We start from the raw sequence: 55,400 nt of genomic DNA on the forward strand, positions 1-55,400 counted from the left end.
CTGACTTGCCGCCCTTGCGGCCCACCTCGGAGCGTCCCTTTTTGGCCGCCGCGTTGGAGACGCGGGCAGCCTTTTGTTTCGAGGCCCCCTCGTCGCGGAGCTCTTCGTAGAGTTTGGGATCTTTCAGGCTGGGGTTCTTCTTCTCTGGCATGGCTACCTCCGTGAGGGAACGATCGGTCGCATGCGAACGGTCGCGGGATCAGGTCACTTCGCCCCGGTCCACAGCGGCACGCCAGGCGCCCGTCTCGATGCCCCGGCTTTCGATGAACTCCTTGAACCGCGCGAGGTCGGAGGACACCTGCTGCTCATCAACGTGGGCGGCGGCTCCGGCCCTCTCCAGCAGGCTCTCCGGCTCCCATTCGAGTTCCACGTTCACCCGGCAGAGGTCCTCGCCCAGGCTCTCGAAGGTAACCCTGCCGGCGTTGCGGGGCTTGTCCTTGCTGACCCAGGAGATGCACCGGTCCGGCGTCTGTTCCAGGATCTGCGCGTCGTATTCGCGCTTAACGCCCGCCACGCTGGTTCGGAAATGGAGGGAGGTTTCGTCGATTTGTTCGACGGACTCGACCCCCTTCATGAAGCGGGGGAACGATTCGAACTGTGTCCACTGGTTGTAGGCGGTGCTGACTGGTACCTCGACGTCCACGCTTTCCTGCAAGGTTTCCACTCTGTCATCCTCCTTCAGTCTGGCAGTTCCGCCGGTCATTCGAATGGCTGGCCACAGTTCCAAGCTAGTAGGACGCAGAAGCAAAAACAAGAAACTACTAAGGTTGCTTACTTAGGTGGAATTGCCCGCTCATCAGGCGCGATGTCCCCCTCGGCACGCACCAGCAGCAAAATCCATCCGGAAACGGCTACGGCCGACCTCGGCAACAGTCCACTAAGGGGACCTGCTGCGGAGACCGGCCGTAAAAGCGCGCGGTGCCTATTCGGCGTCGTGATCCGTTTCCAGGATCTGGACCAGGCGCTCGAGGGCGGCGTCGGCGCCATCACCCTCTGCCCGGAGCACCACAACGTCGCCGTGCGATGCCCCAAGGCTCATGAGGGAAAGGATGCTGGCGGCGTCCATGGCTTCGTCAGCAGGCTCCCCTTCGCGGGCGATGGTGATGTCGAGGTCAAACTCGCCCGCGGCCTCGGCGAAGATGGCGGCGGGGCGGGCATGCAGGCCTACGCGGCTGGCGACGGTTGCGTTACGTTCGGACATTTCTGCTCCTTGCAATTGCAGTGCGGGTTGGAATGCTGAAGGACAGCGGGGGTCAGACAGTTACAGGGACGGACTCCACCGTATCAACGGCCTTGCGGGCAGCCCATCGCTTGAGGGCCACCACGATGATGGCCGTGACCACGGTTCCGGCCAGGATGGACACGATGAACATCACCACGTTGCCGATGGCGAAGAACACGAAGATGCCGCCGTGGGGTGCCTGTGACGTAACGCCGAAGGCCATGGTGAGGGCACCAGTGACTGCGCCGCCGACCATGCTGGCGGGGATGACGCGGAGCGGGTCAGCTGCCGCGAACGGAATGGCGCCCTCGGAGATGAAGGAGGCACCCAGCAGCCAGGCCGCCTTGCCGTTTTCGCGCTCGGCCAGGCTGAAGACCTTCTTGTCCAGGACGGTGGCAAGGGCCATTGCCAGCGGCGGCACCATGCCGGCGGCCATCACGGTGGCCATGATCTGCCAGGGTGCCTGGTTGGTGGCGCTGCCGGCGCCGAGGCCTGCGACTGCGAAGGCGTAGGCCACCTTGTTCACGGGGCCGCCGAGGTCGAAGCACATCATGAGGCCGAGGATGATGCCAAGGACGACGGCCGAGGCGCCGGACATGCCGGAGAGCCAGGTGTTCAGGCCGACGGTGATGGCGGCAATGGGTCCGCCCAGGAACAGGAACATCGCGCCGGAGGCGATGATGGAGGCCAGCAGCGGAATGATGACGACGGGCATCAGGCCACGGAGCCAGCGCGGCACTGACCATGTTCCGATCAGGTGGGCGATGTAGCCGGCGAGCAGGCCGCCGACGATGCCGCCGAGGAAGCCGGCGCCCATGAAGCCGGAGACGGCACCGGCAACGAAGCCGGGTGCAATACCCGGACGGTCGGCGATTGCGTAGGCAATGTAGCCAGCGAGGGCGGGAACCAGGAAGCCCATGGACAGGGCACCGATCTTGAAGAAAACGGTGCCGAGGTACAGTGCGAGATTGCCGTCAGGCAGGTTCACCAGGGAGTTGTTGGCCAGGATGTCGTTGGCCTTGGTGCCCAAAGCGATGTCGAAACCGGCAAGCAGGAAGCCCAGCGCGATGAGCAGGCCGCCGCCGGCCACGAACGGGATCATATAGCTCACGCCGGTGAGCAGTGCCTTCTTCAGCTTCTGCCCGATGTGCTCGCCCTTTTCGGAGGCCTCACGCTCAGCCTGCTCCTCGGCACCGAAGTGCGGAACACGGTGGGCGCGCGGGTTGTCCGCCGCGTCCAGGGCTTCCTGGACCATCTTGGCAGGCTCGTCTATGCCGCGCTTGACCGGTGCGTTGATGACCGGCTTGCCAGCGAAGCGCTCCTTGCCGCGAACGTCCACGTCGACGGCGAAGATCACGGCGTCGGCAGCGGCGATGACTGCAGGGTCCAGCGGCTTGGCGCCGGAGGAGCCCTGGGTTTCAACCTGCAGGTCCACGCCCACTTCCTTGGCAGCGGCCACGAGGGAGTCCGCGGCCATGTAGGTGTGCGCGATGCCGGTGGGACAGGCCGTGACGGCGACCAGGCGCCGGGGTCCGGCGGACGCGGCACCGCCGGAAGCAGCGCCGGCTGCGGCCGACGCGGCGGCTGCCGTTTCCGGTGCAGCAGCGGCAGCCGGCTTGTCCGCCAACGCGTTGTCCACGAGCTCCACGATTTCTTCCCGCGAGCTGGCCGCCCGGAGCGCACCGGTGAAGTCCTTCTTGATGAGCGAGCGGGCGAGCTTGGACAGCAGCTTCAGGTGCTCCTGGTCGGCGCCGGCCGGTGCAGCGATGAAGAAGATGAGGTCGGCGGGGCCGTCCTTGGCGCCGAAGTCGACGGGCTGGGACAGGCGTGCCATTGCGAGGGTGGGTTCGGTTACGGCGGCCGAGCGGCAGTGCGGGATGGCGATGCCACCGGGCACGCCGGTTGCGGTCTTCTGCTCGCGAGCGAAGGCATCGGTGAAGAGGCCTTCAACTTCGCTCGCGCGTCCGTTGGCGGCAACACGGCCGGCCAGGTGCCGGATCACGTCCTCGGGCGAATTGCCCAGGTTCTGGTCAAGCTCGACCAGGTCCGCGGTGATGAGCTGAGTCACTGTCAATCCTTCCGGAGGGCCGTGATGGTTACGGCGTCGGGGGTTGTTTGGTGGACTGCCGGAACGGTGGAGCCCGGCAGGGAAGCGGCGGCGGCGCCATGCGCCACAGCCTGGCGGAGGCAGTCAGCCGGGGCGGCGCCCTGGCTGGCGGCCAGCAGGTAGCCGGCCAGCGACGAGTCGCCCGCGCCGACCGTACTGACTGCGGTGACCGGCGGGTGCGTGGCTAGCCACGCGCCGTCGGCCGTCACGAGGACAGCGCCCTTCGAACCGAGCGTTGCCAACACGGCCCCCACACCGGAACGCACGACGGCGGCAGCTGCCGCGGCGGCAGCGTATGGATCCGCTTCGAGTTCCTCAGCCGTGCTTGCCGAGGAAAAACCTGCTGCTGCGGCCAGTTCCGCCAGCTCCTCGGCATTGGGTTTGAGCAGGTCCGGTTTTTCGGACACCGCTTCTGTTGTGTCGCCGGCGACGGCCGCTGCCAGGGGAGCACCGGAAGAGTCGACAGCAATCTTCGGAACACCCGCCCCGGCGTCGGCATTGCGCAGCCGCCGGGTGACTGTGGCGTAGAAATCAGCGGGAACACCGGGCGGAAGCGAACCCGCCAGGACCACCCAGCTGGCTCCGCGCGAACGTTCCAGGAGCAGGCTGATCAGCGCCTCCTGGGCGTCTTCGGCGAGGACCGGGCCGGGTTCGTTGATCTTGGTGGTCACACCGCCGGGCTCTGTCAGGGCCACGTTGGTGCGCAGCGCTTCGTGGATGGCGAGCGACGCGAAGGGCACGCCTTCTTCTCGCAGGCCAGCCAGCACGGGATCGGATTCGGCGCCGGGCAGCACCGCAAGTGTCTCGAGGCCGGAGGTCACGAGGGCGCGGGAAACATTGACTCCCTTGCCGCCGGACTCCTGGCGGACGGAAACGGCGCGCTGGACTTCGCCCCGCTCGAGCGGGCCGGGCAGCGCCACCGTCCGGTCCAGGCTGGGGTTGGCTGTGAGGGTGACAATCATGCGACTACCACCTCCACCCCGGCCTCGGCGAGGGCCGCAGCTAGTTCGGAACCGGGTTTGCGGTCAGTGATCACGGTATCCAGATCTTTCAACGAGGCGAACTGGACGAGCGTTTCCGCTTCCAGCTTGGACGAATCGGCCAGGACCACAATGCGGCGTGCCGAATGGACGAAGGCAGCCTTGACTGCGGCTTCTTCAGAGTCTGGAGTGCTGAGGCCAAAGCTGGCGTGGATGCCGTTGGTCCCCACGAAGGCGATGTCCGGTCGCAGCTTGCAGGCCGCTTCCACGGTCCCCTGGCCCACAGCGGCCTGCGTGAGCCCGCGGACCCGGCCCCCCAGAATCTGCAGGGCTATGCCGGGTGTGCTGGCCAGCTTGGCGGCGATGGGAACGGCGTGGGTGATGACCAGCAGCTCCTGGCCCGGCTCGGCCGGCTTGGCAGGACTCGCCGCGCCGCGGCGGGCCAGAAGGTCGGCGAGTACTTCAGTGGTGGAACCGGCATCGAGGAGGATACTGCTGGAGGGACCCTTCGGCAGGAAGCCGAGGGCGGCCTCGGCGATGCGCAGCTTCTGCGCCTGCCGCTGGATGGTCCGCTCGAGGATGCTCTCCTCCGTGGTGCTGAAGCGGTCTGCGGAGACGGCCCCGCCATGAACGCGGCGCACCGTGCCAGCCGATTCCAGTGCAGCCAGGTCCCGGCGGACGGTTTCGGTGGTGATGCGGAAGCGCTCGGCGAGGTCGGTCACGCTGGCGCGGCCGCTGGCTGCAACGAGCCCGGCGATCTGCTGCTGACGCTCCTCGGCAAACACATACCCTCCATTGCGTACTGACTGCATTGCATTTCCTGCAGCGCGTCTTTCCTGCATCTGTCGATTGCTTCGATCCGTTCCACCGTGACCGTTGTCACAGATCTGCAAGTACTTGACTTTATCTTCGTTCGTGTTGGTTTGTCAACGAAAAGCCACAGAAAACCAAAAGCGCCGGACCCGACCCGAAGGTCCGGTCCGGCGCTGACTGGTGCGTTCACTGCTGCCTGTTCGTTTCCGCGCCGCGCTAAAGGCCGTTGTCGCGGCTTTCGTTCCGGGTGATCCTCTCGCCCGTGTTGGGATCCACGACGGAGCGTGTCTCGCTGACGCGGCGGCTCCTGCCCGGGGAAGCAATGACCAGCGAGGCGATGAGGCCAATGACGCCGACGGCCATCAGGATGTAGCCGATCAGTGTCAGATCCACATTGGGGATAAGGCCCGGCGTGATGGCCCAGGCGAGGATGGCGCCGAGGGCAATAAGGAAGATGGAGGAACCGATTCTCATGACTTGCTCCTTGCGTTCGCGGACTTCTCGCAACCCTGGTTCGTGCGGTTGGCGGTGCCCCATTTGCTAAGCATGCTGTCAAGCGTCAGGCTACATCCCGGTAACTCCGGTTTCAATCAAATGCGCAGGTCAGCGGCGGGCGGGCTTTCCGAGGACTCGCTAGGCTGATCGGATGGAGACGGTTGTATGGTCCAAGCCGGAGGAGGAGCGTGCCGGCACGCCGCTGCTGGTAATGATGCACGGCTACGGCACCGACGAATCCAGGATGGTTAATCTCTTCGACTATCTGCCCAAGGAATTCACCTGCGCCGCGCTGCGGGCACCCATGCCAATCGCGAACGGCTACGGCTGGTTCCTGCTGGACTATTTCCTGACCAACGATTTTGCCGACGTCATCGCGGCCGCCAATTCCGTGTTCTCCTGGATCGACTCAGCCAGGCCGCTCCACACCAGCGTGAGCCTGCTGGGCTATTCGCAGGGGATGGCCATGGCGAGCACGCTCCTGCGCCTGCGGCCGCAGGACTTCCCGGCAGTGGTGGGGCTTTCCGGATTTGTGCTGAATAACGACCTGCTGGCGCTCAGTGAGTCCTTTGACGAGCGGCCGCCGTTCTTCTGGGGCAGGGACAAGGCCGACCTCGTGATCAACGGGGACGCTACCGCCTATACCGAGGAGTGGCTCAACACGAATACCCAACTCACGGCGCGGACATATCCCGGAATGGGCCATGCCATGTCCAAGGCCGAGATGGTGGACGTCAGTGCGTTCCTGCGCCACTACGTCCTGGACTGATTCGGCGGTTCCGGCGGGGGCGGAACCGCCCGGGAATGCCCGCACGCCAAGGGTGAATTAAAAACAGTTGCGGGGCAAAACTGCAAGCGCTTACAGTCATCTTCGGCCGGGACCCGGCCAGCAGGCGTCCACACGACGGTGGGCGGCTTGCAGCGCACGACGTCAGAGTGTTCGAAAGGGCAGAACCGCGCCATGCATCCTTGCGCCACCCGTCCCGCGGGGACGTTCCGCTGGCTTGCCCTAAACCGCCTGCGCCCTCATCATGGACATAGGCAAAAAATAGTGTGCCCGCGCACGGACGCCTTCTGCCTGTCCCGCAACGCCGCGGTGCAAGTGGCGGAACTGTGCGGATTCACGCGCCGGACATAACCCGGCCTGTACCTAACCGAACCGGCCGCGCAAAGCAGTGGGACGCCGCCGTTAGCGGCCAGGGCAACGCAGCCCGGTCCGCGCGAAACGCCGGCCTGTCCTTCACGTCGCAGAATCACCCAAGCGGAACCTTCCGGGCTGCGGCGCCCGGAGCGGCAGGTCCTGCAGGCACACCGCACTCTTTTGGTCACCGGCGACCACGTTCCTGGTAATCCCCAACATATTGCTGTCCGACCCCCCGAAAGGACACGGAACTAAGCATGACCGAAACCCTGAATACCAGCGCTGGCAGCCGGCCGAACAGCTGGACCGGCGCCGCCGCCATCCTCTTCGACTTGGACGGCGTGCTCACGCCCACCGCCGTGGTCCACGAGCGCGCCTGGCAGGAGCTGTTCGACGGTTACCTCGAAACCGTCCCCGAAAAGGACGGGTACCGTGAGAGCGACTACTTCGACCACATCGACGGCAAGCCAAGGTTCGACGGCGTCCGGGACTTCCTGACGTCCCGCGGCATCACCCTTCCCGAGGGCCCCGCCGACGACCATCCGGACAACATCACAATCCAGGGCCTCGGCAACCGGAAAAACAGGATCTTCAACGACATTGTCAGCGCCGGGGTGGAGCCCTATGCGGGATCGGTGCGTTTCCTGGAAGCCGCGCTGGACCGCGGACTGAAGGTCGCCGTCGTCTCCTCCTCAAGGAACGCCCCTTCGGTGCTGCGTTCGGCAGGGCTGGCGGACCGATTCGTGGTGGTCGTGGACGGCGTCGTGGCCGCCGAGGAAGGGCTGCCCGGCAAGCCGGATCCCGCAACCTATGAGTATGCCGCCCGGCTCCTGGAGCTTCCCAGCGAGCAGTGCGTCGTCGTCGAGGACGCCGTGTCCGGCGTGCAGGCGGGCAGCGCCGGCAGCTTCCATTCGGTCATCGGCGTGGACCGCGGTGCCGGGCGGCAGACGCTGCTCGACGCCGGCGCCACCCTTGTGGTCAGCGACCTCGAGGAACTTCTCTAGTCCCGCAGCCCCAGGGCCGCAACCGGGGTCCCGCCAGCCCCGACAGAACTTCCAGCACCATTTTCGACCGTCTAAGGAACGCCTCTCATGGCACTCATCAACGCTGACCGCGTCCGCTTCCCCATTGATCCCTGGAAGCTCGTGGAAACGAGCCACGAACCCGGCGACGCCGGGACGCTCGAAACGCTTTTTGCGCTCGGCAACGGCCACCTCGGTGTCCGGGGTGCCCACTGGGCCGCGGCGGATGCCGCGCTGCCCGGCAGCTTCATCAACGGGTTCCACGAGATCTGGGACATCAAACACGCCGAGAATGCCTTTGGCTTCGCACGCACGGGCCAGCGCATCCTCTACATTCCGGATGCCAACAACTTCACCGTGGTCATCGACGGCGAAATGCTCAGCCTTTCCGAATCCACTGTCCTGGACTACCGCCGGTCCGTGGACTTCGCCACCGGCATCTATGAGTGCGCCATCGTGTGGCAGTGCCGTTCCGGCGCCACGGTGACCACGGTGGAGCGCCGGGCCGTGGGCTTCGAAGCGCGCGGCAGCCTGGGCATCTCCCTGGAGGTTTCGGCCGACCGGGAAGTCTCCGCTGACGTCACCTCGTCCGTCATCAACCGGCAGGACCAGCCGGTGGAGGACCACTCCGCCCATGACCCGCGCCGCGCTGGCCGGCACGCAGGCCGGGTCCTGCTGCCCCTCAGGATGGAGGGCGGCGGCGGTTCGCTGCGCCTGTCATGGGAGGCCGCGGAGTCGAAGCAGCGGGTGGGGATCGCCGTCGACCACTGGACGTCCGCCGGCCACCAGCCGTTCGATACCCTCGTGGACCAGGACGACAGCAGCGTCCGCTATGTGTTGGCGATTGCCGCCGAGGAGCCGTTCCGGCTCGAAAAGAGCGTCAGCTACGCCGTGGCCCGGGGTACCCGGACGGGTCTGCCCGGCGCCGCCGACGCGGAAGCGGGGGAGGACCCGGCGGACGCGGCTGAAGCGGGGCTGAAGCCCGTCGGCGACGTCTTCGCCGAAAGCGAGGCGCACCACCGCAGCTACTGGGCCAGCGCCGACATCCAGGTGGGCGGGCAGCCGGAACTCCAGCAGGCCATCCGTTGGAACCTCTTCCAGCTTGCGCAGGCCACTGCAAGGGCCGGCGTCGCAGGTATCCCGGCCAAGGGTGTCACCGGCTCGGGCTACGACGGGCACTACTTCTGGGACCAGGAGGTCTACCTCCTGCCGTACCTGACGTATTCAAACCCCGACGCCGCGCGGCAGGTTTTGGAGTTCCGTCACGAGATGCTCCCCGACGCCAAGATCCGTGCCAAGGAGCTGAGCGTGGACGGCGCGCTTTTTCCCTGGCGCACCATTAACGGCCTGGAAGCAAGCGCGTACTACGCTGCCGGCACTGCGCAGTTCCACATCGCCGCTGCCATTGCTTTCGCCACCAACAGGTACGTCTGGGCCAGCGGGGATTCCGAGTTCTGCGCCGGGATGGGTGCCGACCTGCTGATCGAAACCGCCCGCATGTGGGTTTCGTTGGGCTTCTTCGGCAAGGACGGCCTGTTCCACATCCACGGCGTGACGGGGCCGGACGAGTACACCGCGGTGGTGAACGACAACCTCTATACGAACGTCATGGCACGGTTTAACCTGCGGGCCGCCGCCGCGCTGAACCACCCGGCAGTGGACGACGCCGAGCGGGAGCTGTGGGAGGCGGCCGCAGAGCGGATCCAGCTTCCGTTCGATGAGCGTTTCCAGGTGTACTCGCAGGACAACGACTTCATGACCCTTGAGCCGTGGGACTGGACGACGCCGCGCTCCAAGTACCCGCTGCTGCTGAACTTCCATCCGCTGGTGATCTACCGCCACCAGGTGCTGAAGCAGGCGGACACGGTGCTGGCCATGTTCCTGCAGTGGCAGGAGTTCACGGCCGAGGAAAAGCGCCGGGCCTTCGATTTCTACGATCCCATCACCACGGGGGACTCCACGCTCTCGGCGTGCGTCCAAGGGATCATGGCCGCCGAGGTGGGTTACCGCAAGGCTGCCCTGGAGCACTTCACGAATGCCGTGTTCATTGACCTGGACAACTCCCACGGCAACACGATCGACGGCGTCCACATCGCCTCCACCGGCGGAGTGTGGAGCTCATTGGTGTGCGGCTTCGCAGGGCTCCGCGACCAGGGGCCCGTGCCGTTCTTTGATCCGCGGCTGCCCGAGGAATGGGACACCCTTCGCTTCCAGCTGAGGCTGCAGGGCCGCCCGCTCCTGGTGGAACTCGATCACGACGCCATTACCCTGACGGTCCTCGGGGGCGAAGCGCTGGACGTCGACGTACGCGGGGCCCGGTTCGCAGTGGCTTCCCAGCCAGTGCGCGTTCCCCTGGATCCTGTACACGTGCCCGAGCCCTCGATGTTCCCGAGCGGGCCGCCGACGGCGAGCCTCCCGGTGGTACGCGCACGCGAGTGACGGGGCTTGTGGTGGGCTGCCGGCTAGGTGGTGGCCTCGGCTTCGGTGGGCAGGGGGCCCAGGCGGTCGAGCGGATGAGCGATTTCATCCGCTGACATCCGGGCCACCAGCAGGGCTGCCACCGCCATGACCGGGCACACCCCGCCCGCCACGAGGAAGATGAGCCAGATCGGGAGCACGGAGGCGGCGGGACCTGCCAGCGCCAGGGACACAAAGAAGTCCAGGCTGGAAACCCGCCCAAGCAGGTGAGGGGGCACGCGCCGCTGCAGCAGTGTTCCCCAGATGACCATGCCCACACTGCCTGTGGCGCCGAAAATGAAAAGTGCCAGCGCCAGCAGCCAGAAATTATCCATGAGCCCCACCGCCGCCAGCGGCAAGGTGCCCGCTCCCCAGCACACCATCATGACGGTCAGGTAGCGGCGCGGGAGCCGGACTGACGCCGTGACCAGGGAGGCCACGGCGCTGCCCACTCCCATAACTGCCAGCAGGAAGCCGAACATGCGGCTGTCGCCGCCCAACTGGTCCCGGATCACGAAGGGCAGGAGCACTTCGATGGGCCCGATCAGGAACAGCACCGAAATGCAGGCCCACAGCAGAGTCCAGAGGAGCCACGGCGTCCGGACCGTGTAGCTGACGCCCTCGCGGAGGTCGGAGAAGAGAGAGGTCTTAGCTGGTGCCTTGGCGGCGCCGTCCTTCGGAACCTCCCTGTCCGCATGCTCCGAACCGTTCCCGGGGGCCTGCAGGGCGTGCTGGCCGAGGAAGTTCAGGATGATGAACGCCAGCAGGTGGCACACGGCCACGCCGGTCACGGCGTGGGACGGCGACAGTGCGGCCACGACGACGCCTGCCACAGCAGGACCGGCCGCCTGCTGAAGCGTGGGACGCAGGGTCCCTTCCATACCGTTGGCCGCCAGCAGGTCCTCCGGCGCAGGATCCGCGGCAGAATCGCGGAGTAGGCCGGGAAGAAGAACGCGGCCCCCACACCAAGGATGAAGGCACCAGCCACCAGGTGCCAGAGCTGAAGCCAGCCTGCCATCGCCAGCCCGCTGACGGTTGCGATCACGGCAAGGTTGGTTCCCTCGACGGCGATGATCAGCAGCCGTTGCGGAACGCGGTCCGCTGCGATGCCGCCGGCAAGAACGAACGCCACGAGCCCCACGCTGCCTGCGGCGGCCACGAGGGACAGTTCAAGCGGGCCGCCGCCGATGTGGATGACCTGGTAGACCATGGCCACGGCCCACATGCCCGAGCCGAAGATGGATATGGCCAGGGCACGGATCAGCACACGGTATTCACGGTGGGAAAAGGGTCGAAGCGCGCGGGGGAGGGGCACACGGCAATCTTAGGCCTAGCCTCTGCCGGGAGGAACGTGCCCGGCGGGATAGGCTCTAGCCATGGGGAACACACCGGCCAGGCCGGGGCGGCGCAATGTGGCGCTGATCGGCGCAAACTTTGGCCTTGCCCTGCACCCGGTGGACCGGAAAGGCGTCCATATTGCAGGCGAACCCGCCAGTTGCTTTGCTTCGTTCTGGGTGGCTGACTGGTCCCGGTGGGGAACCGGAACGGTCCTTATGGTGGCCACGCTCCAGGGCTGGCGCAGCTACGGCTCCAACGAATCCTTCGCCTCGTCCCTCGCCACCGAACTGACGCGCTTCTTTCCGGAGGCCGCGCGCTTTCCGCTCGCCGGGGTCAGCCACACCCAGGACGAGTTCGACGTCGAACTGGACCTTGAACGCGGGTTCCGGGCGACCGGGCGGCGGGCCGCCCTCGAAATCTCCGGGGTTCTGGACCGGCGGCAGTTCTCCGCGCCCGACTTCCAGCTTGGTCCCGCCAGCGCCTCGATGAGCAACGTCTACCACCCCTGCAGCGGGGGCAAACTCTCCGAGTTCGGCGTCGAATGGCCCGGTGCCGCGACGGTCTACCCCGGACCGCGCGGGCCTTCCTCCTCCGCGTACATGGCGGTGGCCGAGTCCTGGTCGATGTGACGGCCTGGATCAGCGACAGGGTGATCAGCATGCTTGGTATGTTGGTGTGTGGCCTAGTGTTAAGGCTAGACGGCGGTATCCGCTGCCTGTTGTTCCGACGTAGAGGTGATGATGGCCACGCGACGCAATCCCGCGATGAGAATCGCGCAGGAAACAGCCCACAACGCCGTGTTCGACGATCACGGCAAACCCAAGCCCGGAGTCCACAACCTGCTGCTGCGGGCCGTGGAGATCCAGCGTCCGCTGGTAGTGGCGAACATCCGCCGGCTCCAGCGCCGCAATCCGCGGGCATCCGCCGCCCAGCTCGCTGACATCCTTGAACGCGACTATCTTCGGGCCGTGACCGGCGGGGGAGCGCTGGTGGGGGCCACTGCCGTCGTTCCCGGAGTCGGCACCGTGGCGTCGCTGGGGCTCTCCGCCGCCGCCACGGTTGGCTTCCTCGAGGCGACAGCCCTCTACGCCACCTCGCTGGCCGAACTTCACGGGATCCGGATGACCGACCCGGAGAAGGCCAGCACCCTGGTGATGGCCGTGATGCTCGGCGAGGAGGGGACCGCGCTGCTTGGTTCGCTCAGCGGCCAGGCCATGGGCAGGGGTAAGGGTGCCAGCCAGGCCTGGGGAAACGTGCTGGCGGGCAGGATGTCGTTGTCCGGGGCCGGTTTCATCCGCGAGCGCATCCAGAAGGCCTTCCTGCGGAATCTGCTCAGGAGGCAGGGAACCGCCCTGTTCGGACGTGCGCTGCCGTTCGGGATAGGAGCGGTAGTGGGCGGCGCGGGAAACCTCATGATGGGCCGCACCGTCGTGGCGAACGCAAAAGAGGCCTTCGGGCCGATGCCGGACACTGTGCCGGGGGAGCTCAACCCTGTCGAAACGGCAGGCCCCTCGTTGGAACGTGGCAGACTGGAACCTGGCACAACGGAAGGTGGTACGGGTGGATCTGAACGCTGACCTCGGGGAGTCCTTCGGCTCCTGGACCATGGGTGATGACGCGGCCATGTTCGAGCTCATCACCAGCGCCAACGTGGCTTGCGGCTTTCATGCCGGGGACCCCGTGACGATGCTGGACAGCTGCCGCGCCGCCTATGAACTGGATGTCACGGTCGGCGCCCACGTCGGCTACCGGGACCTCGCCGGCTTCGGACGCCGCTCCCTGGACATGTCCTTCGACGAGCTGTTCGGCGACGTCCTGTACCAGCTCGGTGCACTGGACGGGGTTGCCCACGCGGTGGGCGCCACGGTGGACTACGTCAAGCCGCACGGCGCCCTTTACAACCGGGCGTTCCACGACGCCGAGCAGGCTGCCGCGCTGGTGGCAGCCATCCAGGCCTACGATCCCGGCCCTGCCCATACTGGGGCTTCCGGGGTCCGAGCTGCTGAAGCAGGCCCAGGACGCGGGGCATCCTGTTTTCCGTGAGGCGTTTGTGGACCGCGCCTACCTGCCGGACGGAACACTGGTGCCGCGCTCGCAGGAAGGTGCCGTGCTGCACGACGTCGGGCCGATCGTTGAGCGGGCAGTTCGCCTGGCGCTCAAGGGCGAGGTAGTGGCGGTGGACGGGACCGTGGTCCGGGTCGACCCCGATTCGCTGTGCATCCATGGTGACACCCCAGGGGCCGTGGAAATGGCTGCCGCCGTCCGGGCAGGTCTTGAGGAAAACGGAGTCGAACTGACGCCGTTCGCCTGAGGGCGCAGCCCGTCAGCCGAACGTCAGATGGGCCACCGTGAAGATGGCGAGCCCGGCGAGCGAGCCCACCACTGTGCCGTTGATCCGGATGAACTGCAGGTCCTTGCCCACCTGGAGTTCGATCTTCTGCGACGTTTCCTCGGCGTCCCAGCGGGACACCGTATCCGTGATCACCCCGGCGATGTCTGACCGGTAGGTGCGGACCAAATAGCCGGCGGCATCGCCGATCCAGGCGTTGACCTTGCCTGCCAGCTCTTCGTCGTTGACCAGCCGGCTGCCGAAATCGCGGACGGCCGCCTTGAACTTCACCGTCAGTTCGCTATCCGGATCGTCGACGGCGGCGAGCAGCGCGCCCTTGATGGTCGCCCAGGTCCGGGACGCGAGTTCCCGGACCTCCGGGTCGCCGAGCACCTGCGCCTTGATGCCCTCCGCGCGGGCGATCATGACGGGATCGTGCTGCAAATCCTGGGCAAGGTCCGTCAGGTACTTGTCGATGGACAGCCGGACCTGGTGCTGCTGGTCGTCCTGGACCGCACGCGTGAATTTCAGCAGCTCGATGTAGACCTTGTCCCCCACGAGGCCGTCCACGAAGCTGGGCACCCACTGCGGGGAGCGCTCCGTGACGAGCCGGCTGACCATCTGGTGGTTGGACGCCACCCAGTCCGCTGCCCGGTCCACGAGGAGGTCCACCAGCTTGTGGTGGTGCCCGTCGGCGAAGATCCGCTCGGCCATGCGTCCCACGGGCGGTCCCCACGGCGGAGCCAGGAGGTGCTTGCGGACCATTCCCTCGATGACGGCCTGGACGTCGTCGTCGTTCAGCACTTTGAACGTGCCACGGATGACGGCGGCGCCCTCCTTGGCCACTCGCTCGGCGCCGCCCGGCCCTGACAGCCAGCCGCCCACTTTGCCGGCGATGTTGATGCTGGCCAGCTTGTCCTGGACCACCTGTTCGGAGAGGAAGTTGGTCTCCACGAACTCGCCCAGGGATGCGCCGATCTGGTCCTTGCGTCGCGGAATGATGGCGGTATGCGGGATTTTCAGCCCCATGGGGTAGCGGAACAGGGCCGTCACTGCGAACCAGTCGGCCAGGGCGCCCACCATGCCGCCTTCCGCCGCGGCCCGGACGTACTCCAGCCACGGGTACTGCTTTTGCAGCGCGAACGCGACGACGAACACCACAGCCATGGCAATGAGGAGGCACAACGCCACCAGTTTCATCTTCCGGAGTGCAGCCGCCTTTTCGGCGTCGCCCGCTGTGAGCTGCCGTATGACGGCGGGGCGCGCCGGAGCGGGCCGGTCCTCTCCCGGACGATCACGGGTGGCCTCGCTTGGGGGAGACGCCAGCTGGGTGGTTGGCTCAGAGTTCACCTGCATGTGCCAAGCCTAGCCCGGCTTTGGCGGCCGAGGTCGGCTAACGTGTGACCATGACAGCCGACGAGTCAGCCCCAACCCGTCCCCTGGTCTACGCCCACCGGGGTGCGAGCGCGGATTTCGCTGAGCACACCCGTGCCGCCTATCTTCGCGCGCTCGCGGACGGCGCGGATGGCGTGGAGTGCGATGTGCACCTCACCCGCGATCAGCACGTCGTCCTGCTGCATGATTCCAACCTGGACCGGACCTCGGACGGCACCGGTCCCGTGGCCGAACGGACCGTCGACCAGTTGCGGCTGCTGGACTTTTCATCCTGGAAGGGTGCCCGGATCCCGGAGGCCTACGGGCCCAGGTCCGAACAGTTCCTGACGATGCCGGACCTGCTGGACCTGCTCCGGGCTGCCGGGCGGGACGTCGGGCTGGCCATCGAGCTGAAGCATCCCAGCCCCTACCAGCTGAAGCTGGAGGACAGGGTGCTGCAGGTGCTGCGGACGGAAGGATGGGACGCCAAGACATCCAGGCTGGGCAACATCCGGGTGACCTTCATGAGCTTCAGCCCCGACTCGGTCAGGCACCTGCGCAAGGCCGTCCCCGCGGAGTTCGTCTGCCAGCTTGTGGACGACGTGAACGTCATCGGAATCCGCGAGGAACTGGGTTTGGGGCCTTTCACGGGCAGCGCGGTCGCCAACGTGATGAAGGCTGCACAGCTGGAGGGGGAACGGATTCTCGACGGCGGCGAAGCAGGCATGGCCGGGCCGGGCATCGACTACGTGCGCCGGCATCCAGACACCGTGCGGCGCTGGCGGAATTCCGGCCGCCGCTTCCGGGTCTGGACTGTGGACTCTGAAAATGACGTGGCGCTGTGCCGGGGGCTGGGCATCCAGGAGATCACCACCAACCGGCCGGCGCAGGTGCTGGCCCAGCTCCAGCAACCAGCCTTGGCAGCAAGCTCCGGCGCCACTCAATCACAGCCGCCGCTGTGATTGAGTGGTGGCATGCCCATCACCTGGCCCCCGAAACTCCTGCGTTCCCCTGCGGTCCGTGTTGGCCTGTCCATCAGCATCGCCACCGGCCTGTACGGGGTGTCCTTCGGTGCGCTCTCCGTGACCTCGGGCTTGGACTTCTGGCAGACCATGGCACTGAGCTTCCTGCTTTTTAGCGGCGGCTCCCAGTTTGCGTTCATCGGGGTGGTCGCCGGCGGCGGCTCGGGTCTCGCGGCCATGGGGGCCGCCACCCTGCTGGGGATGCGAAACGGAATCTATGGCATGCAGCTCAATGTGCTGCTCCGGCCGCGGGGGTGGCGCCGGTACGCCGCCGCCCAGCTGACCATCGACGAGTCCACGGCCACAAGCACGGGGCAGGCGGATTCTGACGAGCAGCGAAGGGGCTTCTGGGCCGCGGGCATCGGGATCTTCATACTGTGGAACGTCTTCACTGCGGCGGGTGCCCTGGCCGGAAGCGCGCTGGGAGATCCGAAGCAGTGGGGGCTCGACGGTGCAGCCGTCGCGGCGTTCCTCGGCCTGCTGTGGCCGCGGCTGAAGGGCGGGGAACCGGTGGCGATCGCCGTCGTCTGTGCCCTGGCAACGGTTCTTGCCGTACCGTTTGTCCCGGCAGGCGTCCCCATCCTGATTGCCGCAGTGGTGGCCGCCGTTATCGGCTGGCTCAGCCACGGCCGCCGGGACGAAGGGCTCGAACCGGATATCGACCCCTACACAGAGCGGCATCCCAGCCACCACACGGGCAGCGGGACCAACGCCGGAGGTGCCAAATGAGTCTGTGGGTGTGGTTGCTGCTGGCCTGCCTCTTCGCCTACGCATGGAAGCTGGTGGGCTACCTTCTGCCGGCCAGCCTGCTGCAGAACCCCAGAATGTCCCGGATCGCAGGAACCATGACCATCGGGTTGCTGGCGTCCCTGACGATCGTCAACACCTTGGCTACTGGGCAGGCACTGGTGCTCGATGCCCGGCTGGGCGCCTTGGCCGCCGCCGCTGCGGCCCTGTTCCTCCGGGCGCCCTTCCTGGTTGTTGTGCTGGCGGGGGCCGGAGCCGCTGCCTTGCTCCGGCTGGCCGGCTGGAACTGAAACAGCGAGTTAAACTCCCTGCAGGCAGCCGGAACAGTTCTGAGTGATGTCCATCACAGCCGTTGTATGCTCTAAATGTAGAGGAGTTGTAAATATGAAGGCCGTCAGCAGACTGTCCCGCACCCGTGCCACGGACGCGCCGTTCGAAATAAAAGCCCCGGTGGACATCGTCCTCGAGCACCTGCGGCAGGTGGGACCTGCGGTGGCCTGCCTGCGGAACGAATCGTCGCGGCTGGCCGGCTGGGGCGAGGAACTTGCCCGCCGCCTGGTTTCGGGGAACCGCCTGGTCACGGCAGGAAGTGCCGGTTCGGCGGCCGAGGTGCAGCAATTCACCGCGGAACTGCTGGGGCGCCACGCCGGTGACCGCCAGCCGTTTTCCGTCATTGCCCTGCGGCCAGGTGCGGCAGCAAGCGCCGCATCCGTCAGTGCCGTCGAGATTGCACAGGGGCATGCGGAAGAGGTTGCCAGTCAGGTGCGGGCCCACATCCGTTCCGACGACGTTCTCCTTGCGGTCTCAGCCAGTGGGCACCGGCATGCACTGCTGGAGGCGGTGGCGGCGGCGAGGGCCGCCGGAGCCACCGTCTGGGCTGTCACGGGCGCGGCCCCCAACCCCCTGGCCCAGGCCGCCGATGAAGCAATTTGCATCAACGCTCCCAAGCCCCAAGTCCGGGAAGCGCAACTGATCGCGCTGCAAGCGATGAGTGAATGCCTGGCTGCGGCCCTGCACGCGTTGTCCGCCCGGCCTGAGCCGGGCCGGTGACTCCGAAGCCCAAGTGAGCCGAAGCGCCGCACCCGAAGCGCCGGTATAGGCCCCTTACCGGGTTGGGCCTAGGTAACGGTTTGGGACTAGGCAACTCCGCGGGCGTCCGGGGAAGCAGGCGCGGACCGCCTGGCGAGCTCCTCGGTGGCGAGGTCGTACCAGTCTTGTGCGCCGTACACGGGGGCCGGGGTATCCAAGTTGCGGTAGAGCGCGTCAACGAGGATGCCGAGTTCGTCCGTGGTGGCAGCCATCAGAGTTATTTCAGGATCCGTTGAGTGGTTCATGAAGTGTGCGAGCTGTGAGCGGTTCATGATGACACGGCCGGCCTGAGTTGACCACATGCAAGGAATGACATGGTGTTCTCCGTATATGAAAATGCCCGAGGCTGACTTCCTAACCCACCGGTGTGCATAGCTTACTGTGCTGACCCGGTGTACGGAATATGACGCGTCTTCTTCCGGCGCCGATCCTCCTTCCGGCACAGCCCGGCTGCTCGAACTCGCCTGCTGCCCGAACTTTGCCGCCTACTCGAACTGTGCCGCCGGGAGCGGCACCTGCGGAGGCAGCGACCTGGTGGGACGTTCCGCGCGGATGGCGTCCTCGACAAGGGCGGCCGGCCGGCGCCAGGCGTCAGATCCGGGTTCCATGGTGTCGACCACCCCGATCAGCATTGCCAGCAGCCGCACCATGTCTGTCAGTGAGATGTCCACCCGCAGCGTGCCCTGGTCCTGGCCGCGGTCCAGGAGCACGCCAACGGACTCAATCAGGCTTCCGGTGATGCCGGTGAGCAAATCCCGCCGCCCGGCCACGGCCCCCAGCAGGTTGGCGTTGTCACTGGCCGCGGTCATCACGGCGTCGATGACCCGGAACAGGCCCTCGGCCGCATCGGTGCCAGCCAGGGCGACATCGATAACCGGGTCCACGTTGAGCCTCAGCTGGCGGTTGAGGGCCGCCAAAACCAACTGCTCCTTGTCCGAGAAATTCCGGAACAGCGTCGCCGGACCCACTCCCGCGGTGGCGGCAATGGTCTGCAGCGGAACGTCCGGCCCGTACTGCCGGAAACACTCGCGGGCGGCGTTAATGATCTTGTCCACATTGCGTGCAGCGTCAGCACGAAGGGGCTTGCGCTCTACGGCGAGGTTCATAAAATCAAGGTTAGCAACGCAGTGTCAGCCTGACTCCGTTACCCGTTGGTAGCGCCGAATATGACACAGGACACGGTCCGGGCGGCGGATTCCGCCATGTCAGACTGGACGCATGTTGCTTGCATTTTCAGTCGCTCCTTCCGGAATTCCCGCAGATCCCGCCTACGCCGCGGCGGGTGCCGGGGATGCCTCCGTGCACGACGCCGTAGCTGCCGCCGTCAAGATTGTCAGGGAATCCGGGCTGCCCAACAAGACGGACTCCATGTTCACCACTATCGAGGGTGAATGGGATGAGGTGTTCGACGTGGTCAGGCGCGCCACCGAGGCCGTGGGGAAATTCGGCAGCAGGGTGTCCCTGGTGATCAAGGCCGACATCCGGCCGGGCTATTCCGGTGAGCTCACCGCGAAGGTCGAGCGCCTGGAGGGTGCCCTGATCCAGGGCGACTGACGGCCAGGACGATTGGCCGCGGCAGCCTAGCCCGGCCGGGCGCTTACTGGAAGACTGTGCCCATGTTTGAGCACAAGCCGCGGCCCGAGTGGGCGGCCGTAGAAGAGTACCTGTCAGACGTCGTCGTCCACCCCGACGATGCCGTCCAGCGCGCCGTCCGGTCCGCCGAAGAGGCGGGGATGCCGCCGATCGAGGTGACACCGAACGCAGGAAAGCTGTTGAAGCTGCTGGTGACGGCGTCCGGTGCCCGCAGGGTGCTGGAGATCGGCACGCTGGCTGGCTTCAGCACCATTTGGATGGCCCAGGGCATGCCCGACGACGGCCGGCTGGTGACATGCGAATACCTCCCGAAACATGCCGAAGTGGCCCGGGCCAACGTGGACGCGGCCGGCGTGGGCCACAAGGTGGAGATCCGGATAGGCGCGGCGCTGGACACGCTCGCGGCCCTCGAAGCCGAAGGAGCCGAGCCGTTCGACTTCGTCTTCATCGATGCGGACAAGGAAAACAACCCGCAGTACCTGGAGTGGGCAGTGCGGCTGGGCAGGGGCGGAACGAGCATCGTGATGGACAACGTCGTGTGGGAGGGCGTTGCGCTGGACCCGTCCCTGGACGAAGTCAACGCCCCCGGAATCATCGGCGCGCTGAAGATGATGGGGGAGGACAGCCGGCTGGACGCCACTGTCATCCAGACCGTGGGGTCCAAGGGTTGGGACGGCTTCGCGCTGGCCATAATCCGCTAACTGCACCGTGCGTTAGGCCGCCACACAAAATAGGCACCGCCCTCGCACTGGATGTACGAGGGCGGTGCTATTTTAGTGGCGGTACTTCAGCAGTTAGCTGAGTGCGCTCATGATGTGCCAGCCACCGCCGACCCTGACCCGGTTCGGGAACGCTCCGGCGCCGTTACCCATGTAGGACCAGAGAACTCCGCTGGTGTCCCGGGCTACGAGGTCGTCGCGTCCGTCTCCGTTGAGATCTGCGGCGCCGCTGATGGCGTTCATGGTGTTCCAGCCTGCACCGGCGCTGACCCGCGTTGGGAATGCGCCAGCAGCGTTGCCAAGGTAGGACCACAGAATCCCCCCGGAGTCCCGGGCAACCAGGTCAGCCTTGCCGTCACGGTTGAGGTCGCCAGCAGCGCTAATGGCCATGCCGTTCCAACCCCCGCCGGCCCTGATACGGGACGGGAAGGTACCCGCATTGTTGCCGGCGTAGCTCCAGAGGACGCCGCCGGAGTCGACTGCCAGCAGGTCATTCCGCCCGTCGCCGTTGAGGTCAGCGGCGGCGCTGATGTTCTTCATGGAGTTCCAGCCTGTTCCGACCCGAATCCTCGTCGGGAACGTGCCGGAGCCGCTTCCGCGGTAGGTCCAGAGGACCCCGCTGGAGTCACGGGCCACCAGGTCAGCACGCCCGTCGCCGGTGAGGTCCCCGGTGGCGCTGATGGAGTTCATGGAGCTCCAGCCGGCCCCGACCCTGGTGCGGGTCGGGAAGGTACCCGAGCCGTTGCCCAGGTAGGTCCAGAGGACCCCGCTGGAGTCGCGGGCCACCAGGTCAGCACGCCCGTCGCCGTTGAAGTCCTGCGAGACGCTTGTGACACCGGTGCCCGTACCGATGCGCACGTTACGGCTGGTAATAGCGACGTTGCCCGCTGCATCCGTGGCGCGGACGCCAAAGGTGTAGAACCCGTTGACCTGTGCGTCCCAGGTTCTCGGCGAGGCGCAGCTGGGGTCCCAGGCCTGGTTGGTGGGCTGCAGCCGGCATTCGAACCTGGCCTGGGGGTCACTGCTGCTGAAGCTCAACGACGGCGTGTTGTCCAGGCTGGGTGTTGACGGGAAAGGCGCCGTCACCGCAACGGCCGGAGCCGTGGTGTCCACGGTGAAGTTGAGGGTCCCGGAATTCAGTCCACCGGCGACCGCCTGTATTGCGTGGGGCCCCTGGGCCAGTGGGGCCAGCTTCAGGGAGTAGGTGGAACCGGTGAGGGTGGCAGCCCTCGGGGCGCCATTGTCCACGATCAGCTGAACGGGGCCCGCGGTTCCCGCCGGCAGCGTGCCCGTGATCGTAGGCGCGGTCACGTTCGTGATGTTGTCGGAGTTGGAGCGGCCGCTGTCACTGGCTGCAGCCAGGTCAGGCGCATTCGGGCCCCCAACAGAGTCGGTCGCGATGAGGCCCTGGACGGTGAAGTTGCTCTGGGTGACGGTATTGACGCCCGGGCCGCCCGCGTCAGGGCCGGCGACCGTCACGGAGTTGCTGCCCGAGGGGGCGCCCGTGACAGGTCCTGCGGTGTTGATATCGCCGAGCCTGCCGGCCGGGGCGTTCACCTGGCGGAGGAACGATGCCGTGGTCCCCCGGCCGAAGTCGCCCAGGAAGGCGGCGCCGACGCCGGCCCAGTCGCAGGCAACCGTGTCAGTGGGTGCGCAAGCGCCGGCGTCGGTCGTCTCGTTGATGCTCCCCACGGCGTCAGCCGTGAACGTGTCAGTCCCGTAGGGGTGCGTAACGGTGTACTGCGCATTGGGCCGCAGGCCGTCAAAACGGAACCGCAGGCGGGCAAAGCCCATTTGCTCGCCAGGCACGACGGGACCGTTGACGTGTGCCGCTTCCAAGGCGGCCTCATAGCTGCCGATCGTTCCGACCGCCGCGTCCGCGGAAAACCAGAAAGCCTCCTCCGGGAAGTTGTTCGGGTAGGACGCTGGCTGGTCCGGGTTCGGAGGTTCAGAGAGGCAGCCCTGGCCCGCCTGGTAGCAGAGCTGCAGCCGGACTGAGCCGTCCGAATACCAGGTGGGGAACCCTGTGGAGTCAACCGGGCCCATCCCAGCGGTTTCAGCGTTGGCTGGAACAGCGGCGAGGGGCGACAGGGCGGCGGCGAGGAGGGCGCCGGCGACGGCCGGGGCAATGCGGCCGGCGGTGGTGGTGGACTTGCGGTGCGCTGCCCCGGAGCGCTTGGCTCCGTCAGGCATCTTTGGCCGTGCAGATTGAGAAAACATTGAGACTCCTTGTGGACACTCGATTCGTGGCCCCCAGTACCTTCAAGGCCAAGTCGGGGATGCGTTCCCGGCTGCACCAACAGTGGATGCTGCACCTTGGATAAAAGTCGGATAAAGCCGGTGGGATGCGGGGGTCCGCGCCAGCCAAAGCTCGCGTTACAGCCCCGCCTGCGGCCGGGATGGTGCGGACTTCCGGTGGAGCAGCGGAGTTAGACCATCGATTTGAGGGGGCCCAATTGGGGGTGCTCCCTTCGAACCCCCACCCTTCCCAGCCCGGTCCGGCTTTTCCCAACCACGCCGGGACATCCTTGAAGCATCCCAACCGGTCTCGAACCATCCCTATCGGAAGGAGGCCCGGTAATGACCGTGTCCAGACGAAATGTTTTGCTGCTGGGTGGCCTCGGCGCCGTCGGAGCGGGTGTGCTTTCACTCCCGCGGGGCGAGGTGGAGGCCAAGTCTGTTAGCCGGCTGAGCAGCGCAGAGATGCCCAAGCCGTTTCAGTCCGCTTTCGTGAAGCCCCCGGAACTCGCGCCGGACAGGACGGGGGTGGACCCTGCTGATGGCAAACCTGTCAACTACTACACCGTGACCGAGATGGCCGGCATGGCGTCCATTCTGCCGCGGCTCAAGACCCCAATCCTGGGCTACAACGGGATTTTCCCCGGCCCCACGATCAGCGTGGACCAGGGCACTAAGGCAGTGGTGCGGGTCCGGAACCAGCTCCCCGCAACTCACCCGAACGATGGCCACGTGCTCGCCACGTCCACGCATCTGCACGGTTCAGCCTCACTGCCACAGTTCGACGGGTACGCCAGTGACGTCACGCATCCAGGATTCTTCAAGGACTACCACTACCCGAACTTCCAGCCCGCCCGCACGCTTTGGTACCACGACCACGGGGTGCACTTCACGGCGCAGAACGCGTACTCCGGCCTGGTCGCCCAGTACCACATGCACGACCCGATGGAGCGGCAGTTGCTCCCGCAGGGCGACTTCGACGTGCCGCTCATCATTTCCGACGCGATGTTCGCGGCCAGCGGCGCCTTGGGATATGACGACAACACCCACTCAGGCCTGTGGGGGGACGTCATCCTGGTTAACGGCAAGCCGTGGCCGGTCATGAAGGTCCAGAAGCGCATTTACCGCTTCCGGGTGTTGAACTGCAGCATTTCCCGCTCAGTACGACTGACGCTGAGCACCGGCGATCCGCTGATAATCGTGGGCACCGACGGCGGCCTGGTCCCCACACCGCAGAAGGTGGCCAACTACCGCCATGCCGGGGCAGAGCGTTACGAGGTGCTCATCGATTTCCGCAAGTACAAGACCGGCCAGCGGATCGAGCTGCGCAACCTGTCCAACCCGAACAACGTTGACTACGACTTCACGAACAAGGTGATGGCCTTCGACGTCACTGAGGACGCGGTCAACACCAGCGACCCGACCTGGAACACGGTTCCAGCACTGCTGGCACCCGCGAACGAGGTCATGGCGATGACCGAGAAGCAGGCCACCAAGGTCCGGAAGTTCCGGGTCAAGCGGAACGACGTCACCAACATGTGGACCATCGACGACGACAGCTGGCAGGACGTCATAGCCAGCGGCTACAAGAAGGTCGCTGCGGACGTTGACCTGGACGCCGTCGAGGTGTGGGAAATCGAGAACAGGTCCGGCGGCTGGTTCCACCCGGTGCACATCCACCTCGTGGACTTCAAGATCCTCAGCCGCAACGGCCGGGCGCCTCTTCCCCAGGAGCTCGGGCCCAAGGATGTCGTTTACGTGGGTGAGGGCGAGACGGTCCGCCTGCTCATGAAGTTCGGTCCGCACCTGGGACGCTACATGGTGCACTGCCATAACCTGCCGCATGAGGACCACGACATGATGGTGCAGTTCCGGGTGGGGCTGAAGGAAGATGACAACGATCCCAACGACCCCATGACGGCGGCGCTGCCCCAATGGGACGGCTAGCGGCGCACAGGGCCGACCCAAAGTCCCGGACGGTCCCCGAAAGCGTAGCCGTCGCCGAGAGTCCTGCCGGATCGCCCCGGCAGGGCTTTCGGGGGAGGACAATCACGACGGCGGTGCTGCTCGGCGCTGTCCTGCTGGCCTCGCGCCTGTGGCTGGTGGAGCCCGTGACGGTCAGTTCGGAAAGCATGGAGCCGGCACTGCCCAAGGGCAGCACGGTGCTGATGTTCAAACCCGGGCCGGCGCTCGGTTCGCCCAAAGCCGGAGACTTGGTGGTGTTCACGAGTCCGGAGGACGGGAGCCCTGCTGTCAAACGGGCCATTGCCTTAGGGGGCCAGACCGTTGCCATCGAGGATTCGGTGCTGGTGGTGGACGGGGTTCCGCAGGCCGAGCCGGGCATCGACCACAGCCGCATCGACGGCACCTACTTTGGCCCGGTCACGGTGCCGGCCGGGCACGTCTTCGTCCTGGGTGACAACCGGGCGGGCTCCATCGATTCACGGGCCTACGGAAGCGTGCCGTTGGAAGCGCTGCAGGCAACGGTACTCTGGCCCTCCGGCCGCTAGGGCACATGCCCGTGCCACAAAGACCCCTGCCCGAAAGATAAGTATGCTGGGAATCATCCTGGCCTGCTGCCCAGCCGGCCAGGACTGGACATGCATCGGTGACGGCAGCGGAGGAAGACATGAAAGCATCCGAGACTCTGGCCAGCAATCTTCAGAAGGTCCTCACTGACCTGATCGAGCTGCACGTTCAGGGCAAGCAGGCGCACTGGAACCTGGTGGGCACCAACTTCCGCGATCTGCATCTCCAGTTGGATGAAATCGTGGACATCGCCCGGCTGCTTGCCGACCAGACGGCCGAGCGCATGCGTTCGTTGCATGCACTTCCGGACGGCCGGAGCGCCACGGTCTCGTCGGGCACCAGGCTGGAGCAGTTCCCTGCCGGCCTGACCGTCACCAAAGACACCGCCAAGCTCATCACCGCGAGGCTGGAACAAACGGTCAAGACCATCCGCGATGTCCACGATGACGTGGATGAAGAAGATCCCGCGAGCGCGGACCTCCTGCACGAGGCCATCACCCGTCTGGAGCAGCTGGCCTGGATGGTGAATGCGGAAGTGATGCCGGCCTCTGCGTCGGTGACCGCACCGGAACAGGATTAGCAGCGCCATGACCCGGTGCCCCCGACCGTCAGCGGACGCTGCATGAACACTCCGCACCGCCAGTGGCAGCCAGTTCGCCTCAGCCCGACGCCGTCCCGGAAGGACGCCGTCGAACCTGCGCCGGAAGCGGAACACGTGCCGGAATCCGAACCTGAGCTGGAAGCCGAATCTGTACTGGACGTTGAGCGACTGCTGGACAGGGTTGCTTCGGCTGTGGGGGACGTCCCTGCCCTGCTCGCAATCGCCCAGCAGGCCGGCCGTTCCGCGCCGAAGCCCGGTGACGGACGGACAGCCCGGCTCTGGGAACTGCTGGCTTCCGTGGCCGCGGTGGACGTGGCCGCCGCGCGGGTTCTGGAGCCGCACCTGGATGCCGGCGCCATCCTGGCCCAGGCGGGCACACCGGGATCCTTCACCGGATCGTGGGGTGTCTACGCAGCCGAGGCCCCGGGCACACGACTGACGGCCGCGCCGGCTTCGGCCAGGGCTGACGGGCGGTCCCCGGCCGAGACAGAACCCCGCGAGCCGGAACCCAGCGGGAAATCCGGCGGCGTGCAGCTGACCGGCTCCAAACCCTGGTGCTCACTGGCCCAGTTCGTGGACCACGCCGTGGTGACCGCGCACACCGTGACCGGCGGCCGGGCCGCCTTCGCCGTTGACCTCAGGGCCGCCGGCGTCACGTGCGATGTGCCGGAATGGACCAGCCGCGGACTGCGCGAAATCCCCAGCGGAACCGTCCACTTTGACCTGGTGCCGGCCGTGCCGCTCGGCGGTGACGGCTGGTACTTCCAGCGCCCCGGCTTTGCGTGGGGCGGCATGGGCGTTGCCGCGTGCTGGCTGGGCGGCGCCGTGGCGCTCGGCCGGCACTTCGAGGCCGCGCTTCAGCGGGGAGCCAGGTCCCAGCGCGAGCCCGACCAGGTGGCACTCGCCGCCCTGGGCGAAGTGGACCGGATCCTGAGCTCCACCGTCCAGTACCTCGCCAAGGCAGCTGAGGCCGTGGACGCAGCCCCGGCCGGCCTTGCCCCGGCGGGCCCGGATTCCGGCGCGGAAGCGGCCGACGGCGGCACCGTTGCCGGCGGCGCCGAGGCCACAACCAGTGCCGTAGGCGGGTGGAGCGAGGCGCTCCGTGTCCGGGGAACTGTTGCCGCCGCCGTCGAACGCGTCCAGCTCCTGGTGAGCCAGAACCTGGGGCCCGGGCCCCTTGCCTTCGATGAACGGTACGGCAAATGCATGGCGGACCTGTCCCTCTACGTGCGGCAGCACCACGCAACGCGTGACGACGCCCAGTTGGGCGCACTCACCCTCCAGGGGGAGCACGCATGGTGACGTTTTCCGCCGCTGCGCTCCTGCGAGGACAGTGCCCTGGTTGAGCAGCTGCGGCGGAGGGGCTTAGCCGTCATGGCAAGGGACAGCACGCGTGTGCTGACTTCCGGACGGACCGTCGCCCGGGCGCCGCACGGTTTTGGTGCCCACCTCCGTGCCTCGGGCCTGGAGATGGCTGCCGCGCTCCGGAGCAGCTGAAAGCTGCGCCGCACCTCCCGGGCAGTAGCCTGTGGCGGCAGCTGCCCGGGGTTCACCTCAAGTCGTTCAGTGGCTGCTGCCACTGCCCCGGCTGGCGGTGGCTCCGCCGTCGCCGTTCCGGCGGTCGTCCTGGCCGTTGCCGCGCCGGTCCGGGTCGTGCTGGTCGCTGCCGTCGTTGCCGTTGCCCTGCTCGCTGTACTTCTCCCGCAGTTCGCGCCCCAGGCGGATGTCTTCCTCTTCCTTCTCCTGGAGCTTGTCGCTCTTCTTCGTATCGCGGGGCGGGAGCTGGAGCGTGTCCTCAGCCTCAATGCCGGCCTGCAGTTGCCGTCCACGCTCCATCTCGGCGTCGAACTCGGCGCCAAAAAGCAGGGACATGTTAAGGATCCAGAGCCACAGCAGCATGACGATCACGCCGCCGATCGCGCCGTACGTCTTGTTGTAGTTGCTGAAGTTACCCACGTAAAAGCCAAAACCCACCGAGGCCAGCACGAAAATAAAGAGGGCGATGAGGGAACCAAGGCTCATCCAGCGGAACTTTGGCTGGCGGACGTTCGGAGTGAAGTAATAGAGGATGGCGATGACCACGATCACCAGCGCCACAATGACCGGCCACTTCGCGATGTTCCACACGGTCAGGAACACTCCGCCCAGCCCCATGGCATTGCCAACGGCCTCCGCCACCGGGCCGCTGATAACGAGCATTGCGGCGAGCAGCGCAACGATGATCAGAGAGACCACTGTGACGCCGAGCATGGTGCCGCGAAGCTTTACGAATCCCCGGCCCTCATCTATTTCATAAATCCGGTTCATCGCCCGGCCGAACGCGGTCACATACCCCGACGCGGACCAGATGGCTGTCGCGAGACCGATGACCAGAGTGAAGCCGGCTGCCGGTGAGGTGGTCAGCTCCTGGATAGGTCCGCGGATCATCTCCACCGCCTGCCCGGGCGCGACGCCCTGGACGATTTCCAGGAGTGCCGCCGTCGTCTTTTCCGCCTGTCCAAAGATGCCGAGCAGCGAAACGAGGGCGAGCAGGGCGGGGAAGAGCGAGAAGATCGCGTAGTAGGTAAGTCCGGCCGAGAGGTCGGGGCATTGGTCAGCAGTAAATTCACGCAGGGTCTTGCGGGCAATGTACTTCCACGATGGCTTGTCCACATCGGTGGGACTGTCCGGCTTCCGCGTGTCATCCGGGGCAGGCGCGCTTCCCGCCTTTGCTGTGCTGGTTTCCGGGGCTTCTTTCGTAGCCATTGGGCATCCTTTCGTTCGCGGGCGGGGCCAAGTTCCGGAAGTCGCGGAACGTTCCCTGCCCGCTGTCAGGGGTTTGGGCTCGTGGGTCGTGCAACGGGTAGCATCAGAGGTCAGTCGCTACTGTCCGGGCGCTCTGGGTGGGTTGCGGCGGTCCAGGGTTAGGGGGTCGCTGCCCAGCGGATCGTCGGCCGGCTGCTTTCCGTCCAGCGGATCGTCCGCCATCCGGGTGTCCGACTGCGGCGTCTCGGCCAGCTGGCTGGAGGTCAGCGGATTGGGATCCTGGTCCGGACCGCCGCTGTCCGGACCGCCGCCGGCCTCTTCGGGACGTGCGCTTTCAGTGTCGTCGAGTGGGGCCCCTGCGCCCTGCGGACCTTGGTTCTCCGTCATGGTTGATACCTCTCCAGCATCTCGGGTTGCCGAGTACAACCGGCAATCACTCGCCATAAAATAGTAAGCATGATTACTATTAGATAGTAAGTACCCTGAGGGCCGCTAGTTCAACCGGCCGCCCGCTCCGGCAACGTTTGCCCGGCGCAGGTGACCAACCTGCCGGATAGTCACGTGCTGAAAAAGAGAGAGGTGGATCCACGGTGGACCCAAGTGCCTGGATTTGGATCGTCGTTGTAATCGTCGTCATTGCACTCGTTGTGGTGCTTCTGATGTCCAGCCGTAAGCGCAGGGAGGCGTTCCAGCAGAAGCGCGATGAGCAGAACCGCCAGCACGCATCCGAGATCCGCAGGAAAGCGGAGAATGCCGATCTTGAGGCGCGCGAAAACGAGGCGCGGGCCATGCACGCCAAGGCTGATGCCGAGAAAGCTCAGGTAGAGGCTGCCCGGCTTCGCCAGGAGGCTGAGCAAAAGCAGTCGGCTGCCCAGGACCTCCGGACGGATGCCGAGAAGCACCAGTACAAGGCGAACGCCCTTGACCCGGACGTGGACGAGGATGGCAACCGGCGCGACGATGCACGAGCGGATGCCGGAACTGATGATGATCGGGCCGCCGATGCGCGGAACGCTGGCGGCCGGGACGCCGACGGCAGCACTGACGCTACCCGGCGGAACACTCCGCGCGAGTAGGTCGCCGTCGGTTGTTTGCACCACCGGAAGGCCCGCTGGTTGCAGCAGCGGATGTCAGTGCCAGGGTATTAGCGGTGCCGGGCGAGGCCGAGGAGGCTGCGCCGCGGTTTGAGCGGTGGAGACGCCGGAACGCCGGCGCCTTTGCCCATGCCGTCTATCACGTCACGGATGGCTTCAAGTGAGGGCGTGTGCGGCTCCCAGCCGAGCTCGTTCCGGATCCGTCCGGTGTCCATGATCGGTGCGCCCGCAGCCATCTCCACCCACCCCGAGTCCGTCTGCTGAAGCCGCAGCCGCCAGGTGGCGCCGACGAAGGCGTGCAGCGCGCGGACCGGTATGGGGAGAACCCTCTTGGCCGAAAAAAGCCTGGCCAGGTTTTGCGGTGTGACCACCGGTTCCGCCGCCACATTAAAGGCCCCGCTGGCCTTGCGCTCAAGCACGCGCCAGTACGCGTCCGCGACGTCGTCGGCATGCACCGCCTGGAAGACAAGTTCGTCGGGAACCGGCAATACCGGCAACGCCGGCCGGCGCGGGACGAGCCTCGGGTGCACCCATCCCAGGAAGTACCTGCCGATTTCGCTTCCGGCCTCCGCCTGGAAGATGAGTCCGGGGCGCAGCCTGGCCACGGCAACCGAGGGATTGTCCGCCGCGAACCCGTCCAGCAGCTTTTCCTGCTCCGCCTTGTGCCGGCTGTAATGTGAGCCCTCGATGCCGCCTGCCGGCCAGGATTCGTCCACGCGGGGGTCCTTCGGTGACTTGCTGTACGCGCCAACCGAGGAGGCGCAGACCACGTGATTCACGCCTGCGTCCCGGGCGGCCGCCAGTACGTTCGCCGTGCCGGTGACATTGGTGCGGTGCAGCAGTGGCAGATCCCGGTTCGGTTGGATCTGCCAGGCGAGATGCACCACGGCGTCTGCTCCGGCAAAGGCCTTGGCCAGGTTCTGTGCCGCACTGTCACCGCCCACGTCCAGGGTGTGCCATTCGACGCCGGCGTACGGTGGCCGTGAAGTGTCTGGCGCGCGGCGGCTGATGCCCACCAGTTCCAGCCCGCCGGGGTGTTCCTGCCGGGCCTTCTGGAGCCTGCGCAGGAGTGCTGTTCCCGCATTGCCGCTGGCGCCCGTGATAGCGATGCGCATGAAATGCCTTCCGTCCGTTGCCCTGGAAACGTGACTGCCGGGCCGCCTGGTAACGGTCCCGTGGCCCTGGTGCTTCTTTCGAGCCTAACGCCTGGGGCCATTGTGCAATAAGCACGCTTATGATTTCCTTCTTCTAAGTCTTGCCGCAGGCTTTCTCGAGCTACCGATCGAAGGAACCCACGACAATGCCAGAAACTCCGCCTTCTTTGTCCATGACCGGCCCGCCCCGCGCAGCACCCCGGCCTGTGCACCCGCCTGCGACCCCGGTAGTGCCCCAGACGGGGCGGCTGCACGATGCTTTCCAGAACCAACTGGTGCTCGATTACCTGGATCTGGCGGAGGCGCTCGCCTCGCGGTTTGCAGCCCGGGGACGGGAGCGCTCAGACCTGGTCCAGGTGGCCTACCTGGGGCTCATCAAGGCCGCCCGGGGCTTCGATGAGGAGAAGGGCGAAAGCTTCCCTGCCTACGCGGCGCCCACCATCAGCGGCGAACTCAAGCGCTTCTTGCGGGACCGGTGCTGGACCGTCCGGCCGCCACGGCGCATCCAGGACGTCCGGACGCAGCTCCAGCACACCGCCCCGGACCTGGCCCAGTCGTTGGGCCGTGTTCCGTCGGCGCAGGAATTGGCCAGCGAACTGGGCGTTACCCCGGCTGACGTCCGGGAAGCGCAGGCCGCCGGCAGCAGCATGCATCCCGACTCGCTGGACAGCCCGGATCCCTGGGGCGGGCCAACCATGGGCGAGGGGCTGGTCTCCCCGGACCAGCCGATCGAGCACCTCGAAGAACTCGTGTGCCTCCACGAGGCAATCCAGGAGTTGGACCCTGACGACCGGGAGATGCTGTACCGGCGCTACTTCCGCGAGGAGACCCAGGTGGAACTCGGCAAACGGTTCGGCATCTCCCAGATGCAGGTGTCCCGGCGGCTGTCTCGGATCCTAGTTTGGCTGCAGCGCCGGCTGCTCGATGAGGAGGACCGGAGCGGCGAGGGCCGGAGCGGCGGCAGCGCCCGCAGCGCCAGGGGGGACAGCGATCGGGCAAGCGCGGATCAGGGGAGCCCGAGCCGCCCCACCGCCGCCAGGACATCCTCCACTGAAACTGCCAGCAGGGCCGGATCAGGAGTGGCCGCGAAGGTGTCGCCGCGGCGCGCCTGAGCGTCCGTTAGTACGATGTGCGGTCCTGGTGGTGGGCCCCAGACCTCAGCCGGGGCCGGACCGAAAAGCACCACCGAAGGCCGCGCATACGCAGAGGCGAGGTGCGCCGCACCGGTGTCCGCGGACACCACAAGCCGGGATTCCGCGATGGCGGCCATGAATTCGGCCAGCCGCAGCCGCCCCGCCAGGACCTGGACTTCCGGGAGCCCGGCGAGCCGTGCAACGTCCAGTGCCCGCGGCCGTTCCGCCGAGCTGCCGGTAAACATCACCCGGTGACCATCCTCCGCGAGGGTGCGGGCCACTTCGGCAAAGCGGTCCTCGGGCCACAGCCGGCTGCCGTATGCAGCCCCCACGTGCAGCACGGTGGCTCCAGGGCAGGGGCTGGGAACGGCCGGCGGGAGAAGCCGGAAATCGTCCGGTTCCGCGTCGATGCCATGCCACTGCAGCAGCCTGGTCCACCGCTCGCGCTCATGGATTTCCTCCAGCCACCCCGGGCCCGGCCGCTCGAGGGTCCGGTGGCCGACGATGGTTTTGGGCTGGACGGCGGTGATGCGGGCCTCGCTTTCGGGTCCGCTGCCGTGCAGGTTCACGGCGATATCCACCTTGCCTGCCTCGATGGGAATCGGAACGTCCAGGCCATGCGTCGGAAGCAGTTCGTAGCCTCCCACCAGCTCCAGCGCGTCTTCCAGCCAGTCCTGGGCCGCGTAGAGCAGGCGGTGTTCCGGATAGGCACGCCGCAGGGCGCGGAGCGCCGGAACCGCAACCAGCAAGTCGCCAAGCTTCAGTGCCCGCAGGACCAGCAGGACCGGTTGTTCATGCTTGCCGTTTGATGCTTCCACTGCCGTCCTTCTCCTCCTCGGTCTGGTACTGCCGCGCCGCCTGTCGAGGAGTCTAGCGGAGAAGAAGTACGCGGCCTTCTGTTTAGGTCTCGCGTGGGCGGGGAACGAAGGGGATATGGCAAGTGATGCTTCTACGCTCAAGGCTGTGCTTTTCGACCGGGACGGGACGCTTGTAGTTGACGTGCCTTACAACGGCGACCCGCAGAGGGTCACGCCCTTTCCCGGTGCGCGGAAAGTCCTCGACGAAGTGCGCAGCTTGGGACTGGCCACCGGCGTGCTGAGTAACCAGTCGGGCATTGCCCGCGGCCTCCTGACAGCCGAGGAGGTGGACAACGTGAACGCGCGGGTGGAGGACCTGCTGGGCCCTTTTGACGTCTGGGAGGTCTGCCCGCACGGGGCCGGGGATGGCTGCCTGTGCCGTAAGCCGTCGCCGGGCATGATCCACAGCGCCTGCCGGCGTCTCGGCATCGACCCTTCAGAGGCGGCGTTCATCGGCGACATCGGCAGCGACGTCGAGGCGGCCGCGGCCGCCGGTGCACGGGGGGTCCTGGTTCCCACTCCGCAGACCAGAACCGAAGAAGTCGAGGCCGCCGCCGAGGTAGCCGCAGACCTCGAGCAGGCTGTTGCGCTGCTGTTTGGGGAGCTGCTGCTTGGGGGACCTCGGGGACCGGTGCTTCGAGGACCGGCATGAGCAGGGTCCTCGTGGCCCGGCTGGACAGCGTCGGTGACGTCCTCCTGGCAGGCCCGGCAGTCCGGGCCGTGGCGAACGGACGGCGGGCCGACGGCGGCAGCCCCAACGACGTCGTCGTGCTTTGCGGACCGCAGGGCCAATCGGCGGCCTCACTGCTGCCCAATGTGGCCGACGTCTTTGCCTGGGACACCCCGTGGATCAGCAACCCTGCCCCGGCGGTCACAGGACCGCATTTGGACTCGCTGGTGGGGTACGTCCGGAATTCCCGCATCACCGAGGCGGTCATCCTCACCTCCTTTCACCAGTCGCCGCTTCCGCTGGCGCTCCTCCTGCGGCTAGCCGGCGTGGAGCGCATCACCGGCGCGTCCACTGACTACGCGGGCACCCTCTTGGACGTCAGGCTGAAACCCGGCGAGGACTTTCCCGAGGACCAGCCGGAATCCGTTCGGGCGCTCGGCATCGCCCGGGCGGCGGGCTTCCAGCTCAAGACGGGTGACGACGGAAAGCTCATGGTCAAGGACCCTCCCGGCATCCGGCACCTGGTGGGGGAGGGCCCCTACGTGGTGGTCCACCCGGGGGCAACGGTCCCGGCGCGGGCCTGGCCGCCGCTGCACCATGCGGCGGCCGTGGAGCTGCTGGAGGGCGCCGGCCACCGGGTGGTGGTGACCGGCGGTCCGGGGGAAACAGCCCTCACCGCAACCGTGGCCGGCCCTTCTGCCATTGACCTCGGCGGACGGACAGACCTTTCCACCCTCTCCGGTGTCCTGGCCAACGCGGATGTCGTGGTCACCGGCAACACCGGGCCCGCCCACCTGGCCGCCGCCGTCGGAACCCCGGTGGTGAGCCTGTTTTCCCCGGTTGTGCCGGCCGTCCGGTGGGCGCCGTACGGCGTTCCGCTGGAACTGCTGGGCGACCAGAACGCGCCGTGCCGGCTCAGCCGCGCACGCGACTGTCCGGTACCGGGACATCCCTGCCTCAGCTCTGTTTCGCCGGAGCAGGTGGTGGAAGCCGTCGAACGCCTGCTGAGTGGGGTCTCCTCCCTCAGCACACGGAGAAAGGTCCGGAAACAATGAGAATCCTGCTTTGGCACGTGCACGGGTCGTGGACGGACGCCTTTGTCCGCGGCCGGCACGAGTACCTGCTGCCGGTCCTGCCCGGCGGCGGTCCCTGGGGACTGGGCCGGGCGGGCCGGCCCTGGCCAGCTTCCGTGCGGGAGGTCGCGCTCGCGGAGCTGGACTCCGGCAGTATTGACGCCGTCGTGCTTCAGCGTCCGGAGGAAGCCGCGGAGGTGACGCGCGTCCTGGGCCGCCGGACCGGCGTCGATCTTCCCGCCGTGTACGTGGAACACAACACCCCCAAGGGTGATGTTCCCTTCACCGTCCATCCGCTCGGGGATCAGAACGGCATCCCGATCGTCCACGTGACCCATTTCAACGAGCTGTTCTGGGACAGCGGCCGCGCACCGACCAAGGTCATCGAGCACGGCATCGCGGACCCCGGCTACCTTTACACGGGCGAGGTCCCGGAGCTGGGCGTGGTGGTCAATGAACCGGTGCGCCGCGGACGGGTGACGGGCACGGACCTGCTGCCCCGCTTCGCCACCGCAGCCCCGCTCCAGGTCTTCGGCATGGGCGGCGAGGGGCTGGCGCAGGCTACGGGAATTCCTTCGGCGCGCCTCACCGTCCGGGGCGATCTGAAAACCGCGGAGCTCCACCGTGAACTGGCGCGCTGCCGGGCATACCTGCACCCGCTGCGCTGGACTTCGCTTGGGCTGGCGCTGCTGGAGGCGATGCATCTCGGCATGCCGGTCCTGGCGCTGGCCACCACCGAGGCGGCACGGGCCGTCCCGCCCGAGGCAGGCTGCATCTCCACTGACGTGGAGGAGCTGGGCCGGTGTGCCCGGCAGCTGGTCAACGATCCGGAGGAGGCGCGACGGCGGGGCAAAGTTGCCCGGGAAGCGGCGCTGGAGCGCTATGGGCTGGAACGTTTTCTGGCCGACTGGGATGAGCTGCTGGCGGATCTTGTGCCGGCCGGCGGCGGAGGGAAAGTACAGGGGGAGGGGCGGCTGCAGGGGTCTTTGGAGGGGGCGCCATCCGGCGATGCAGCTTTGAAGGGGTCCGGACCGGATGCCCTCACCGCGGCGCGAGAAGGGAATATGCATTGAAGATCTCAATGATTTCGGAACACGCCAGTCCTTTGGCAGCGCTTGGCGGAGTGGACGCCGGCGGCCAGAACGTCCATGTGGCGGCCCTTTCGTCGGCACTGGCCCGTCGGGGCCACCGGGTAACGGTCTACACGAGGCGTGACTCGCCGGATTTGCCCACGAGGGTGCGGGTGCATCCACGGCTCGAGGTGGTGCACGTGGACGCCGGGCCGGCCGAACATGTGCCCAAGGACGATCTGCTGCCCTTCATGGGCGCCCTGGCGGACGGCGTGGTCCGGGACTGGGACGGCTCGCCGCCGCACGTGGTGCACGGCCACTTCTGGATGTCCGGCGTCGCCGCGCTGGACGCCGCACGCCGTGACCCGGGCGGCTTCCGGGTTCCGGTGGTGCAGACCTTCCACGCATTGGGCACGGTCAAGCGCCGCCACCAGGGCGCCGCCGACACGAGCCCGGCCGAGAGGCGTTTCCTCGAACCGTCCGTGGGCCGGTCGGCGGACCGGATCGTCGCCACGTGCTCCGACGAAGTGTTCGAGCTGAGGGCGATGGGGATCGATACCCGCCGGGTTTCCATCGCCCCCTGCGGAGTGGATCTGGAACTCTTCTCCAGCGACGGTCCGGCCGACCCTCCCTCCCGCTCCCACCGCATCCTGTCCGTGGGCCGCCTGGTCCCGCGCAAGGGTATGGATCTGGTGATCCGCGCGCTGCCGTATCTGCTGCAGGCGGGGTTCGACGACGTCGAGCTGCTCATTGTGGGCGGCGACGCGGACGCGGACGCGGGCGGGCAGGATCCGGAGGCGCGCAGGCTGCTGGACCTTGCCCGGGACCTCGGGGTGGCGGACCATGTGGAGCTCCGGGGCCAGGTCCCCCGGGAGGCCATGCCCGGAGTCTTCCGAAGTGCGGACGCTGTGGTCTGCACTCCGTGGTACGAGCCCTTCGGGATTGTTCCGCTGGAGGCCATGGCCTGCGGCGTTCCGGTAGTTGCCGCTGCGGTGGGCGGCCTGACGGACAGCGTGGTGGACCGGGGAACCGGCCTGCACGTGCCGCCGAAGGACCCGGAAGCCATCGCCAAAGCCATCGGCACCTTGTTGGCCAGCCCGGACCTGCGCGCAAAACTCGGGCGCGCCGGCGAGCGGCGGGCCAAAGCCCGCTACTCCTGGAGCAGAGTCGCCGCCGAAACCGAAAAGGCCTACCAGTTGGCTATCGCAGGTTCTGTAGACGCTGGCAGCCTGGAATCGATGGAAGGAGCGGCACTGTGACTACGGAATCCCTGCGGGAGGCTGAGCTTCCTGCCATGAACCGGGTTGGCACACCGGGTTTTCCCTCTCTGGACGCGGACTCCTCCCCGGAGGAGGCTGGGCAGGACGACGCCCGGCACGACGCCAGTCCGGGCCCCCGGGAGGCAGTGCGGACCCACCTGGAAAACGTCCTGCCCGCCCTGCGGTCCCTGGAAAGCCAGGCAGACAGGCTGGCCGACTGGGGCGTGGAGCTGGCCCAGCGCCTGCTGAGCGGGCAGAAACTGCTTGCCGCCGGAAACGGCGGGTCCGCCGCCGAGGCGCAGCATCTGACTGCGGAACTTGTTGGCAGGTTCGACGGCGAGCGGATGCCCTTTTCCGCGATCTCCCTGCACGCGGAGAGTTCGGCCGTCACGGCGATTGCCAATGACTACGGCTACGAAGAGCTCTTCGCCCGGCAGGTCCGCGCCCACGGCAGGTCGGGGGACATCCTCGTGCTGCTGTCCACGAGCGGCCAGAGCCCCAACCTGCTCCGTGCAGCCGAGGCGGCCTCCAGGCTGAACGTGACCACGTGGGCCCTGACCGGGCCGGCGCCCAACCCGCTGGCATCCTGCTGCGATGATGCCGTGGCCATCGATGCCATCTCGGCCAATGCCCAGGAGGGGCACCTGATTGCGCTGCACGCCATTTGCCGGGCCTTCGAAGCCGAGGTGGTTCGCAGGGGCCAGGGCGTCCCCGGGCCGGAGGCTGATCGCGGATGAGGATCGCAGTGGTGGGTGACGTTTTGCTGGACGTAGACCTTTCCGGTGAGGCAACACGCCTGTGCCCCGACGCGCCGGTGCCGGTGGTGGACGTCTCCGAGGTCCGGCGCCGGGCCGGCGGCGCCGGGCTCGTGGCCCGAATGCTGGCCCAGGACGGCCACCGGGTCACCCTGGTTACGGTGCTTTCCGACGACGACGCCTCCCTCGAGCTGGAAGGCGCCCTCGCCGGGGTGCATGTTGTCTCCGGGCCCTCCGGCGCGCGGACGCCGGTCAAGACCCGGGTCCGGGCAGGCCGCCAGCCGGTGGTGCGGGTGGATGAGGGATGCGGGCGGCCGGAGGTGCCGGCGGCGACGGCGGGCATGCTCAGGGCGCTGGAGCGCGCCGAAGCGATTGTGGTGGCCGATTATGGACGCGGTGTTGCCGCGAACCGGGAGATCCGCGACCTCCTCGCCGCCCGTGCCGGCGACATTCCGATCGTGTGGGATCCGCACCCCTCCGGTGCCGCACCCGTGCCCGGGGTGGCCGTGGTGACCCCAAACTTGTCCGAGGCTGCCAAGGCCGCGGACTCCGGTACCGGTACGCCTGCGGCGATTGCCGCCATCGGCACCCTGCTGCTGGACCGCTGGCAGAGCCAGGCGGTCCTTGTGACCATGGGGGAGCAGGGCGGCACCCTATCTCAGCGCGACACTTCACCCTTGGCCATCCCGGCCCCTCCCACCGAAGTCACTGATCCCTGCGGCGCCGGCGACCGGCTCGCGGCCAGTCTGGCCGTGCACCTGGCAGGGGGCTGCAGCCTCAGAGACGCCGCGGAACGTGCGATCAATGAGGCGGCAGCCTTCCTCGGTGCCGGCGGGGTGGCCTCCCTGCCGGACCGCCACCGGCCGGTCTGGCACCACAGCCGCGAGGAAGACGCCCTCGGCCTTGCGCGCCGGGTGCGCGCCAACGGGGGAACCGTCGTAGCCACGGGAGGCTGCTTCGACCTGCTGCACGCCGGCCACGCCCGCACGCTGGCGGCAGCCAGGGACCTGGGCGACTGCCTGATCGTGTGCCTGAACTCGGACGAGTCGGTGCGCCGGATCAAAGGTGAGCAGCGGCCCATTGTGAGCCAGCAGGACCGAGCCGAGCTCCTGCTGGCGCTCGAGTGTGTGGACGCCGTCCTGGTCTTCGGGGAGGACACCCCGGAGGCCTGCCTGGAAACGCTGCGGCCGGACGTCTGGGTGAAGGGCGGGGACTACCGCGCGTCGGAGCTTCCCGAGGCCGGGCTGGTCGAGAGCTGGGGAGGGCGCTGCATGACGGTGCCGTTCCACCAGGCCCGGTCCACGTCCGTCCTCGCGGACGCCCTGGCAAAGGTCAGCTGACCTTCACAACAAATCTTGAACTAGTCCCAAGCGAAAGGAACACCATGACTGAATCGACTTTCAAGCCAGGCCGGGTGCTGGTAACCGGCGGCGCCTCCGGACTGGGAGCCGCCGTCGTCGATGCCGTACTGAAAGCCGGCGGAACGCCGGTGGTGCTGGACCGGGACATCCGGAACGTCGCCGCGGCGAAGGCCTTTGAAGTGGACGTGTCGGACCGCGTTGCCGTGACCGAGGCCGTCCGGCAGGCAGCCGAAACCCTGGACGGGCTGGACGCCGTGGTCACCGCTGCCGGTATCGACCGGTGCGGCAAGCTGGAGGACGTGGCCGCAGAGGAATGGGAACGCGTCATCGGCGTCAACCTGATGGGCACGGTGTCCGTTGTCCGGGCGGCCCTTCCGTACCTCAAAGCGTCGCACGGCCGGGTGGTCACCATCGCGTCCACGCTGGGCAAACGGGCGCTGCCGGAGGCCACCGCCTACTGCGCCTCGAAATTCGCCGTAGTGGGCTTCAGCCATTCGCTGGCCGCCGAGACCGGCGGCGAGATTGGCGTGACCACCATGATTCCAGGCGGCATGAAGACGCGCTTCTTCGACGACCGCGCCGAGCAGTACAAGCCGCAGGACGACTCACGCCTCAACGACCCCGGCAACGTGGCGCAGGCAATTCTGTTTGTGCTGTCCCAGCCCACCGGCTGCGAGGTCCGCGAAATGCTTATCTGCCATGAGGAAGAGGGCTCGTGGCCGTGAGCTGGAGAACATCCTCGTAGACTTCCCCGGGTTCGACGGCCTTAACGGTGGACTCGTCATGCGGGCACCGTGGGGCCGTCCACCCGACCTGGGTGACGTCCACGCCGCACACCGGGCAGCGCGTGACCCAGCCGAGCCGGATGCGGTGCTTACTGCGGCCCAGCGGGGCGGCGTTGATGGCATTGCCCGCCCAGTAGATGCCCACTGTGGACGTGCCGAGGGCCTGGGCGAGGTGGCGCGGTCCGCTGTCGTTCGCCACCACGACGGCGCTGCCCGCAAGCAGGGCGGCAAGCTCACCCAGGCTGAGTTTGCCGGCCAGTGACTCTACGGCGGGGCGGGCGGCGCCGGACTCGTCCGCGGGGGATTGTTCCGTGCTGGATTGTTCTGCGGCGAGTTCCACCACCGCCTCGGCAAGTTCCTTTTCGCTGCTGTCGCCCACCACGTAAACCCGGAAACCGTCGTCGGCGGCCTTCCGTGCCACCGCGGCGAAGCGTTCGGCCGGCCAGCGCCGGCGCGGATCCGTCGCGCCCGGATGGATCACCAGCACGCGGCCCTGCCCGGGCCCGTCGTAGCCCAGCCCCGGCCCGCCGTTCCCCAAAGGCAGGTCCTGGGCGAGCCGCTGGCCAAACTCAGGCAGCGCCTCGAGCCTCGCTTCCAGCTCACGGGGAGGGGCCCCGGCGAATCCCGCCACCTCGAGGGCCCGGAGCGGCTCGTGCTGGTAGTACACGTAGGGCACGGTCCGCTCCAGCGGAGCGGCGTCCGGAGTTCTGGTGCCCACGGCGTGCCGGGCCCCGAGGCGCAGCAGGAAAGGATTCGAGTACCGGCCGCCGCCGTGCAACTGGACGGCCAGGTCAAAGTTCCTGCCACGCATCGCTGCAAAGAACCGTTCCACTTCTTCGTCGTCTTCCGGCCCCGGGCGGACCCCTTCGGCGAACGGCAGAATCACCGTCTCATCCACCGGTCCCACCGTCTGCGCCAGCAGTTCAGCGTGTACAGGCGTGCCCAGCAGGGTGACGCTGGCCCCAGGGTAGGCGGCCTTCAGGGCTGCAACCGCCGGGAGGGCAAACATCAGGTCGCCCAGCCCGCCGCCACGGAGAACGGCGATGCGGGAGACGCCGCTGAAGGGTTCCAAAACCGGGCCGATTCCGTGCCCTGTGATGCGTGCTCCGCCGAAGTCGGCGTTGAAGAGTTCCATGGTGTCAGCCCTCTCGGCTCCGGATCGTTCAGGTCGGGATGCGTTCAGGTCGGATCGGATCAGTGGGGCCCACCCTACGGTGCATCGGGCCTGTTTTGCCAGCTCAGAAAACCCGGCCCGCCAGCTGAGTAAGACCAGCCGCCAGCTCTGAAAACTCCTGCCGGAGGCGCGTGTAAACCCCTCGACGCCGGGGTACGGATCACCTCAGAGAGGGCGGGAACGGACGCCCGGCAACACTGAGCAGCATGCCTAAAGACCAGTGCCTTGAGACCAGTGCCTTGGAGACCGAGAATCGAAGGACCAGCGTCTGGAGACCCAGCGCCTGCAGCCCCGGTGGCACAGGCCAAGCCCCAGTGAGGAGCCACATGCAATCCACCATCACCAGCGAGCTGGCGAATGCGGAAGACACGCTCACCATCCTGAACCCGCGAACGGGGGACACCGTCGGCAACCTTTCCGTCGCCGGCGCACATGATGTGGCAGGAGCCGTGGCGGCGGCCCGCGCTGCCCAACCCGGCTGGGCTGCCACGCCTCCCGGGGAGCGGGGCCAGCTGCTGCGCCGGGCCGCCCGGGCGCTGGACGCGGCCGCTGCCGAACTTGCTGATCTGAACGCACAGGAGACCGGCCGTCCGGTGGATGAGGCCCTTGCCGGTATTGCCGCCGGTGTTTCCACGCTGGAGCAGTATGCGGAGCTCGGTCCCGTACACCGCGGCCACAGCCTGCGCGGCAACATGCTCGCAGCGGACTACACCGTCGCCGAGCCGCGCGGCGTGGCGGTGCTGCTGACGCCGTGGAACGATCCCGTCGCCGTGGCCTGCGGGCTCATAGGGGCCGCCCTGGTTACCGGGAACACGGCCATTCACAAACCGAGCGAGCGCTGCCCCCACGTGGGAGAGCTGCTGGGGGAGGCGCTGGCGCCGGTATTTCCGCCCAACGTGCTGGTCACGCTGACAGGAGGAGCCGACGTCGGGACCCTCCTCACGCAGCAGTCTGACGTGGATATGTTCGCCCACGTCGGGTCCAGCGCGACCGGTGACCGGATTGCGCGGGCGGCGGTGCTGACGGGTGCCCATGTCATCAGGGAAAACGGCGGGAACGATCCGCTGCTGGTGGATGCGGACGTGGATCCCGGCTGGGCCGCGGAGCAGGCGGCGATCGGGGCCTTCAGCAACAGCGGGCAGATCTGCACGTCAGTGGAGCGGATCTACGTCCACCGGTCCATCGCCGAACCGTTCTGCCATGCGCTCGCCGGACAGGCCCGGGACCGGAACACAGAACGCCGGCTCGCGCCGCTCGTGGACACCCGGATGCGGGATGCGGTCCACCGGCACGTGGCCGAGGCGCTGCAGCTGGGTGCCCGGGCCGTGGAGGGCGGCACGGTCCCGGACGGGCCAGGCGCCTTCTACCCGGCCACGGTCCTGTTGGACTGCACCGACACCATGGACGTCATGGCAGAGGAAACATTCGGCCCTGTCGCTCCGGTGCGTGTGGTGGACAGCTTCGAGGAAGGGCTCACGCTCGCCGCGGCCGGCCGGTACGGACTTGCCGCCACCGTTCTGACCGGCACCATCGCCCACGCCCAGCAAGCCGTCGCCGCGCTGCCGGTGGGGACCGTCAAGGTCAACGAAGTGTTCGGCGGCGCACCCGGCGGAGCCGCCCAGCCCCGGGGCGAAAGCGGGCACGGGTTTGGCTACGGGCCCGAACTCCTGGACGAATTCACACGCGTAAAGGTGGTGCACATCGCTGCGCCGCCTGCGCCGGAGGCCCAAGCCCGGCAAGCTAACGACGCTGGGCCAGGTGAAGGGGCAGTGGCAGGTGAAGGGGCAGTGTTAGGTGATGGGGCAGTGCCAGTTGATGGGGCATTGCCAGCTGACGGGGCAGCATCGTGACCGCCGGGACACCCGGCGCCGGGGGACTCGCCGGGGACGACGGCGGCCCGATGTCTTCCAAACCGGAGTTTTCCGAATCTGGGCGTTCCGCATCAGGGCTTTCCGAACCTGCGGTTTCCGAACCTGCGCTTTCAGAACAGCGCGGCCTTGCGGCGTGGCTTCCCCGGAGGCTGGCCCAGGAGCATCCTGCCGTCACCGTCGTGGGCGACTTCATGCTCGACGGCTGGTGGACCGGCACGATCGACAGGATGTGCCGCGAGGCCCCGGCTCCCGTGGTGGACATCGTCCGGCGTGATTTTGCCCCCGGCGGTGCCGCCAACACGGCCATGAACCTGGCCGCACTCGGCGCGCGTGTCAGTGTGGCAGGAATCATCGGAGCGGACGACGCCGGCGCGGAACTTCGGCGCCAACTGATCGCCGCGGGGGTGGACACCAGGCTGCTCGCCGAACACCCGGACATGGCCACCCCCACCAAGATCCGGATCAGCAGCGGCGGCCAGGTCCTCCTGCGCTTCGACGACACCGCGGCAACTGTCCCGCCCGAAGCCCTGGCGACGTTCGAGGCGGCGGTTCCCGCCGCCGTCGGACACCAGAACGCGGTGGTGATCTGCGACTACGGAACGGGCGTCCTCGCAGAACCGGTCCGCGGCCGGCTCATCGGATCCCTGGCCGGGCGCGGTCAGGACACGCTTGTGGTGGTGGACGCGCACGATCCGCGCCCGTGGGCCGGACTTGAGCCGGACCTGGTCACGCCCAACGCGCAGGAGGCCGCCCGGATGCTTGACCTCCGGCTGGGCAGCGGGCCCGAGCGCGCGGCGGTGGTGACCGAGCACGCCGGCGAGCTGCTGCAGGCGACGGGAGCACGCGCCGTCGTGGTCACGCTGGACCGGGACGGGACGGTCCTCATTCCGGTCGCCGGAAACCCGCACCGGACGTGGGCGCGGCCTGCCACCGAGAAGCAGGCCTCCGGCGCGGGCGACACGTTCGTGGCTGCCCTGACCCTGGCGCGTGCGGCGTCGTTGCCGCTGTCGGCCAGCCTGGACCTGGCGCAGGCCGCTGCGGATGTGGTGGTCCATCATCCCGGGACGTCGGTGTGCGGCACGGACGAGCTGGGCCGCTACCTGGAAAGCTTCGGGGACGCCGCCCTTACGGCAGACGAACTGGAGCGGCACATAAGGGCCCACCGCAACGACGGCCAGCGCGTGGTGCTGACCAACGGCTGTTTCGACGTGCTGCACCGGGGGCACACTCGTTACCTGAACCAGGCCAAGCAGCTCGGCGACGTCCTGGTGGTGGCACTCAACAGTGACGACTCCGTCCGGAAGCTCAAGGGGCCGGGCCGTCCTATCAACAGCGTGGCGGACCGGGCGGCCGTGATCGCCGCCCTGAGCTGCGTGGACTACGTGACCGTCTTCGACACCGCGACTCCGATTCCCCTGATCGAACGGCTGCGTCCGGAAATCTACGCCAAGGGCGGGGACTATACGCCGGAGATGCTGGCCGAAACCGAGGCCGTGGAGGCGTACGGTGGCACGGTCACCATCCTCGACTATGTGGCCGAGCGTTCCACCACGGCGATGGTCCAGCGCATACGCAACGGCGAGGGCGCCCCTGTCCCGGAGGGGTAAAACCGCTGGCTGGGCCTGCCGGTGATCGAGCTGTGGCCCGGCAGGCCCCACCACCCGGTCAACTAGGCTTGAAGCATGACGGAAGCGGCGGAGAACTGATGGCACGGCGCACCAAGTCAGGCGGAAAGCCGGGTTCCAACGCAGGCAGCAAAACAGGCGGAAGAAGAGGCACGGCAGTGGCCTCCGAGGTGCTGGAAGTCCCCAAGGGAGCGCCTGCCGGCGGCCCCGTTGAGGGCGTCTACTACATCGACACTGGCGACTGCGAGCTCATCGCCGACCAGGACAACTCCACGGGCTGGCTCCTGCGCATCAACGGCGTGATGAGTTCCCACATTGACCTTGCCGATCCGCTGTTCCTCGACTTCGAGTACATGCGCTGGATGTCCGCCCTCATCGAATCCCGCTGGCAACCTGCGACCAAACCCAGGCTGCGGGGTCTGCACCTGGGCGGCGGAGCGTGCTCACTGGCGCGCTACTTCCACGCGGCCTACCCGGACGCCCGGCAGGTGGTGGTGGAACTGGACGGGAAGCTCGCCGAGTACGTCCGCGGCTGGTTCGACCTGCCCAAGGCCCCGCTGCTGCGGCTGCGCGTCGGCGAAGCCCGCGCCGTGACCGAGACCCTCACCCCGGACACCCGCGACTTCATCATCCGGGACGTCTTCGCCGGTGCCGTGACCCCGTTTCCGCTGACCACGGCGGAGTTCAACGGGCATGTCCGCCGGGTGCTCGCCCCCGGCGGCATCTACGTGGTCAATTCGGGCGACGGCCCTGACCTGAAGAATGCCCGTGAGGACGCCGCCACCATCGCGGCCGCCTTCGAACACACCATCATCATCGCGGACCCCGCCATGCTGAAGGGGCGCCGCTACGGCAACATGGTGATGGCCGGCAGCGATCAGCCGTTCGACGACGATCCACAGCTCGCGCGGCGGCTCTTGGGCGGGGCAGTGCCCGCGCACATCTGGAACGACGCCAAGGTGCGGGCATTCGCCGCCGGAGCCCAGGTGCGCCACGACCCTGCGCCTAGCGCAGATGCCGAACCCGGCACGGACCCCGCAATCACCGCCGACCCCGGGCATCAGCCGTCAGTCAGCGACTGAGCCGGCGCGTCCCTGCCCGAGCAGCCACTCCCGGTGCGCGGTAGTTTGTTCGCGCAGCGCCATCACCACCGCAGCGACGGCCGGCCGGCGCATCGACTCCGGGCGCAGGACCATCCAGTAGGGCAGCCGTTCGGCGATGTCCCCGGGCAGCAGGCGCACCAGGTCCTCGTGCCTGTCGGCCATGAAACACGGGAGGAACCCCACCCCGGCTCCTGCCCGGGTGGCCTCGACGTGCACAAATACGTTGGTGGAGCTGACGCCGTCGCGCATTGCCGGCACCAGCCGCCGCGGTGCATCAAGATCGTCCACCTGCAGCATGGAGTCCACGAAGTACACAAGCGGATGGGCCGTCAGGGCCTCCACCGACTCCGGCGTTCCCTTGGCCTCGATGTACGAGCGGGACGCGTACATTCCGAGCTCGTACTCGCCGAGCCGGAACGCTTCGGCCCGGTGCACCTGCGGCTCGCCCACCACCACCTCGATGTCCAGTCCCGAGCGTTGCTGGAGCGCCCGGCGGGTGACGGTGACAATCTCGACGCTGAGTCCCGGGTGATCCCTCCTCAGCCGGGCCACCGCCGGAGCGGCGATGTACGCGCTGAAGCCGTCGGTCGCCGTCATGCGTACGACGCCGGTAATCGGGTCCGGCGCACGGCCTGACGGTCCCAGCGCTCGCACCGCCGTTTCCACCTGCTCAGCCACCAGCACGGCCTGGGCGCCGAGTTCGGTCAGCTCCCAACCCCCGGAGGCCCGGGCGAGAACACGGCCGCCCAGGGCCTTTTCCAGTGCGGCGATCCGGCGTGAAACGGTGGTGTGGTTCAGGCCCAGGACCTGGGCCGCCGTCGTGAATTTCGCCGAGCGGGAGACGGCGAGAAGCACCAGCAGGTCGTCCGGGTTGGCATCCATATCTGCAATTTTGCACGAATCCAGTGCCTGATTAGTCATTGAACCGCGTTCCGTCTGCAGGAATACTCGGGGAAATCGGAAGTGCTGCACGACGCGGCACGTGTCAGCGTGGACACTTGGAGGAGCAGACTGTGGACGCACAAGGTCCGGACGTGGAAAAGAACCTGAACGGCCGCAAGGCGCTGGTCACCGGCGGTGCCAGCGGAATCGGCGCGGCGTGCGTCAGGGAACTGGCCGCCAGAGGAGCCAAAGTGGTGGTGGCCGACGTCGACGAAGCCGGCGCCGCGGCCCTCGCCGATGAGGTGGGCGGCACGTCCTGGGCTGTCGACCTCCTGGACGTCGAGGCGCTGGCCGCGCTGAGTCTGGACTGCGACATCCTGGTGAACAACGCCGGCATCCAGCGCATCAGCCCCATCGAGGACTTCGATCCCGTGGCGTTCCGGCGGATCCTGGCGCTCATGCTCGAGGCGCCCTTCCTGCTGATCCGTGCCGCCTTGCCGCACATGTACGCCAACGGCTTTGGCCGCATCATCAATTTGTCGTCGGTGCACGGCCTCCGGGCTTCCCCGTTCAAGAGCGCTTATGTCTCGGCGAAGCATGGGCTCGAAGGGTTGAGCAAGGTGACGGCACTCGAGGGCGGTGAGCATGGCGTCACGTCCAACTGCATCAATCCCGGCTATGTGCGCACGCCGCTGGTGGAGAAGCAGATCGCGGACCAGGCTCGAGTCCACGGCATTCCGGAGTCCGAGGTCCTGGCGAAGGTGATGCTTACCGAGTCCGCTGTGAAACGGCTGGTGGAGCCCGAGGAGGTGGCATCCCTGGTTGCGTGGCTGTCCTCCGACGCCGCCGGAATGGTCACCGGGGCCAGTTACACGATGGACGGCGGGTGGTCCGCTCGGTAGGACGCTTCCAGATGCCCAGAACTTCAGGCAGCCCAATTTAGCTCTTTGAACCCGTCAGGGCCAGGGTGCCGCCGAGCCCCATCATCATCACCCCGCCAGTAGTGGTGACAGCAGCTACCCGGCGGGGTGAGCGGGCGAACCACTGCCTCGCAGTTCCGGCGGCCAGCGCCCAGACGCTGTCCGAAACCAGCGCGATGGCCAGGAACGTGGCACCAAGCAGGGCGAGCTGGACGGGAATGGCGCCGGCAGAATGGTCCACGAACTGGGGGAGGACTGCCACGAAGAACACCACCGACTTCGGATTGGTGGCCCCGACAATGAAGCCTTCGCGCAGAATCCGCCGGGTGGTCGCCGGCCTGGACGGATCCGGGCCCGCAGGGCCGCCCCGGCGATGCAGCACCGCCTGGATTCCCAGAAAAATGAGGTAAGCCGCGCCGGCAAACTTCACCACCATGAACAGCAGCACGGACTGTGCCAGCACCACGCCGAGTCCCAGGGCCACGGCCGCGATCTGCAGCAGTTCCCCGGCCGCGTTGCCCAGGACGCTCAGCAGGCCACCTCGCCGGCCCAGCGCCAGCGACCGTCCGATGACGAACAGGACGCTGGGACCCGGCACGGCGATGAGTAATGCGGAGACCAAGGCAAAGGCCAGGAGATTCTGCAGCGGCAGCATGCCTGATGGTAACGCCGGCCGTTGGCGTCCAGCCAGCACCGAAGTGCTCCAAGCGGCTGGGAATGAACCGACGGCGCCTCAACTTCGTGCGCTCACCTTAGTGCGCCCGGGGGATCCCCCGGGCCCGGGTTGCCTGAGGCCCGGATGTACTCCTCCACAGCCGGCTCCGGTACGCGGTAGGACTTGCCGAAGCGGTCGGCCGCCAGCGTTCCGGCCCGGACCATCCGGTAGACGGTCATTTTGGAAAGGCGCAGGGCCGCGGCCACCTCGGCAATGGTTAGGTAAGCGGTTGGCAGGTTGGCGATGGACATGGAATCGGCTCCTGTTGGTCGTCGGCTGGACTGGCGGGATGACCCGCCTAGTCCGGCCGCCTCAGTTGCCGGTGGTCGTAGAAGTACACCCGGTCCGAGGACCGGATCCCGATCGATCGGCCGTTCTTGACCACCACGGTGCCTTCCCGCCTGCCGTTGAACGGATCGTCGCCCAGCAGAACGTCGCCGATCCTGTAGGGAACAGCGGCCGTGAGCGCCCGCTGCAGTGTCTGGGCCAGGAAGCCGGACAACCGCCCGGATTGAATATTCTCTGCCGGCGCCCCGGCTTGGATTTCCAACATGAGGACCACTCCTTCACAGTGTGACCAAAGTTCAAGCACTGGCGGCGCGGGTCCGGTTCATCATCCCGGGTTCGGTTCCCGGCCGGCTGGCACCATGTAGTCAACTGTAAGAAATAACCACATGCGTCACACGAGTAACATTTACCTCATTTATCACAACAGGCCCTCGCGTAACAGGCGGCGAGTACCTGTCTTTGCCCATTTTTACTACTTGTTTTGACCGTTTCCAGCTTGGCGCGCCATTTCCGCCGGAATCCTACTCAGTTTCGACGACCACGGACAGCGGTGAGGTCTCGTCCTCAAGGTGGGCCCGGCGTCGTCCGTTGCCCCTGACCCAAAGCCGATAGGCGGCCACCAGCGCTCCCAGCCACACAGCTCCCACGTACAGCGCCACGCGCGTCTCCTCAAAGAAGCCAAGCACCGCGATCACCAGCACCATGAAGCCGATGGTGAGAACGGACGCCATCGGCCACCACGGGGAGGGGAAGTCCGACGCCGGCAGGCCCTTCCGGGCGATCTCCCGTTTCATGGCCACGTGGGAGGCGAGAATCATTACCCACACCCAGACCGTGGCGAAGGTGGCGATGGAGGCGATGAGCAGGAAGACATCTTCCGGGATGACCGCGTTCAGCACCACTCCCACCAGGAGGATCCCGGCCATCATCACCACAGTCATCCACGGAACGCCATGCCGGGAAACCCGCCCGAAGCTCTGCGGTGCATGCCCTTGCTTGGCCAAACCGAAGAGGATCCGCCCGGCGCCGAAGATGTCGCTGTTGATGGCGGACAGTGCGGCGGTTATCACCACGGCGTTGAGGATGTGGGGTGCGGCGGGAATGCCCAGGCCGCTGAAGATCTGGACGAACGGACTGCCGTTGCTGCCGATCTCGTTCCACGGGAAGAGGCTCATCAGCACACCTAGGGTCAGCACATAGAACAGCAGGACGCGGACCGGCACCGTATTGACGGCCTTTGGGATCACCTTCTTGGGGTCGGCTGCCTCGCCGGCTGTGATGCCGATCGTTTCGATGCCGCCGAACGCGAACATGACGACGGCGAACGAGGCCAGGAGCCCCTCGAAGCCGTTCGGGAACAGGCCGCCGTGCTCCACGAGGTTGCCCAGGCCCGGGGCGGCCGAGGCGTCGCCGTTCTGGAAGCCGAACGCGAGGATGGCCGCTCCGCCCGCGATCATGGCGATAATTGCCGCAACCTTGACCAGCGTGAACCAGAATTCGAGTTCGCCGAAGACCTTCACGCTCAGCAGATTCAGCGCCGCGAGAAGGAAGATGATGGCCAGGATCCAGACCCACCGCTCCACCGACGGGAACCAGAAGCCCATGTAGATGCTGAAGGCGGTGACGTCGGCGATGGCCACGATCGCCATTTCGAAGACGTAGGTCCAGCCGGTCACGAATCCGGCCAACGGGCCAAGGTAGCGGCTGGCGTACTGCCCGAAGGATCCCGAGACCGGATGCCGCACGGCCATTTCCCCCAGGGCGCGCATCACCATAAACACGGCGGCGCCGCCGATCATGTAGGCCAACAGCACGGCGGGGCCGGCTTTTTGGATGGCCGAGGCCGAACCGTAGAACAGGCCGGTGCCGATGGCGGAGCCCAGCGCCATGAAGCGGATATGGCGGACGCTGAGCCCGCGGTTCAGGACCGTTCCGACGGCGGTTCCGATGGCGGTGCGCGCCGTTCCGGTCCCGCCTACGGGCGCCAATTCATCTCTTGTTTGGGCTTGTTGCATGCCAATACCTTCTCGTCATTGGGAGGGGGATCGCTATCCAGCAGACCACGTCTGCGGGAGCTGTGATGAGGCTCACGGGGTCTTGGTGTCTTCCATTTCAGACTGTGCGGTGGACTGTGGGGTGGTTCCTCCGCGGTCGCGCGCTCCTCACATCGGACCCGCCGACGCGCTTAATTCGCGCGCCGGAAAAATGTCAGTGGCCCGTGAAAGGCTGCGGGTATGGAAAGCAGTGCAGCTGTCGAGACGATGGCGGCGATCGACGCCTCCACTCCGGTGCTGGCTGCTTTTGTCCGCCGCGGGACGGGTGGCCTTGCGTTCCAAGGATCAGATAGCCCGGCGTCGGACGGTGGTGATCCGTTGCGGGAGCAGGCGGATGCGTGCCTGGACGGGCTGGCTGAGCTGGCCCGGATGGAGGCCCGGATGGCGGCTTTGAAGGTGCAGATCGTCGCCGGGTATGCCGCTGCTGAGGCGGCCATGGCGTCGCCGGCCGAGTCCCCGCAGGACCGCACCGTCAGGGGGATGGCCGTGACCTCGGAGATCGCGTGCGCGCTGACCATCAGCGAACGCGCCGCCGGCGCCCTGCTGTTCGACGCCCTTGAACTGACCAGCGCCCGGCCGCTGACCCTGTCCGCGCTACAGGCAGGGGCCATGTCGTGGCAACACGCCCGGATCATGGTCGACGAAAGCGCGAACCTCGACCCGGCCGGTGCCGCGGCGTTGGAGGCGCATTTCCTGGATCCGGACGCGCCGGACCCTGCGCGGGGTTGCCCGGCCGGGGAGCTCGTCCCGTGCCGGTTCCGCGCGAAGGTCCGGACCTGGCGGGAACGGCACCACCCGGTCAGCATCGAAACCCGCCACACCCGCTCGGCGGCGGACCGGCGGGTGGAATACGCCCCGGACCGCGACGGGATGGCCTGGCTCTCGGCCTATCTGCCCGCGGCCCAGGCCGCCGGGATCTGGGACCGCACCACCGCCGCCGCCCGCGCCATGCAAGGACCCGGCGAGTCCAGGACCCTCACCCAGCTCCGCGCCGACGTCGCCTCGACCTGGCTCCTCACCCCAGGCCTTGAACAGTCACCGGCCGCCACCACTGACAGCGCCAGCGACGGCAGCACCGTTGATGACGGCATCGCCGGGTCCGTGCTGTCCGGGGGTGTGCCCTCGCCGGGAGCCCAGGTCCTCGTCACGGTTCCGGTGTTCTCGCTGCTCGGCCTGACTGATGAACCGGCCATGCTGGACGGCTACGGGCCGATCCCCCCGTCCATGGCCCGTGCCCTGGTTGCCGACGAGGCGACGTCCTTCCTGCGGGTACTGATAGACCCCCGCGACGGCGCACCCTTGGAGATCGGCCGGACCAGCTACCGCGTTCCCAAAGCAATGCGGCAATGGCTGCGGCTTCGGGACGCGAAATGCACGTTCCCCAGCTGCAACAACCACTCCCTGGACAACGACGCCGATCACCTCCTCGCCTGGGCCCGGGGCGGCGGCACCGGGATCAGTAACCTCGGCCAACCATGCCCCAAACATCACAGACTCAAACACAACTCAGCGTGGACACCCACCGCCGCCAGCGCCAACGACCCGCCCGGCTGGACCTCACCCACCGGCCGCCACTACCCCAGCGAACAACCAGACTGGGAACCACCCCACTGGCCACCACCAATCCAAGCCATACTCAACAACCCGGCCGTGTTCAATGACCAAGCCGTGCCCAACAGCCTTGACCCGCGCATGCCCGAACCACCTGACGACCGTGCCCACGCTTCGCCACTACGTCCCCGGCCGGATAGTGACTGGTATGCGGTGGCTCACGAAGTAGTGCCGGGGACCGAAGTAGTGCCAGGGACGGAAGTAGTGCCGGGGACAGGCCGCGAAGCAGCCTAATGCAGGGGGGCTGGGTGTTCAGACCCCTGGATGCCGGCAGCCCCGTCCACCTCAGCGGTAGCCGGTGGAATCCGCCGGCAGCCCGGCCTCCTGGATCTCTTCCAGATAGCGCCAGCAGTCTGGCCGGGAGCCGTCGACGTCGGTAAAGCCGTACTCCTGCGCAAGCCCGCCGGAGGAGAAGGAGCCGCCGGTCCGGCGGTGTACGTCGGGATCGGCGGCGAGGGCGGCGACCGCCCGGCCCACAAAGCGCGGGCTCTCCGAGATGGCGGCGAAGTGCGGATTCATGGCGGCCGCCTCGCGCCAATTGGCTTCGGTGGCGCCATAGTGTTCGAGCATCATTTCCGAGCGCATCCAGCCCGGCGTCAGCGCCACGGCCGTGCACCGGAACGGTTTCAGCTCCTCGGCCTGGCTGAAGGCGAGCCGCAGGATGGCGGACTTGGCGAGGTCGTAAAACGCGGAGAGCCGGTAATGAGTCGCGTTGTACTCGCGCGTTCCGTCCGTCATTTCCACCACCAGTCCTCCCGGCCGGCGGATGAGGAGCGGCAGTGCGAAGTGGCTGGTGATCAGGTGCGTGTCCACGGCGCCGTGCAGCATCCTCAAACCGCCGTCAAGCTCGTGTTCCCACAGGGGCGTATTCCACTGGATGAGGTTCTCACCGCCCCAAATGTCGTTCACCAGGATGTCCAGCCGGCCGTGCTCGTGGTCGATGTGGCGGACCAGCGCGTCCACCTCCGAAGCGTTGAGATGGTCCACCGCCACTGCGATGCCAGTGCCGCCGGCCGCACTCACCATGGCGGCGGTTTCTTCAATCGTTTCGGGGCGACGATAGTCGGACGTCCGGCCTTTCGTGGTGCGGCCGGTGCAGTAGACCGCAGCCCCGGCCTCACCCAGGGCCACGGCCGTGCCGCGCCCTGCCCCTCGAGTGGCCCCGGCGACCAGAGATACCTTGCCCGCGAGCGGAAATTCCATGGACAAACGCTACCTCCGTCTGCGGGAAACCGGGATGATAGACAGGATAACGGGGATGTCCGGTATTCCAGACAGCGGTGCCTCTGAAAGGGGTCTGCCGTGTGCGGGCTGGGCGCAAACTTGAAGTACGGGATACCGGACACCATTCGGAGATACCTGAAGAACAGAAATCCCGAATAGACAGCCTAATGGCGAGGCCCGGAGGACACATGGCAGGCGCGATGGCCGCAACGGCGGCAACGGCGGCAACGGCCGCAAAGCGGCCGGAATCAGCAGTCAAGGCAAAAGTTCCAGCTGCCGAAAATACCTTGCGGATCCTCAAACTGTTGGGTTCCAAGCGGGGGCCGATGGCGGCGTCGAACATTGCGACGGCATTGGGACTGCCGCGCTCAAGTGTGTACCACCTCCTTGGCGTCATGGAGGCAAACGGCTTTGTCCTGCACCTGCACGAGGAGCAGCGGTACGGCCTCGGCATCAGCGCCTTCGAGCTCAGTTCCGCGTACTCACGGCAAGAACCGCTGTCTCGGCTTGGGCGGCCCATGCTGGCCAGCCTCGTTGATGTCCTTGGCGAAAGTGCACACCTGGCGGTCCTGCACGGACGGGATGTGCTCTACATCGTGGAGGAGCGGGCCAAGAACCGGCCGTCCCTCGTGACCGACGTCGGCGTCCGGCTGCCGAGCCACCTCACCGCCAGCGGTCGGGCCATTCTTGCCGCGCTGCCAAAGTCCCAGGTCCGCGCGCTCTATCCGAACGCCGCCGCCTTCAGTGCCCGGCACGAGGTGGAGGGCGCGATCATGAAGTACTCGGCACTGTCCTCCCACCTTGACCAGGTGCGGCAGCGTGGCTACGCCACGGAACATGGGGAGGTGACACCCGGCTTTGGCTCCATCGCCGCCGCTGTCACGGATCATCTTGGATGGCCGACGGCGGCAGTCGCCGTCACGTTCCTCGAGGACAAGCTGCCGGAGGACCAGTGGCCGGTGCTCGCCGCCCGGGTGCAAAAGGTGGCCGACGAGCTCTCCGTGCGCATCCACGGCCGCCCGGCGAAGTAGCGCCACCCAAGCAGCGGCCTGTCCCCGGAGGTAGCAGCCCAAGTAGGTAGCAGCACAGGGCGTTCTGCGGGCTGGGAACGCCCTTATCTGCCACCTAGTTGGGTCTGGAATACCGGACAGCACCCGCCGGAAACCCCTGTCTGGCCGGCTCCGGACGGGCTTTAGTTGATACAGAAGCACTTTCGCTCTCAAGCATTCCGCAACACTCCCGATGTAACATATTCCCGCGATACGAAGGAGCCACCATGGCACCCGCCGATTTCACCACCGGTGCCCGCCCGGTCAAAGCAGCCCGAGGCACCGAGCTCACCGCCAAGTCTTGGCAGACCGAGGCACCCCTGCGCATGCTCATGAACAACCTCGACCCCGAGGTGGCCGAACGCCCGGATGACCTGGTGGTCTACGGCGGCACCGGCCGGGCCGTGCGCTCCTGGGCAGCCTTCGACGCCATCACCCGCACCCTGGAAACGATGGACAGGGACGAGACCCTGCTGGTCCAGTCCGGCAAGCCGGTTGGCGTCTTCCGCACCAACGAATGGGCGCCGCGCGTGCTGCTGGCCAACTCCAACCTCGTCGGCGACTGGGCGAACTGGCCCGAATTCCGCCGGCTCGAGGCCGAGGGCCTGATGATGTACGGGCAGATGACGGCCGGCTCCTGGATCTACATCGGCACGCAGGGCATCCTGCAGGGCACGTTCGAAACCTTCGCAGCAATAGCCCGCAAGCTCACTGGAGATAGCAACGGCACACTTGCCGGCACCCTGACGCTGACCGGCGGCTGCGGCGGCATGGGCGGCGCCCAGCCCCTCGCCGTCACCCTGAACGAAGGCGCCTGCCTGATTGTCGACGTCGACGAGACCCGCCTCCGCCGCCGCGCCGGCAAGCGCTACCTCGATGAGGTGGAGACCGACCTCGACGCCGCGATCGCCAAGGTCCTGAAGGCCAAGGAGGAGCGCCGCGGCTGGTCCGTGGGCTACGTGGGCAACGCCGCCGAGGTCTTCCCCGAACTCCTTCGCCGGCACAAGGCCGGCGAGCTGACCATCGACATCGTCACCGACCAGACCTCCGCCCACGACCCCCTGAGCTACCTGCCGGAAGGCATCTCCGTGAACGAATGGCACCGCGAGGCC

General features: G+C 67.2%; 53 protein-coding genes and 2 pseudogenes (2 of these 55 cut by a window edge). 32 read left to right on the plus strand and 23 right to left on the minus strand.

The features are described from left to right. The 7 genes from QFZ33_RS02895 to QFZ33_RS02925 all read right to left on the minus strand — a co-directional run. A protein-coding gene (locus QFZ33_RS02895; RefSeq protein ID WP_307024683.1) for a DUF7218 family protein crosses the window boundary here: on the minus strand, positions 1-151 show its 5' portion. The gene continues 116 nt to the left of window position 1, outside the view; the window shows 151 of its 267 coding nt (coding positions 1-151); its start codon is at positions 149-151; its stop codon lies beyond the left edge, outside the window. Between the two features lie 48 nt (positions 152-199). Further along, entirely contained in the window at positions 200-664 is a 465-nt protein-coding gene (locus QFZ33_RS02900; protein WP_307024685.1) for an SRPBCC family protein, read from the minus strand. 258 nt (positions 665-922) lie between these two features. After that, complete coding sequence (locus tag QFZ33_RS02905; RefSeq protein WP_102972873.1) at positions 923-1,201, minus strand: HPr family phosphocarrier protein; 279 nt, start codon at positions 1,199-1,201, stop codon at positions 923-925. A 52-nt stretch (positions 1,202-1,253) separates the two neighbouring features. Then, positions 1,254-3,290: a PTS fructose transporter subunit IIABC gene (locus QFZ33_RS02910; RefSeq protein WP_307024687.1), complete on the minus strand. Its 2,037-nt coding sequence runs from the start codon at positions 3,288-3,290 to the stop codon at positions 1,254-1,256. A gap of 2 nt (positions 3,291-3,292) precedes the next feature. Beyond that, positions 3,293-4,291, minus strand: a complete 999-nt coding sequence (locus QFZ33_RS02915) for a 1-phosphofructokinase family hexose kinase (RefSeq protein ID WP_307024689.1) — start codon at positions 4,289-4,291, stop codon at positions 3,293-3,295. Continuing rightward, positions 4,288-5,094, minus strand: coding sequence for a DeoR/GlpR family DNA-binding transcription regulator (locus tag QFZ33_RS02920; RefSeq protein ID WP_307031633.1), 807 nt, complete (start codon positions 5,092-5,094; stop codon positions 4,288-4,290). The genes QFZ33_RS02915 and QFZ33_RS02920 overlap by 4 nt, the downstream gene beginning before the upstream one ends. 244 nt (positions 5,095-5,338) lie before the next feature. Then, positions 5,339-5,596: a DUF6458 family protein gene (locus tag QFZ33_RS02925; protein WP_236806352.1), complete on the minus strand. Its 258-nt coding sequence runs from the start codon at positions 5,594-5,596 to the stop codon at positions 5,339-5,341. A gap of 172 nt (positions 5,597-5,768) precedes the next feature. On the opposite strand from QFZ33_RS02925, the gene QFZ33_RS02930 reads away from it, so the two are divergent. The 3 genes from QFZ33_RS02930 (at position 5,769) to QFZ33_RS02940 (ending at position 10,219) form a co-directional block, all read left to right on the plus strand. Further along, positions 5,769-6,386 carry an alpha/beta hydrolase gene (locus QFZ33_RS02930; protein WP_307024691.1) on the plus strand — a complete coding sequence of 206 codons (618 nt, stop codon included), beginning with the start codon at positions 5,769-5,771 and terminating at the stop codon, positions 6,384-6,386. Between the two features lie 629 nt (positions 6,387-7,015). Further along, positions 7,016-7,762, plus strand: a complete 747-nt coding sequence (locus QFZ33_RS02935) for an HAD family hydrolase (RefSeq protein WP_214845932.1) — start codon at positions 7,016-7,018, stop codon at positions 7,760-7,762. 87 nt (positions 7,763-7,849) lie between these two features. Beyond that, on the plus strand, positions 7,850-10,219 hold the full coding sequence (locus QFZ33_RS02940) for a glycoside hydrolase family 65 protein (RefSeq protein ID WP_307024695.1): 2,370 nt from the start codon (positions 7,850-7,852) through the stop codon (positions 10,217-10,219). A 23-nt stretch (positions 10,220-10,242) separates the two neighbouring features. Here QFZ33_RS02940 and QFZ33_RS02945 read toward each other — a convergent pair. Beyond that, positions 10,243-11,552: pseudogene (locus tag QFZ33_RS02945) on the minus strand (MFS transporter). A gap of 61 nt (positions 11,553-11,613) precedes the next feature. Here QFZ33_RS02945 and QFZ33_RS02950 point away from each other — a divergent pair. From QFZ33_RS02950 to QFZ33_RS02960, 3 genes and pseudogenes are all read left to right on the plus strand, one after another. Further along, positions 11,614-12,204 (plus strand): hypothetical protein, encoded by a 591-nt coding sequence (locus QFZ33_RS02950; protein WP_307024697.1) that lies wholly within the window; start codon positions 11,614-11,616, stop codon positions 12,202-12,204. Positions 12,205-12,315: 111 nt separating this feature from the next. Continuing rightward, positions 12,316-13,152, plus strand: a complete 837-nt coding sequence (locus QFZ33_RS02955; RefSeq protein WP_307031635.1) for a hypothetical protein — start codon at positions 12,316-12,318, stop codon at positions 13,150-13,152. Then, positions 13,136-13,886 (plus strand): annotated as a pseudogene (locus tag QFZ33_RS02960) (LamB/YcsF family protein). The gene QFZ33_RS02955 and the pseudogene QFZ33_RS02960 overlap by 17 nt, the downstream one beginning before the upstream one ends. Positions 13,887-13,898: 12 nt before the next feature. Here QFZ33_RS02960 and QFZ33_RS02965 read toward each other — a convergent pair. Next, positions 13,899-15,260, minus strand: coding sequence for a DUF445 domain-containing protein (locus tag QFZ33_RS02965; protein ID WP_307024699.1), 1,362 nt, complete (start codon positions 15,258-15,260; stop codon positions 13,899-13,901). A 50-nt stretch (positions 15,261-15,310) separates the two neighbouring features. On the opposite strand from QFZ33_RS02965, the gene QFZ33_RS02970 reads away from it, so the two are divergent. The 4 genes from QFZ33_RS02970 to QFZ33_RS02985 all read left to right on the plus strand — a co-directional run bounded on the left by QFZ33_RS02970 (position 15,311) and on the right by QFZ33_RS02985 (position 18,097). Further along, positions 15,311-16,240: a glycerophosphodiester phosphodiesterase family protein gene (locus QFZ33_RS02970; protein ID WP_307024701.1), complete on the plus strand. Its 930-nt coding sequence runs from the start codon at positions 15,311-15,313 to the stop codon at positions 16,238-16,240. A gap of 12 nt (positions 16,241-16,252) precedes the next feature. Next, positions 16,253-17,029 (plus strand): AzlC family ABC transporter permease, encoded by a 777-nt coding sequence (locus tag QFZ33_RS02975; RefSeq protein WP_307024703.1) that lies wholly within the window; start codon positions 16,253-16,255, stop codon positions 17,027-17,029. Continuing rightward, the gene (locus tag QFZ33_RS02980) at positions 17,026-17,337 is read left to right on the plus strand and encodes an AzlD domain-containing protein (RefSeq protein WP_236806363.1); all 312 of its coding nucleotides are present in this window, start codon (positions 17,026-17,028) and stop codon (positions 17,335-17,337) included. The genes QFZ33_RS02975 and QFZ33_RS02980 overlap by 4 nt, the downstream gene beginning before the upstream one ends. Positions 17,338-17,431: 94 nt before the next feature. Then, the gene (locus QFZ33_RS02985; RefSeq protein ID WP_307024705.1) at positions 17,432-18,097 is read left to right on the plus strand and encodes an SIS domain-containing protein; all 666 of its coding nucleotides are present in this window, start codon (positions 17,432-17,434) and stop codon (positions 18,095-18,097) included. An 86-nt stretch (positions 18,098-18,183) separates the two neighbouring features. On the opposite strand, the gene QFZ33_RS02990 is transcribed toward QFZ33_RS02985, so the two are convergent. After that, positions 18,184-18,438, minus strand: a complete 255-nt coding sequence (locus QFZ33_RS02990) for a hypothetical protein (protein ID WP_307024707.1) — start codon at positions 18,436-18,438, stop codon at positions 18,184-18,186. 183 nt (positions 18,439-18,621) lie between these two features. Next, a complete protein-coding gene (locus QFZ33_RS02995) occupies positions 18,622-19,242 on the minus strand; it encodes a TetR/AcrR family transcriptional regulator (RefSeq protein WP_307024708.1) in 621 nt (206 codons plus the stop codon). A gap of 112 nt (positions 19,243-19,354) precedes the next feature. Between QFZ33_RS02995 and QFZ33_RS03000 the strand changes: the two genes are divergently transcribed. Continuing rightward, positions 19,355-19,690: a thiamine-binding protein gene (locus QFZ33_RS03000; protein WP_102972890.1), complete on the plus strand. Its 336-nt coding sequence runs from the start codon at positions 19,355-19,357 to the stop codon at positions 19,688-19,690. A 62-nt stretch (positions 19,691-19,752) separates the two neighbouring features. Further along, on the plus strand, positions 19,753-20,430 hold the full coding sequence (locus QFZ33_RS03005) for an O-methyltransferase (RefSeq protein ID WP_307024710.1): 678 nt from the start codon (positions 19,753-19,755) through the stop codon (positions 20,428-20,430). 93 nt (positions 20,431-20,523) lie between these two features. Here the strand turns inward: QFZ33_RS03005 and QFZ33_RS03010 are convergent, their stop codons facing one another. Further along, entirely contained in the window at positions 20,524-22,668 is a 2,145-nt protein-coding gene (locus QFZ33_RS03010) for a VCBS repeat-containing protein (protein WP_307024712.1), read from the minus strand. 360 nt (positions 22,669-23,028) lie between these two features. Between QFZ33_RS03010 and QFZ33_RS03015 the strand changes: the two genes are divergently transcribed. The 4 genes from QFZ33_RS03015 to QFZ33_RS03030 all read left to right on the plus strand — a co-directional run bounded on the left by QFZ33_RS03015 (position 23,029) and on the right by QFZ33_RS03030 (position 27,118). Further along, positions 23,029-24,633, plus strand: coding sequence for a multicopper oxidase family protein (locus QFZ33_RS03015; protein ID WP_307024714.1), 1,605 nt, complete (start codon positions 23,029-23,031; stop codon positions 24,631-24,633). 101 nt (positions 24,634-24,734) lie between these two features. Continuing rightward, positions 24,735-25,196 (plus strand): signal peptidase I, encoded by a 462-nt coding sequence (gene lepB, locus QFZ33_RS03020; RefSeq protein WP_307031637.1) that lies wholly within the window; start codon positions 24,735-24,737, stop codon positions 25,194-25,196. A gap of 119 nt (positions 25,197-25,315) precedes the next feature. Beyond that, a complete protein-coding gene (locus QFZ33_RS03025) occupies positions 25,316-25,795 on the plus strand; it encodes a Dps family protein (protein ID WP_307024716.1) in 480 nt (159 codons plus the stop codon). A 42-nt stretch (positions 25,796-25,837) separates the two neighbouring features. Beyond that, a complete protein-coding gene (locus QFZ33_RS03030; protein WP_307024718.1) occupies positions 25,838-27,118 on the plus strand; it encodes an acyl-CoA dehydrogenase family protein in 1,281 nt (426 codons plus the stop codon). Between the two features lie 261 nt (positions 27,119-27,379). Here the strand turns inward: QFZ33_RS03030 and QFZ33_RS03035 are convergent, their stop codons facing one another. Together QFZ33_RS03035 and QFZ33_RS03040 are read right to left on the minus strand one after the other, a co-directional pair. Then, positions 27,380-28,561, minus strand: coding sequence for a YihY/virulence factor BrkB family protein (locus QFZ33_RS03035; RefSeq protein WP_307024720.1), 1,182 nt, complete (start codon positions 28,559-28,561; stop codon positions 27,380-27,382). A gap of 117 nt (positions 28,562-28,678) precedes the next feature. Next, positions 28,679-28,948 (minus strand): hypothetical protein, encoded by a 270-nt coding sequence (locus QFZ33_RS03040; RefSeq protein ID WP_307024722.1) that lies wholly within the window; start codon positions 28,946-28,948, stop codon positions 28,679-28,681. A 203-nt stretch (positions 28,949-29,151) separates the two neighbouring features. Between QFZ33_RS03040 and QFZ33_RS03045 the strand changes: the two genes are divergently transcribed. Then, complete coding sequence (locus QFZ33_RS03045) at positions 29,152-29,637, plus strand: hypothetical protein (protein WP_307024724.1); 486 nt, start codon at positions 29,152-29,154, stop codon at positions 29,635-29,637. A 68-nt stretch (positions 29,638-29,705) separates the two neighbouring features. On the opposite strand, the gene QFZ33_RS03050 is transcribed toward QFZ33_RS03045, so the two are convergent. Continuing rightward, positions 29,706-30,770: an NAD-dependent epimerase/dehydratase family protein gene (locus tag QFZ33_RS03050; protein WP_307024726.1), complete on the minus strand. Its 1,065-nt coding sequence runs from the start codon at positions 30,768-30,770 to the stop codon at positions 29,706-29,708. Between the two features lie 185 nt (positions 30,771-30,955). On the opposite strand from QFZ33_RS03050, the gene QFZ33_RS03055 reads away from it, so the two are divergent. Further along, positions 30,956-31,921 (plus strand): sigma-70 family RNA polymerase sigma factor, encoded by a 966-nt coding sequence (locus tag QFZ33_RS03055; protein WP_307024728.1) that lies wholly within the window; start codon positions 30,956-30,958, stop codon positions 31,919-31,921. On the opposite strand, the gene QFZ33_RS03060 is transcribed toward QFZ33_RS03055, so the two are convergent. After that, positions 31,816-32,760, minus strand: coding sequence for a glycosyltransferase family 9 protein (locus tag QFZ33_RS03060; protein WP_307024730.1), 945 nt, complete (start codon positions 32,758-32,760; stop codon positions 31,816-31,818). The two genes, QFZ33_RS03055 and QFZ33_RS03060, sit on opposite strands and share 106 nt — an antisense overlap. A 115-nt stretch (positions 32,761-32,875) precedes the next feature. Here QFZ33_RS03060 and QFZ33_RS03065 point away from each other — a divergent pair, with 115 nt between their 5' ends. The 7 genes from QFZ33_RS03065 to QFZ33_RS03095 are packed head-to-tail and all read left to right on the plus strand — an operon-like array spanning position 32,876 to position 39,712. Continuing rightward, on the plus strand, positions 32,876-33,451 hold the full coding sequence (locus QFZ33_RS03065) for a D-glycero-alpha-D-manno-heptose-1,7-bisphosphate 7-phosphatase (protein ID WP_307024732.1): 576 nt from the start codon (positions 32,876-32,878) through the stop codon (positions 33,449-33,451). Next, positions 33,448-34,524: a glycosyltransferase family 9 protein gene (locus tag QFZ33_RS03070; RefSeq protein ID WP_307024734.1), complete on the plus strand. Its 1,077-nt coding sequence runs from the start codon at positions 33,448-33,450 to the stop codon at positions 34,522-34,524. Before QFZ33_RS03065 ends, QFZ33_RS03070 begins: the two co-directional genes overlap by 4 nt. Then, entirely contained in the window at positions 34,521-35,615 is a 1,095-nt protein-coding gene (locus tag QFZ33_RS03075) for a glycosyltransferase (RefSeq protein ID WP_307024736.1), read from the plus strand. Before QFZ33_RS03070 ends, QFZ33_RS03075 begins: the two co-directional genes overlap by 4 nt. Next, the gene (locus tag QFZ33_RS03080; protein WP_307024738.1) at positions 35,612-36,871 is read left to right on the plus strand and encodes a glycosyltransferase; all 1,260 of its coding nucleotides are present in this window, start codon (positions 35,612-35,614) and stop codon (positions 36,869-36,871) included. Before QFZ33_RS03075 ends, QFZ33_RS03080 begins: the two co-directional genes overlap by 4 nt. Then, positions 36,868-37,608 carry a D-sedoheptulose-7-phosphate isomerase gene (locus tag QFZ33_RS03085; protein ID WP_307024740.1) on the plus strand — a complete coding sequence of 247 codons (741 nt, stop codon included), beginning with the start codon at positions 36,868-36,870 and terminating at the stop codon, positions 37,606-37,608. Before QFZ33_RS03080 ends, QFZ33_RS03085 begins: the two co-directional genes overlap by 4 nt. Further along, positions 37,605-38,966, plus strand: a complete 1,362-nt coding sequence (gene rfaE2, locus QFZ33_RS03090; protein ID WP_307024742.1) for a D-glycero-beta-D-manno-heptose 1-phosphate adenylyltransferase — start codon at positions 37,605-37,607, stop codon at positions 38,964-38,966. The genes QFZ33_RS03085 and rfaE2 (QFZ33_RS03090) overlap by 4 nt, the downstream gene beginning before the upstream one ends. 44 nt (positions 38,967-39,010) lie before the next feature. Beyond that, positions 39,011-39,712, plus strand: coding sequence for an SDR family oxidoreductase (locus QFZ33_RS03095; protein ID WP_307024744.1), 702 nt, complete (start codon positions 39,011-39,013; stop codon positions 39,710-39,712). On the opposite strand, the gene QFZ33_RS03100 is transcribed toward QFZ33_RS03095, so the two are convergent. After that, entirely contained in the window at positions 39,678-40,907 is a 1,230-nt protein-coding gene (locus tag QFZ33_RS03100) for a glycosyltransferase family 9 protein (RefSeq protein ID WP_307024746.1), read from the minus strand. The genes QFZ33_RS03095 and QFZ33_RS03100 overlap by 35 nt on opposite strands. A gap of 365 nt (positions 40,908-41,272) precedes the next feature. On the opposite strand from QFZ33_RS03100, the gene QFZ33_RS03105 reads away from it, so the two are divergent. The 3 genes from QFZ33_RS03105 (at position 41,273) to QFZ33_RS03115 (ending at position 45,524) form a co-directional block, all read left to right on the plus strand. Further along, on the plus strand, positions 41,273-42,796 hold the full coding sequence (locus tag QFZ33_RS03105) for an aldehyde dehydrogenase family protein (protein WP_307024749.1): 1,524 nt from the start codon (positions 41,273-41,275) through the stop codon (positions 42,794-42,796). Further along, the gene (rfaE2, locus tag QFZ33_RS03110) at positions 42,793-44,424 is read left to right on the plus strand and encodes a D-glycero-beta-D-manno-heptose 1-phosphate adenylyltransferase (protein WP_373427227.1); all 1,632 of its coding nucleotides are present in this window, start codon (positions 42,793-42,795) and stop codon (positions 44,422-44,424) included. Before QFZ33_RS03105 ends, rfaE2 (QFZ33_RS03110) begins: the two co-directional genes overlap by 4 nt. A 98-nt stretch (positions 44,425-44,522) precedes the next feature. After that, positions 44,523-45,524 (plus strand): spermidine synthase, encoded by a 1,002-nt coding sequence (locus QFZ33_RS03115; RefSeq protein WP_307024751.1) that lies wholly within the window; start codon positions 44,523-44,525, stop codon positions 45,522-45,524. Here the strand turns inward: QFZ33_RS03115 and QFZ33_RS03120 are convergent. Further along, positions 45,510-46,427, minus strand: coding sequence for a LysR family transcriptional regulator (locus tag QFZ33_RS03120; RefSeq protein WP_307024753.1), 918 nt, complete (start codon positions 46,425-46,427; stop codon positions 45,510-45,512). The genes QFZ33_RS03115 and QFZ33_RS03120 overlap by 15 nt on opposite strands. Positions 46,428-46,579: 152 nt before the next feature. Here QFZ33_RS03120 and QFZ33_RS03125 point away from each other — a divergent pair, with 152 nt between their 5' ends. Next, complete coding sequence (locus tag QFZ33_RS03125; protein ID WP_102972999.1) at positions 46,580-47,329, plus strand: 3-hydroxybutyrate dehydrogenase; 750 nt, start codon at positions 46,580-46,582, stop codon at positions 47,327-47,329. Positions 47,330-47,366: 37 nt separating this feature from the next. On the opposite strand, the gene QFZ33_RS03130 is transcribed toward QFZ33_RS03125, so the two are convergent. From QFZ33_RS03130 to QFZ33_RS03145, 4 genes are all read right to left on the minus strand, one after another. Next, on the minus strand, positions 47,367-48,002 hold the full coding sequence (locus QFZ33_RS03130) for a LysE family translocator (RefSeq protein WP_307024755.1): 636 nt from the start codon (positions 48,000-48,002) through the stop codon (positions 47,367-47,369). A 92-nt stretch (positions 48,003-48,094) separates the two neighbouring features. Beyond that, positions 48,095-48,313: a helix-turn-helix domain-containing protein gene (locus QFZ33_RS03135; RefSeq protein ID WP_307024757.1), complete on the minus strand. Its 219-nt coding sequence runs from the start codon at positions 48,311-48,313 to the stop codon at positions 48,095-48,097. A 47-nt stretch (positions 48,314-48,360) separates the two neighbouring features. Further along, a complete protein-coding gene (locus QFZ33_RS03140) occupies positions 48,361-48,615 on the minus strand; it encodes a hypothetical protein (protein ID WP_307024759.1) in 255 nt (84 codons plus the stop codon). A 256-nt stretch (positions 48,616-48,871) separates the two neighbouring features. Next, a complete protein-coding gene (locus tag QFZ33_RS03145; RefSeq protein WP_307024761.1) occupies positions 48,872-50,365 on the minus strand; it encodes an amino acid permease in 1,494 nt (497 codons plus the stop codon). Positions 50,366-50,584: 219 nt separating this feature from the next. On the opposite strand from QFZ33_RS03145, the gene QFZ33_RS03150 reads away from it, so the two are divergent. Beyond that, positions 50,585-52,249 carry an HNH endonuclease signature motif containing protein gene (locus tag QFZ33_RS03150; RefSeq protein ID WP_307024763.1) on the plus strand — a complete coding sequence of 555 codons (1,665 nt, stop codon included), beginning with the start codon at positions 50,585-50,587 and terminating at the stop codon, positions 52,247-52,249. A gap of 51 nt (positions 52,250-52,300) precedes the next feature. Here the strand turns inward: QFZ33_RS03150 and QFZ33_RS03155 are convergent, their stop codons facing one another. Next, the gene (locus tag QFZ33_RS03155; protein WP_307024765.1) at positions 52,301-53,218 is read right to left on the minus strand and encodes an SDR family oxidoreductase; all 918 of its coding nucleotides are present in this window, start codon (positions 53,216-53,218) and stop codon (positions 52,301-52,303) included. A 221-nt stretch (positions 53,219-53,439) separates the two neighbouring features. Here QFZ33_RS03155 and QFZ33_RS03160 point away from each other — a divergent pair, with 221 nt between their 5' ends. Together QFZ33_RS03160 and hutU are read left to right on the plus strand one after the other, a co-directional pair. Then, positions 53,440-54,270, plus strand: coding sequence for an IclR family transcriptional regulator (locus tag QFZ33_RS03160; protein ID WP_307031641.1), 831 nt, complete (start codon positions 53,440-53,442; stop codon positions 54,268-54,270). A gap of 245 nt (positions 54,271-54,515) precedes the next feature. Continuing rightward, positions 54,516-55,400 carry the 5' portion of a urocanate hydratase gene (hutU, locus tag QFZ33_RS03165; RefSeq protein ID WP_307024769.1) on the plus strand. It continues 813 nt past the right edge of the window, so 885 of the gene's 1,698 nt are visible here — the first part of the coding sequence; it begins with the start codon at positions 54,516-54,518; its stop codon lies beyond the right edge, outside the window.

This window comes from Arthrobacter globiformis, assembly GCF_030815865.1.
Taxonomy (GTDB): domain Bacteria; phylum Actinomycetota; class Actinomycetes; order Actinomycetales; family Micrococcaceae; genus Arthrobacter; species Arthrobacter globiformis_B.

What these genes read in the sequence shown, in the direction of transcription:
- QFZ33_RS02905 (WP_102972873.1), bottom strand. Translation starts at nt 1,201, where the DNA reads ATGTCCGAACGTAACGCAACCGTCGCCAGCCGCGTAGGCCTGCATGCC.
- QFZ33_RS02915 (WP_307024689.1), bottom strand. Translation starts at nt 4,291, where the DNA reads ATGATTGTCACCCTCACAGCCAACCCCAGCCTGGACCGGACGGTGGCG.
- QFZ33_RS02925 (WP_236806352.1), bottom strand. Translation starts at nt 5,596, where the DNA reads ATGAGAATCGGTTCCTCCATCTTCCTTATTGCCCTCGGCGCCATCCTC.
- QFZ33_RS02930 (WP_307024691.1), top strand. Translation starts at nt 5,769, where the DNA reads ATGGAGACGGTTGTATGGTCCAAGCCGGAGGAGGAGCGTGCCGGCACG.
- QFZ33_RS02935 (WP_214845932.1), top strand. Translation starts at nt 7,016, where the DNA reads ATGACCGAAACCCTGAATACCAGCGCTGGCAGCCGGCCGAACAGCTGG.
- QFZ33_RS02940 (WP_307024695.1), top strand. Translation starts at nt 7,850, where the DNA reads ATGGCACTCATCAACGCTGACCGCGTCCGCTTCCCCATTGATCCCTGG.
- QFZ33_RS02950 (WP_307024697.1), top strand. Translation starts at nt 11,614, where the DNA reads ATGGGGAACACACCGGCCAGGCCGGGGCGGCGCAATGTGGCGCTGATC.
- QFZ33_RS02955 (WP_307031635.1), top strand. Translation starts at nt 12,316, where the DNA reads ATGGCCACGCGACGCAATCCCGCGATGAGAATCGCGCAGGAAACAGCC.
- QFZ33_RS02965 (WP_307024699.1), bottom strand. Translation starts at nt 15,260, where the DNA reads ATGCAGGTGAACTCTGAGCCAACCACCCAGCTGGCGTCTCCCCCAAGC.
- QFZ33_RS02970 (WP_307024701.1), top strand. Translation starts at nt 15,311, where the DNA reads ATGACAGCCGACGAGTCAGCCCCAACCCGTCCCCTGGTCTACGCCCAC.
- QFZ33_RS02975 (WP_307024703.1), top strand. Translation starts at nt 16,253, where the DNA reads ATGCCCATCACCTGGCCCCCGAAACTCCTGCGTTCCCCTGCGGTCCGT.
- QFZ33_RS02980 (WP_236806363.1), top strand. Translation starts at nt 17,026, where the DNA reads ATGAGTCTGTGGGTGTGGTTGCTGCTGGCCTGCCTCTTCGCCTACGCA.
- QFZ33_RS02985 (WP_307024705.1), top strand. Translation starts at nt 17,432, where the DNA reads ATGAAGGCCGTCAGCAGACTGTCCCGCACCCGTGCCACGGACGCGCCG.
- QFZ33_RS02990 (WP_307024707.1), bottom strand. Translation starts at nt 18,438, where the DNA reads ATGTGGTCAACTCAGGCCGGCCGTGTCATCATGAACCGCTCACAGCTC.
- QFZ33_RS02995 (WP_307024708.1), bottom strand. Translation starts at nt 19,242, where the DNA reads ATGAACCTCGCCGTAGAGCGCAAGCCCCTTCGTGCTGACGCTGCACGC.
- QFZ33_RS03000 (WP_102972890.1), top strand. Translation starts at nt 19,355, where the DNA reads ATGTTGCTTGCATTTTCAGTCGCTCCTTCCGGAATTCCCGCAGATCCC.
- QFZ33_RS03005 (WP_307024710.1), top strand. Translation starts at nt 19,753, where the DNA reads ATGTTTGAGCACAAGCCGCGGCCCGAGTGGGCGGCCGTAGAAGAGTAC.
- QFZ33_RS03010 (WP_307024712.1), bottom strand. Translation starts at nt 22,668, where the DNA reads ATGTTTTCTCAATCTGCACGGCCAAAGATGCCTGACGGAGCCAAGCGC.
- QFZ33_RS03015 (WP_307024714.1), top strand. Translation starts at nt 23,029, where the DNA reads ATGACCGTGTCCAGACGAAATGTTTTGCTGCTGGGTGGCCTCGGCGCC.
- QFZ33_RS03025 (WP_307024716.1), top strand. Translation starts at nt 25,316, where the DNA reads ATGAAAGCATCCGAGACTCTGGCCAGCAATCTTCAGAAGGTCCTCACT.
- QFZ33_RS03030 (WP_307024718.1), top strand. Translation starts at nt 25,838, where the DNA reads ATGAACACTCCGCACCGCCAGTGGCAGCCAGTTCGCCTCAGCCCGACG.
- QFZ33_RS03035 (WP_307024720.1), bottom strand. Translation starts at nt 28,561, where the DNA reads ATGGCTACGAAAGAAGCCCCGGAAACCAGCACAGCAAAGGCGGGAAGC.
- QFZ33_RS03040 (WP_307024722.1), bottom strand. Translation starts at nt 28,948, where the DNA reads ATGACGGAGAACCAAGGTCCGCAGGGCGCAGGGGCCCCACTCGACGAC.
- QFZ33_RS03050 (WP_307024726.1), bottom strand. Translation starts at nt 30,770, where the DNA reads ATGCGCATCGCTATCACGGGCGCCAGCGGCAATGCGGGAACAGCACTC.
- QFZ33_RS03055 (WP_307024728.1), top strand. Translation starts at nt 30,956, where the DNA reads ATGCCAGAAACTCCGCCTTCTTTGTCCATGACCGGCCCGCCCCGCGCA.
- QFZ33_RS03065 (WP_307024732.1), top strand. Translation starts at nt 32,876, where the DNA reads ATGGCAAGTGATGCTTCTACGCTCAAGGCTGTGCTTTTCGACCGGGAC.
- QFZ33_RS03070 (WP_307024734.1), top strand. Translation starts at nt 33,448, where the DNA reads ATGAGCAGGGTCCTCGTGGCCCGGCTGGACAGCGTCGGTGACGTCCTC.
- QFZ33_RS03075 (WP_307024736.1), top strand. Translation starts at nt 34,521, where the DNA reads ATGAGAATCCTGCTTTGGCACGTGCACGGGTCGTGGACGGACGCCTTT.
- rfaE2 (WP_307024742.1), top strand. Translation starts at nt 37,605, where the DNA reads ATGAGGATCGCAGTGGTGGGTGACGTTTTGCTGGACGTAGACCTTTCC.
- QFZ33_RS03095 (WP_307024744.1), top strand. Translation starts at nt 39,011, where the DNA reads ATGACTGAATCGACTTTCAAGCCAGGCCGGGTGCTGGTAACCGGCGGC.
- QFZ33_RS03100 (WP_307024746.1), bottom strand. Translation starts at nt 40,907, where the DNA reads ATGGAACTCTTCAACGCCGACTTCGGCGGAGCACGCATCACAGGGCAC.
- QFZ33_RS03105 (WP_307024749.1), top strand. Translation starts at nt 41,273, where the DNA reads ATGCAATCCACCATCACCAGCGAGCTGGCGAATGCGGAAGACACGCTC.
- QFZ33_RS03115 (WP_307024751.1), top strand. Translation starts at nt 44,523, where the DNA reads ATGGCACGGCGCACCAAGTCAGGCGGAAAGCCGGGTTCCAACGCAGGC.
- QFZ33_RS03120 (WP_307024753.1), bottom strand. Translation starts at nt 46,427, where the DNA reads ATGGATGCCAACCCGGACGACCTGCTGGTGCTTCTCGCCGTCTCCCGC.
- QFZ33_RS03130 (WP_307024755.1), bottom strand. Translation starts at nt 48,002, where the DNA reads ATGCTGCCGCTGCAGAATCTCCTGGCCTTTGCCTTGGTCTCCGCATTA.
- QFZ33_RS03135 (WP_307024757.1), bottom strand. Translation starts at nt 48,313, where the DNA reads ATGTCCATCGCCAACCTGCCAACCGCTTACCTAACCATTGCCGAGGTG.
- QFZ33_RS03140 (WP_307024759.1), bottom strand. Translation starts at nt 48,615, where the DNA reads ATGTTGGAAATCCAAGCCGGGGCGCCGGCAGAGAATATTCAATCCGGG.
- QFZ33_RS03145 (WP_307024761.1), bottom strand. Translation starts at nt 50,365, where the DNA reads ATGCAACAAGCCCAAACAAGAGATGAATTGGCGCCCGTAGGCGGGACC.
- QFZ33_RS03150 (WP_307024763.1), top strand. Translation starts at nt 50,585, where the DNA reads ATGGAAAGCAGTGCAGCTGTCGAGACGATGGCGGCGATCGACGCCTCC.
- QFZ33_RS03155 (WP_307024765.1), bottom strand. Translation starts at nt 53,218, where the DNA reads ATGGAATTTCCGCTCGCGGGCAAGGTATCTCTGGTCGCCGGGGCCACT.
- QFZ33_RS03160 (WP_307031641.1), top strand. Translation starts at nt 53,440, where the DNA reads ATGGCCGCAACGGCGGCAACGGCGGCAACGGCCGCAAAGCGGCCGGAA.